Annotated in this window: 55 protein-coding genes, 1 pseudogene and 1 other annotated feature; of the genes and pseudogenes, 5 read left to right on the top strand and 51 right to left on the bottom strand. The window is 31.6% G+C overall.

Annotation, left to right across the window (positions count from 1 at the left end; all coding sequences use genetic code 11):
* Positions 1–105 precede the first annotated feature (105 nt).
* Positions 106–636, bottom strand: a complete 531-nt coding sequence (locus M2475_RS04755; RefSeq protein WP_277489952.1) for a polymer-forming cytoskeletal protein — start codon at positions 634–636, stop codon at positions 106–108.
* 278 nt (positions 637–914) lie between these two features.
* Here M2475_RS04755 and M2475_RS04750 point away from each other — a divergent pair, with 278 nt between their 5' ends.
* Positions 915–1,538, top strand: a complete 624-nt coding sequence (locus tag M2475_RS04750; RefSeq protein WP_277489951.1) for a YigZ family protein — start codon at positions 915–917, stop codon at positions 1,536–1,538.
* A gap of 70 nt (positions 1,539–1,608) precedes the next feature.
* On the opposite strand, the gene M2475_RS04745 is transcribed toward M2475_RS04750, so the two are convergent.
* Genes M2475_RS04745 through M2475_RS04725 form a run of 5 tightly spaced genes read right to left on the bottom strand, consistent with a single transcriptional unit; the run spans position 1,609 to position 5,377 of the window.
* Positions 1,609–1,935 (bottom strand): branched-chain amino acid transporter permease, encoded by a 327-nt coding sequence (locus M2475_RS04745; protein WP_277489948.1) that lies wholly within the window; start codon positions 1,933–1,935, stop codon positions 1,609–1,611.
* Positions 1,928–2,614, bottom strand: a complete 687-nt coding sequence (locus tag M2475_RS04740) for an AzlC family ABC transporter permease (RefSeq protein WP_277489946.1) — start codon at positions 2,612–2,614, stop codon at positions 1,928–1,930. The genes M2475_RS04745 and M2475_RS04740 overlap by 8 nt, the downstream gene beginning before the upstream one ends.
* A gap of 20 nt (positions 2,615–2,634) precedes the next feature.
* Entirely contained in the window at positions 2,635–3,141 is a 507-nt protein-coding gene (locus M2475_RS04735) for a tRNA (cytidine(34)-2'-O)-methyltransferase (protein ID WP_277489944.1), read from the bottom strand.
* Positions 3,138–3,719 (bottom strand): RdgB/HAM1 family non-canonical purine NTP pyrophosphatase, encoded by a 582-nt coding sequence (rdgB, locus tag M2475_RS04730; protein WP_277489942.1) that lies wholly within the window; start codon positions 3,717–3,719, stop codon positions 3,138–3,140. Before rdgB ends, M2475_RS04735 begins: the two co-directional genes overlap by 4 nt.
* A complete protein-coding gene (locus tag M2475_RS04725; protein ID WP_277489941.1) occupies positions 3,716–5,377 on the bottom strand; it encodes a DUF4080 domain-containing protein in 1,662 nt (553 codons plus the stop codon). Before M2475_RS04725 ends, rdgB begins: the two co-directional genes overlap by 4 nt.
* A gap of 134 nt (positions 5,378–5,511) precedes the next feature.
* Here M2475_RS04725 and M2475_RS04720 point away from each other — a divergent pair, with 134 nt between their 5' ends.
* Positions 5,512–6,330: a phosphotransferase gene (locus M2475_RS04720; RefSeq protein WP_277489939.1), complete on the top strand. Its 819-nt coding sequence runs from the start codon at positions 5,512–5,514 to the stop codon at positions 6,328–6,330.
* Here M2475_RS04720 and M2475_RS04715 read toward each other — a convergent pair.
* Genes M2475_RS04715 through M2475_RS04705 form a run of 3 tightly spaced genes read right to left on the bottom strand, consistent with a single transcriptional unit; the run spans position 6,327 to position 8,218 of the window.
* Positions 6,327–6,692, bottom strand: coding sequence for a GntR family transcriptional regulator (locus M2475_RS04715; RefSeq protein WP_277489937.1), 366 nt, complete (start codon positions 6,690–6,692; stop codon positions 6,327–6,329). The genes M2475_RS04720 and M2475_RS04715 overlap by 4 nt on opposite strands.
* 21 nt (positions 6,693–6,713) lie before the next feature.
* Entirely contained in the window at positions 6,714–7,523 is an 810-nt protein-coding gene (locus tag M2475_RS04710) for a hypothetical protein (RefSeq protein ID WP_277489935.1), read from the bottom strand.
* A complete protein-coding gene (locus M2475_RS04705; protein ID WP_277489933.1) occupies positions 7,523–8,218 on the bottom strand; it encodes an ABC transporter ATP-binding protein in 696 nt (231 codons plus the stop codon). Before M2475_RS04705 ends, M2475_RS04710 begins: the two co-directional genes overlap by 1 nt.
* Before the next feature lie 101 nt (positions 8,219–8,319).
* Here M2475_RS04705 and M2475_RS04700 point away from each other — a divergent pair, with 101 nt between their 5' ends.
* Positions 8,320–9,288: a biotin--[acetyl-CoA-carboxylase] ligase gene (locus M2475_RS04700; protein WP_277489931.1), complete on the top strand. Its 969-nt coding sequence runs from the start codon at positions 8,320–8,322 to the stop codon at positions 9,286–9,288.
* A gap of 49 nt (positions 9,289–9,337) precedes the next feature.
* Here the strand turns inward: M2475_RS04700 and M2475_RS04695 are convergent, their stop codons facing one another.
* The 35 genes and pseudogenes from M2475_RS04695 to M2475_RS04525 all read right to left on the bottom strand — a co-directional run bounded on the left by M2475_RS04695 (position 9,338) and on the right by M2475_RS04525 (position 35,539).
* Positions 9,338–10,378, bottom strand: coding sequence for a hypothetical protein (locus M2475_RS04695; protein WP_277489929.1), 1,041 nt, complete (start codon positions 10,376–10,378; stop codon positions 9,338–9,340).
* A 63-nt stretch (positions 10,379–10,441) separates the two neighbouring features.
* Positions 10,442–11,419, bottom strand: coding sequence for a MerR family transcriptional regulator (locus M2475_RS04690; RefSeq protein WP_277489928.1), 978 nt, complete (start codon positions 11,417–11,419; stop codon positions 10,442–10,444).
* Between the two features lie 93 nt (positions 11,420–11,512).
* On the bottom strand, positions 11,513–12,127 hold the full coding sequence (locus tag M2475_RS04685) for a lysophospholipid acyltransferase family protein (RefSeq protein WP_277489925.1): 615 nt from the start codon (positions 12,125–12,127) through the stop codon (positions 11,513–11,515).
* Positions 12,128–12,217: 90 nt separating this feature from the next.
* A complete protein-coding gene (gene acpS / locus M2475_RS04680; RefSeq protein WP_277489922.1) occupies positions 12,218–12,544 on the bottom strand; it encodes a holo-ACP synthase in 327 nt (108 codons plus the stop codon).
* Position 12,545: 1 nt separating this feature from the next.
* Complete coding sequence (gene fabZ, locus M2475_RS04675; RefSeq protein WP_277489921.1) at positions 12,546–12,977, bottom strand: 3-hydroxyacyl-ACP dehydratase FabZ; 432 nt, start codon at positions 12,975–12,977, stop codon at positions 12,546–12,548.
* Positions 12,978–12,980: 3 nt separating this feature from the next.
* Positions 12,981–14,219 (bottom strand): beta-ketoacyl-ACP synthase II, encoded by a 1,239-nt coding sequence (gene fabF, locus M2475_RS04670; RefSeq protein WP_277489920.1) that lies wholly within the window; start codon positions 14,217–14,219, stop codon positions 12,981–12,983.
* 10 nt (positions 14,220–14,229) lie between these two features.
* Positions 14,230–14,967 (bottom strand): 3-oxoacyl-[acyl-carrier-protein] reductase, encoded by a 738-nt coding sequence (gene fabG, locus M2475_RS04665; protein WP_346780363.1) that lies wholly within the window; start codon positions 14,965–14,967, stop codon positions 14,230–14,232.
* Positions 14,960–15,889, bottom strand: a complete 930-nt coding sequence (gene fabD, locus M2475_RS04660; protein WP_277489919.1) for an ACP S-malonyltransferase — start codon at positions 15,887–15,889, stop codon at positions 14,960–14,962. Before fabD ends, fabG begins: the two co-directional genes overlap by 8 nt.
* Positions 15,886–16,974, bottom strand: a complete 1,089-nt coding sequence (locus M2475_RS04655) for a nitronate monooxygenase (protein ID WP_277489917.1) — start codon at positions 16,972–16,974, stop codon at positions 15,886–15,888. Before M2475_RS04655 ends, fabD begins: the two co-directional genes overlap by 4 nt.
* Positions 16,968–17,912, bottom strand: a complete 945-nt coding sequence (locus M2475_RS04650; protein ID WP_277489915.1) for a nitronate monooxygenase — start codon at positions 17,910–17,912, stop codon at positions 16,968–16,970. Before M2475_RS04650 ends, M2475_RS04655 begins: the two co-directional genes overlap by 7 nt.
* Positions 17,913–17,921: 9 nt before the next feature.
* Positions 17,922–18,890 carry a beta-ketoacyl-ACP synthase III gene (locus M2475_RS04645; protein WP_277489912.1) on the bottom strand — a complete coding sequence of 323 codons (969 nt, stop codon included), beginning with the start codon at positions 18,888–18,890 and terminating at the stop codon, positions 17,922–17,924.
* 1 nt (position 18,891) lies between these two features.
* A complete protein-coding gene (locus M2475_RS04640; protein WP_277489910.1) occupies positions 18,892–19,815 on the bottom strand; it encodes an acetyl-CoA carboxylase carboxyltransferase subunit alpha in 924 nt (307 codons plus the stop codon).
* Between the two features lies 1 nt (position 19,816).
* A complete protein-coding gene (gene accD / locus M2475_RS04635) occupies positions 19,817–20,686 on the bottom strand; it encodes an acetyl-CoA carboxylase, carboxyltransferase subunit beta (RefSeq protein WP_277489908.1) in 870 nt (289 codons plus the stop codon).
* Positions 20,670–22,037 (bottom strand): acetyl-CoA carboxylase biotin carboxylase subunit, encoded by a 1,368-nt coding sequence (locus M2475_RS04630; RefSeq protein ID WP_277489906.1) that lies wholly within the window; start codon positions 22,035–22,037, stop codon positions 20,670–20,672. Before M2475_RS04630 ends, accD begins: the two co-directional genes overlap by 17 nt.
* An 8-nt stretch (positions 22,038–22,045) precedes the next feature.
* Positions 22,046–22,465, bottom strand: coding sequence for a biotin/lipoyl-containing protein (locus M2475_RS04625; RefSeq protein ID WP_277489905.1), 420 nt, complete (start codon positions 22,463–22,465; stop codon positions 22,046–22,048).
* Between the two features lie 48 nt (positions 22,466–22,513).
* Complete coding sequence (locus M2475_RS04620; protein WP_277489953.1) at positions 22,514–22,738, bottom strand: acyl carrier protein; 225 nt, start codon at positions 22,736–22,738, stop codon at positions 22,514–22,516.
* A 207-nt stretch (positions 22,739–22,945) separates the two neighbouring features.
* Positions 22,946–23,497: a biotin transporter BioY gene (locus M2475_RS04615; protein ID WP_277489903.1), complete on the bottom strand. Its 552-nt coding sequence runs from the start codon at positions 23,495–23,497 to the stop codon at positions 22,946–22,948.
* A 106-nt stretch (positions 23,498–23,603) separates the two neighbouring features.
* Positions 23,604–23,954 (bottom strand): MarR family winged helix-turn-helix transcriptional regulator, encoded by a 351-nt coding sequence (locus M2475_RS04610; RefSeq protein ID WP_277489901.1) that lies wholly within the window; start codon positions 23,952–23,954, stop codon positions 23,604–23,606.
* 366 nt (positions 23,955–24,320) lie between these two features.
* Positions 24,321–24,677, bottom strand: a pseudogene (rplT, locus tag M2475_RS04605) (50S ribosomal protein L20); the annotation flags it as partial.
* A gap of 17 nt (positions 24,678–24,694) precedes the next feature.
* Entirely contained in the window at positions 24,695–24,889 is a 195-nt protein-coding gene (gene rpmI / locus M2475_RS04600; protein WP_277489899.1) for a 50S ribosomal protein L35, read from the bottom strand.
* Positions 24,890–24,901: 12 nt separating this feature from the next.
* A complete protein-coding gene (infC, locus tag M2475_RS04595) occupies positions 24,902–25,453 on the bottom strand; it encodes a translation initiation factor IF-3 (protein WP_277489897.1) in 552 nt (183 codons plus the stop codon).
* 3 nt (positions 25,454–25,456) lie between these two features.
* Positions 25,457–25,582: a sequence feature (ribosomal protein L20 leader region), on the bottom strand.
* A gap of 42 nt (positions 25,583–25,624) precedes the next feature.
* Positions 25,625–26,563, bottom strand: a complete 939-nt coding sequence (locus M2475_RS04590) for a glycerophosphodiester phosphodiesterase family protein (protein ID WP_277489895.1) — start codon at positions 26,561–26,563, stop codon at positions 25,625–25,627.
* A 15-nt stretch (positions 26,564–26,578) separates the two neighbouring features.
* Positions 26,579–27,274 (bottom strand): phosphocholine cytidylyltransferase family protein, encoded by a 696-nt coding sequence (locus tag M2475_RS04585; protein ID WP_277489893.1) that lies wholly within the window; start codon positions 27,272–27,274, stop codon positions 26,579–26,581.
* Complete coding sequence (locus tag M2475_RS04580; RefSeq protein WP_277489892.1) at positions 27,274–28,332, bottom strand: aminotransferase class V-fold PLP-dependent enzyme; 1,059 nt, start codon at positions 28,330–28,332, stop codon at positions 27,274–27,276. The genes M2475_RS04585 and M2475_RS04580 overlap by 1 nt, the downstream gene beginning before the upstream one ends.
* A 92-nt stretch (positions 28,333–28,424) precedes the next feature.
* Entirely contained in the window at positions 28,425–29,219 is a 795-nt protein-coding gene (locus M2475_RS04575; RefSeq protein ID WP_277489891.1) for a hypothetical protein, read from the bottom strand.
* On the bottom strand, positions 29,220–29,453 hold the full coding sequence (locus tag M2475_RS04570) for a holin (RefSeq protein ID WP_277489890.1): 234 nt from the start codon (positions 29,451–29,453) through the stop codon (positions 29,220–29,222).
* Positions 29,454–29,458: 5 nt separating this feature from the next.
* Entirely contained in the window at positions 29,459–30,298 is an 840-nt protein-coding gene (locus tag M2475_RS04565; protein WP_277489889.1) for a hypothetical protein, read from the bottom strand.
* The gene (locus M2475_RS04560; protein ID WP_277489888.1) at positions 30,299–31,336 is read right to left on the bottom strand and encodes a hypothetical protein; all 1,038 of its coding nucleotides are present in this window, start codon (positions 31,334–31,336) and stop codon (positions 30,299–30,301) included.
* Positions 31,327–32,157 carry a hypothetical protein gene (locus tag M2475_RS04555; protein ID WP_277489886.1) on the bottom strand — a complete coding sequence of 277 codons (831 nt, stop codon included), beginning with the start codon at positions 32,155–32,157 and terminating at the stop codon, positions 31,327–31,329. The genes M2475_RS04560 and M2475_RS04555 overlap by 10 nt, the downstream gene beginning before the upstream one ends.
* Positions 32,157–33,215 (bottom strand): hypothetical protein, encoded by a 1,059-nt coding sequence (locus M2475_RS04550; RefSeq protein ID WP_277489884.1) that lies wholly within the window; start codon positions 33,213–33,215, stop codon positions 32,157–32,159. The genes M2475_RS04555 and M2475_RS04550 overlap by 1 nt, the downstream gene beginning before the upstream one ends.
* A 123-nt stretch (positions 33,216–33,338) precedes the next feature.
* On the bottom strand, positions 33,339–33,659 hold the full coding sequence (locus M2475_RS04545) for a hypothetical protein (RefSeq protein ID WP_277489883.1): 321 nt from the start codon (positions 33,657–33,659) through the stop codon (positions 33,339–33,341).
* A gap of 1 nt (position 33,660) precedes the next feature.
* The gene (locus M2475_RS04540) at positions 33,661–34,284 is read right to left on the bottom strand and encodes a major tail protein (protein ID WP_277489881.1); all 624 of its coding nucleotides are present in this window, start codon (positions 34,282–34,284) and stop codon (positions 33,661–33,663) included.
* A 17-nt stretch (positions 34,285–34,301) separates the two neighbouring features.
* Positions 34,302–34,748 (bottom strand): hypothetical protein, encoded by a 447-nt coding sequence (locus M2475_RS04535; RefSeq protein WP_277489880.1) that lies wholly within the window; start codon positions 34,746–34,748, stop codon positions 34,302–34,304.
* Between the two features lie 86 nt (positions 34,749–34,834).
* A complete protein-coding gene (locus M2475_RS04530) occupies positions 34,835–35,017 on the bottom strand; it encodes a hypothetical protein (RefSeq protein ID WP_277489879.1) in 183 nt (60 codons plus the stop codon).
* A gap of 105 nt (positions 35,018–35,122) precedes the next feature.
* Positions 35,123–35,539 carry a hypothetical protein gene (locus M2475_RS04525; RefSeq protein WP_277489877.1) on the bottom strand — a complete coding sequence of 139 codons (417 nt, stop codon included), beginning with the start codon at positions 35,537–35,539 and terminating at the stop codon, positions 35,123–35,125.
* A 154-nt stretch (positions 35,540–35,693) separates the two neighbouring features.
* Between M2475_RS04525 and M2475_RS04520 the strand changes: the two genes are divergently transcribed.
* Together M2475_RS04520 and M2475_RS04515 are read left to right on the top strand one after the other, a co-directional pair.
* On the top strand, positions 35,694–36,074 hold the full coding sequence (locus tag M2475_RS04520; protein WP_277489875.1) for a helix-turn-helix transcriptional regulator: 381 nt from the start codon (positions 35,694–35,696) through the stop codon (positions 36,072–36,074).
* A gap of 2 nt (positions 36,075–36,076) precedes the next feature.
* On the top strand, positions 36,077–36,508 hold the full coding sequence (locus tag M2475_RS04515) for an ImmA/IrrE family metallo-endopeptidase (protein ID WP_277489874.1): 432 nt from the start codon (positions 36,077–36,079) through the stop codon (positions 36,506–36,508).
* Here M2475_RS04515 and M2475_RS04510 read toward each other — a convergent pair.
* From M2475_RS04510 to M2475_RS04480, 7 genes are all read right to left on the bottom strand, one after another.
* Positions 36,501–37,934 (bottom strand): LTA synthase family protein, encoded by a 1,434-nt coding sequence (locus M2475_RS04510; RefSeq protein WP_277489872.1) that lies wholly within the window; start codon positions 37,932–37,934, stop codon positions 36,501–36,503. The genes M2475_RS04515 and M2475_RS04510 overlap by 8 nt on opposite strands.
* A gap of 121 nt (positions 37,935–38,055) precedes the next feature.
* Positions 38,056–38,880 (bottom strand): LicD family protein, encoded by an 825-nt coding sequence (locus M2475_RS04505; protein WP_277489870.1) that lies wholly within the window; start codon positions 38,878–38,880, stop codon positions 38,056–38,058.
* Between the two features lie 18 nt (positions 38,881–38,898).
* On the bottom strand, positions 38,899–40,005 hold the full coding sequence (locus M2475_RS04500; RefSeq protein ID WP_277489869.1) for a polysaccharide pyruvyl transferase family protein: 1,107 nt from the start codon (positions 40,003–40,005) through the stop codon (positions 38,899–38,901).
* Between the two features lie 152 nt (positions 40,006–40,157).
* The gene (locus M2475_RS04495; protein WP_277489868.1) at positions 40,158–40,871 is read right to left on the bottom strand and encodes an IspD/TarI family cytidylyltransferase; all 714 of its coding nucleotides are present in this window, start codon (positions 40,869–40,871) and stop codon (positions 40,158–40,160) included.
* A 9-nt stretch (positions 40,872–40,880) separates the two neighbouring features.
* Positions 40,881–41,939, bottom strand: a complete 1,059-nt coding sequence (locus M2475_RS04490) for an NAD-dependent epimerase/dehydratase family protein (protein ID WP_277489866.1) — start codon at positions 41,937–41,939, stop codon at positions 40,881–40,883.
* 304 nt (positions 41,940–42,243) lie between these two features.
* Positions 42,244–47,229 carry a GBS Bsp-like repeat-containing protein gene (locus M2475_RS04485; RefSeq protein WP_277489865.1) on the bottom strand — a complete coding sequence of 1,662 codons (4,986 nt, stop codon included), beginning with the start codon at positions 47,227–47,229 and terminating at the stop codon, positions 42,244–42,246.
* A gap of 657 nt (positions 47,230–47,886) precedes the next feature.
* The gene (locus M2475_RS04480) at positions 47,887–51,420 is read right to left on the bottom strand and encodes a GBS Bsp-like repeat-containing protein (RefSeq protein WP_277489864.1); all 3,534 of its coding nucleotides are present in this window, start codon (positions 51,418–51,420) and stop codon (positions 47,887–47,889) included.
* Positions 51,421–52,099 lie beyond the last annotated feature (679 nt).

Genomic DNA, 52,099 nt, shown 5'->3' with positions numbered 1-52,099 from the left:
CAAACTAAAAGGATTATCCCCTGTAGCATACAGAGAACAATCCTCAAGTTTAAGCGCTTAAATAATAACGTGTCCAACTTTATGGGTTCACATCATATAAGGTTCTTATTCTCCGTTCTCTTGATTATAAGGCGTTGTTTCATCTACATGTATATGTTCTGATTCAATATCTTGGTGTGGCTCTTCAACAACATCTTTGATTTGTACATTTCCAGACAATTTTGCACCTCTATCAATTTCAATCTCCGCTGTATGTATACTACCTAAAACTTTCGCACTATTTAATAATCTTATATTTCCTTCCACTTGAATATTTCCATCGATATTCCCTTCAACAATTACCGAACCTGCAATGATAGAACCTTTTACATAAGTATCTTTTCCAATATATAATTGTCCATCTGTATGAATATCTCCTTCTACTTTTCCAGAATTCACATGCAATTGCATTGCACGTATATCCCCTTTCACAGAAGCTTCTTCATCAAGTTCAACATGATTATTGCTAGTAATATTTCCATTGACTACTCCATTTACCATAAGTGGTGAATCAACTTGTACATCACCTTCAATCACTAAGCCCTTTGCAAAAACCGTTGCCTCTACTGCTTCATTACCTTCATAATTGTTATCCATTTCGTCTTCCTCCTTAATATTTTAAATCATTTTTAGCCACTCAGGTTAATTACTTCTATTCTATTTTAAACTATCTACGACCTAGGCGCAAATAGTTATTAAATTTTATTTAAATATATATAAATTAGAAGTACTGACCTCTTGTCTTTTTAAATAATCTATAGCTTCATATAATAAGTTACCATTTACTCGTATTTGGTTCAGTTTAAATACATTTTTTTAAGCATCCTTTATTTGCATATCAAACAAAAAACAGATAAAATTATCTTGGTGATATTATGTTTCGAGTAAAAAATGAAAGCAATCATGAAATAATTATTGATAAATCGCGATTTATTTGCTATTTAAATCGTGTTTTCAGTGAAGCTGAAGCAAAAGAATATCTTTTACAAATTAAAAAACTCCATCCAAATGCTACACATCACTGCTATGCTTTTTTAATTGGTGAACATAATGAAATACAGCGTAGCAATGATAATGGAGAGCCTAGTGGAACTGCTGGAATTCCTATTTTAGAATGTTTAAGAAAAAATCATATGAACGATACAATTGCCATTGTAGTAAGATATTTTGGTGGAATTAAGCTTGGTGCTGGTGGTTTAATTAGAGCGTATTCCAAAAGTACTAGCGAAGCCTTAAAACATACAACAGTCACCAAAAAAGTAAACACGTTTCGCTTTCAATTATCTTTCGATTACCCCTTTATTGGTAAGTTAGACTACTATATTGCACAAAATGATATCAGTGTTTTAGATAAAATATATGAAGAAAAAGTTATCTATACATTACGCCATGAAACAGACTTTTCAAAAGATATTGAAGAATTAAGTAATGGCAAATATCCACTTGAACGATTAAAAGAAGAAATTGTCGAAATAGATGTAAAACCAAATGACGAATAATAAAAAAGCTAATTCATAATCTAACCCTCAAAAGTAAAAAAACAAGAAGGTGTTGGTTCAAATTAGCTTTTTATATGCAAACAACTTGTAACAAAAACATATAACATACCGTTCCCCCCACAATACTAAGTAGTGTATTCCGCTTCCAAAGATGCAATACTGCTACAATTGTAATTCCTAACAATTCAGGAAAACCATGATAAGTAGATAGAAAATCAACATCTTTTAAACAATAAATAATCAACATCCCAATCATAGCGACTGGAAGATAATCGCTTAGATAAAGAATTATCGCAGGTGTCTTTCTTCCTTCTGGAAACACTAAGAAGGGAATCATTCTACTAAAAAGGGTAATAACACCACATATACATACAATCAACAATGCATCATCATTCATGAATTACACCTACTTTCTTTTTCTGTATAAGTAAGGTGATTACAATTAATAACAATGCTAAAACAATGAAATAGTCTCGTCCCACAAGAAGCAATGCCAGAAATGATAATACAATCCCTAAAAAACCTATAACATATGTACGATGGGTTTTTATTTGTTCAATAAACATAACCACAAATAATGCTGTCATTGAAAAATCAATGCCTTGTGTATTAAAATTCAACGAAAAGGATAACAATCCCCCCACAGCTGCTCCAAACACCCAATAGGATTGATTACATAATGACACAAAAAAATAAAACCATCCCTTCGAAACATCCTCAGGAACGTCAACTGTATTTAATAATGAAAATGTTTCATCAGTAAGTGCATAAATCAAATATGGTTTTTGCTTTCCCGTTTCTTTATACTTCTCCAACATTGACAGCCCATAGAAACAATGGCGAAAATTCATTACCATGCTAATAAAGATAATCGAAAGTATATTTGTTCCACCACTTAAAAAACTTACACAAACAAACTGCAAAGCACCAGAATAAATTACGACACTTAATAAGATTGCCCATAAAAAATTATATCCTGCTTTCTCCAATAGAATCCCAAATGCAATTCCCAAAAACACATACCCAATCATTACTGGAATAGTAAATGGAAAAGCTTTCTTTAATGCTTCAATCATCATATCCCCCTTACTCTATGTTATTGATCCAGAAAATCTTCCCCTTTCAATGTTTCATGTTTCACAAGCCCTGGATAACCTAACTGTTTATTCACCTCATAGGCCATAATTGCAACACAATTACTAAGATTCATGCTCCTAGCACTTGCCACCATTGGTAACCGAATACAACTATCCAAATACGATTTTAAAATGTTTTTGGGAATTCCCGTACTTTCTTTGCCAAAAACTAAATAAATATCTTGTTTGGAAGAAAAAGAAAATTCATCTGGTGACTTTTTCGCATACCGCGAAATAAAATACTTATCACCATTCGGATTCGCTTCTAAAAAAGCATCCCAATCAGCATACTTAACATACTCCACATCTTTTATATAATCCATACCCGCACGACGTAAATGTTGCTCATCTAAATAGAAACCAAGCGGTTCAATTAAATGTAACTTACAATTCATTGCCAGGCAAGTCCTCATAATATTCCCTGTATTTTGTGGAATCTCTGGCTCATATAATACGATATGGATCATTTCTTTAAATCCTCCAAAAGTAATTTTAAAGCTTTCCCACGATGTGATACCTCATGTTTTTCTTCATCACTTACATTCGCAAGTGTTGTCATAAAAGGTGGATAGTAAAAAATAGGATCATACCCAAAGCCATGTTCTCCTTCAATCTTAAGAGCAATTTCACCCTCACAAACGCCATGATACGTTTTATAACTTCCATCTTCTTGGATGTGACAAATGACGCAAACAAACTGTGCTCCACGATCTTTTGCACCCTTTATTTCATCTAATATATATGTATTCTTTGCACGATATGGTGTATCTTCACCTAAAAATCGTGCTGAATAAACTCCAGGTTTTCCATTCATGGCATTTACACACAAACCTGAATCATCACTAATAACCTCTTTATGTAAAACATCATATACACTTTTTGCTTTTTTATATGCATTTTCTTCAAATGTTTTTCCATCTTCAATAATCTCTATTTTCTCATCAAGATCAAGTAAAGATTTTACATCATATCCTAGTGGTTTCAGCATTTGTGTAAACTCTCTAACTTTGTCTGGATTTGAAGTTGCTATAAATATTTCTTTCATTTTATCACCTCAATTTTCCCTTCATCTATAAACCATCTTTGAGGATATGTTTGCTTATTGCTGTAAAGAATTAATTGATAACCAAGTTTTTCTTTATAATATATCGTTTCTACATGTCCATAATGGTAAATTTCATTTTCTTTAATTATATCTTTTTTTACAAACATTTCCATGATTTCCTTCCGTTTTTTTAAACTAGTTCTATTTTCAAGAAAGAGTTTAGGACGTTGCTTAAAAATTTTAAAATAATCATAATTCAATAAACCATCTACAATTTCACCATCCCTATCAACAAGTAAATCTTTCACAATTTGAAACATCTGATGCGGTTGGTAAGGATGCTTTAATTTTTTCAATTCACTCCCTAAATCATTAAACAAAGAGAATGCGTCTTCATAAAATTCAAGTTCTAATAAAGTATCAACCGTATAGCGTAACATTCCACTATTATAAAACTTTTCAACTGCATGTGCACTTTCATTTATTAATACAAGTTCTGCTTCACTAAGCCACTTTGTCTCAAGAATATCATAAGGTGGTAAAGGATTATATATATATTCATAAAGATCCTTTTTCTGCTTTAACTTAGTTCCTTTTAATAACTTTAAAATCCCTAATTGAATTTCATCAACATGCAAATCATAAAGTGCATTAAAAGAATATTTAAATCGATCAAACCCTTCATATGGCAATCCTGCGATAAGATCTACATGCATTACAACTTTCGCTTGTTGTAACCTTGTAATAACTTCACGTAAACGTTTATTATCTTGTAATCTACCAACTGCTTTTAAGGTTTGCTCATGAAATGATTGTACCCCTATTTCAAAACGAAATCTTTCTTTATCCGCTTCCTCACAAAAGAAATCCAACAATTCTTCACTTAGTGTTTCCGCAACAATTTCAAATTGAAAAATCTGATTCGGACAATTTTCATTCATAAACCTAGCAATCTTCAACGCTCGTTTAGGCTGTACATTAAATGTACGATCCAACAATTTCACAATTCGAATCTTAGATTTTGCTATTTTTTCTAAAATACCAAAGACATAATCTTCACTATATAGGCGAACTTTACTATCTGCACTACTAAGACAATATTCACAAGCATAAGGGCATCCCCTACTTGTTTCAAAATAGAAATATCGATTTTGCATATCCTTTTCATCAAAAGGCAAAAAATATGGATTTTCTAACTTTTCATTATCCTCAAGGTCTACATAAGCAAATTGCTTATTTGGAAAAGCCTTTGTATAAATACCAACAGTTTCTTCTTGCACTCCTGTTTCTACATTTGTAATATACTTCCAAAAAGCTTGTTCTCCTTCTCCTAGACTTATCGCATCAACACCTTGATTAATTAAATCATAAGATTCATAACTCACTTCTGGACCACCTACAACAATACACTTATTAGATTGTTGTTTGATTATTTTTATAATTTCTAAAGTTGGCTCAATATTCCATATATACACACTAAAAGCAATCACTTCATAAGTACTTGAAAGCAATTCTTCTGCTATATGCTGAATATCTTCTTTGATTGTATACTCTTTTATATCCACATCATGAAAATCTGGTTTTGAAACATACAACCACCTTAGCGCTAAATTTTTATGTATATATTTTGCATTCAATGTAGTAAGTAAAACTTTCATATTAAGCCTCCATGTCTTTTATTGTATCAAAGATTTATGATTCTAACTATTTTTTCTTATTTACTATACAAAGGAAATGAATATCTTATGTAAATTATGTCTTGATATGCTATCATAATAAAAAGGTGATACAGATGATAAACAAAATAATTAAACATATATTTCAAAGCGATAACTACACTTTAGAAAAATTAGACAAAGGAATCACAAATCATAACTACTTATTACAAGTTAATAATATGAAATATGTGGTACGAATTCCCTATGGCGATAGTACCCATGATTTTAACCGCCAACATGAAGCTATAATATTAAAAGATGTAAGAGATTTAGATGTTCCTACCATTTATTTTGATACAAATACAGGAATTAAAATTACAGAATACATTGATCATTTATATGAATACGCACAATGTCCTTATGAAGATAAAATTGAACGTTGTGCAAGGCTAATAAAGAAGCTTCATGAGAAACCTGCACCACCCTTTGAATTCAATCCACTTAAAACACTAATGAATTATAAGAGTAAAGTAAAAGACCCTTTGTTTGATTTAGCGCCTTATGAATATATACTTGAAGAAGTAAAACACTTAAAACATAAGCAAGTATTATGCCATAATGATATTGTATCTGGGAATATTCTATTTGGTGAGCATCGTGACTATCTGATTGATTATGAATATGCGGCTAGTAATGATGCATTGTTTGATGTTATGTCCTTCATCAGTGAAAATCAAATTACTGACTCTACATTACGCGAACGATTTTACCAAGTTTACTTTGATGAGTTTGATGACACTATCCGTCACACCTTATCGCTATGGGAAGCATTCCATAATATCTTATGGTGTTATTGGGCAATGATGTTATATGAAAGTCGCAAAGAAAGTATATATAAAGATATCGCAAACGATAAATATAATGCATTAAAAAAGATGAAGCTAGAATTCTAGTCTTCATCTTTTTGTATACTTTTCTCAATTGTTTCCATTATCATCTTGTTTGTGAAACCTAATGCCCTCATGTCTGAAATAAACCGATCTACGATTGCTGTTGCTTGTTCAACTTTGAGTTTTTTTATCAACTCTTCATCATCACTTATATAGCGTCCTGATGTTCGCTCACTTCGTAGTAAACCTTCCCGTTCTAATTCACTTAATGCACGTTGTACTGTATTAGGATTAACACCGTACTCAATTGCCAAATCACGAACAGATTTTACTTTTGACCCTAATGTAAAATTGTTTGATACTATATTCTTTTTAAATTCATCCATAATTTGTAAATAAATTGGTATATTTGGATCAAAATTCATAAAATCACGTCCTTTCTTTCTTTAGTCAAGCTCTATTTTCTTTTCAATCAAATACTTAATTGCAAAGAAACATAACAACCCAAAGATTACAGATATAATAATATTAGGTACAATTACACTAGATAATAAATTATTCAACTCATTAGAGAAATCATTTAGATATAGTTCCACCGAAGGATAATTCTTTGGTTCCATCATATTTAAAGCATCAATAGGTGCTGTATTCAAAAATAAAAGTTGAATGTAATTTGTTAAATATGAGAATACAAAATAAACTCCAATTCCTATCAATAATCGATGACCTTTTACATATTTTGTATTAACGAAAGTTACACACAAATACATTGATAAAATACTTTGGAAAACTGATACTACAGCTAAAACTAATAGTAACCACAATGTAATATTAAACCCATAATGTGCCAATATATCACCAAGTTCAGAGAATGCATTTACAAAATCTGGAATAAGAATCATAAGTGATAAAATAATCACAATGGTACTAACAATAAACCAAAATGAGGCCATTAACATCTTTGAAATAATCTTACTAGTTGTCGAGACTGGTAATGTCATTGTAAGGTATCCTGATTTCTTAAACATGGATTTATTAAAAGAGCGAATCACTGCTACAAATACATAAATATATGCTGCCAAGATTCCAAATACATACAACATCATCAATAATCCTATAAAAATACTTGCTGTATCATCGGTGATATTTGTGAAATTTGATAATCTTAAAATAATAGATAATCCTATAACAACAAGATATAGAGCTAAGAAGGAAGTTCTGTTTACTTTAAACTCATGTTTTAATAATTTCAACATTATCTGAACTCCTCTCTGAATAACTCATCGATTGATTTTCCTGTTTGCATACGGATTGACTCCACATCATCATCCAATACAACACTTCCTTCTTTCAAGAAAATAACACGATTAAAAATTCGCTCAATATCGGCAATTAAATGCGTAGACATAATAATCGTTTGTTCTTCACTATAATTTTCTAATATTGTATCCAGAATAATTTCTCTGGCTGCTGGATCCACTCCACCAATTGGTTCATCTAAAATAATAACCTTTGCATTTCTAGACATAACCAAGGCTAATAGAAATTTTTCTTTCATCCCTTTTGACATTTCCTTAAATCTCATTACTGGATCGATTTGGAAACGCTCTAACAAGCGAATACAACGATCATAATCAAAGTCTTTATACATATCTATAAATATTTCTAATACATCCGTTCCCTTTTGCCAGCCTTCAAAATATGGTTCATCTGGCAAGTAAGAAATAACTGATTTAGAATGAACACCAATTGAGTGTCCATCAATTTCAATATTTCCACTATAATCTGCAATCAGGCTATTCAAAATCTTGATAAGCGTTGTTTTACCACTACCATTAGGGCCTAAAAGCCCTATTATTTCACCTGGATGTACATCAAATGTAACATTTGATAATGCTTCTTTTTTTCCATAACTTTTAGTTACGTTATCAATTTTAGCAATTACCTCCATAATATTCCTCCTGTTTTACTGTATTAACATTATAACACAGTTTTGAAGTTTGTAAAGGATTTGCATTTTTACATTTCTTAATTTTACTATATAATAACTTTATGAAACAAAAAATACTATCTATTTTAAATGATAATCAAGGAACTTATATTTCTGGTGAACAAATTTCAAAACAATTAAACACATCTCGTATGAATGTATCTAAATACGTAAAAAAATTAATTGCTGATGGATATGAAATCCATTCGTCTACAAGAAAAGGATATCTTTTAGCTAATCATAACGATGTTCTAATCATTGATGAAATCCAAAATCAGCTTCCCTCTTTTTACCACACGATACATATCCAACAAAGTATTGATTCTACAAATGATACTTTAAAACAAATCGCGTATAATCAAAAAGAAGGCTATGTTTTAATCAGTGATGAACAAACACGAGGAAAGGGAAGAAATGGACGCTCTTTCACATCAACTAAGCAAAAGGGCATCTATATGAGTATTTTATTAAAACCATCAATTACAATTTATGAAGCTTTAAAACTTACAGCATGTGCAAGTGTTGCTGTTTATGAAGCAATCGATAAAGTTTATCATATTTCATCTGGAATAAAATGGGTAAACGACATTTTCATTGAAAACAAAAAAATTGGTGGCATCTTATGTGAAGCAAGCTTAGAAATGAACACCGCTAATATGGATTATATGATTGTAGGCATTGGACTTAATGTGCATTCTCAAAAATTTGATAAAGAGCTCCATGAAATAGCCGCTTCTATCGAAGACTTTACTTCATTAAAACAAAAACGAAATCTTTTAATTCACCAAATCTTGCAATCGTTTTATAAATATTATAATGAACTAACTCATAATACTTTTTTACCAATCTACAAACAACACTCTATTATTATAGATCAAGATATCGTCGTACATGAACAAGATAATACTTATCCTGCTCATGTTTTGGATATTGATGAAAATGCTAATCTCATCATAAAAAAAGTGGATGGAACTATCCATACACTTAATTCTGGTAAAGTTAGTATTCGTAAAGTAGATAACAATACCTAACTATAATTATGTTTTTTTCGCTCCTTATCTTTCACAGGGAGTTTTTTTATTACATATATTCTAATTCTTTATCAAACCATCTTTCAATATCATCATACATTGATACTGCAGTATTATCTAAGGGGATAATCATACCTCGACACCCGCCATCACAATGACCAATTTCCTTGTTTTTTCTTCCACATCCATAACCTTTGTTAATAACTTCTTTTAAAAATGGTGGAAATGTTTCAATTGTATCTATATATTTTTGCATATTCTTAGCTTTCACATTTATATGAAATCCATTGTTTAGTGATGCATTGATTCCCCATAGATCTTTTCTTTTATACATGTATTTAATATATACCCAATATCCCTTTATTTCGACAATAACCTTCAATCCTTTATCCAAATATTGATGATGCAATTGTAATACAAAAGCTTGTATATCTATTGGTAAGCTATGGATTGTGTCTTTCACAATTAAAGTTATATCTACATCAGCGTTTTTTAATATTCTATAATCGCACCGTAAAAAAACGTCTTGATTGGTAAGTGTACCAAATTCTTTTTCAGCTACTATCATAGCTTTTAATCCAACCAGCATTGCAGAATCGTCAGGATAGGATATATTGACTGTTTTTATATTAGCTAAATTTTGCTTTTTATCTTGTAAATCTATTCCTTCTATACATATCCCACACTCGCTTAAAAACTGTAAACACTCAATATTTTTAGCTGTGGTGATCTTCTCATTAAATATTTTATTATCGCATCGTAAATATTGATGATTATTTTCTAATTTCCCATAAAAACCAATCTTCATCAATAATATTTTTAGATTGTTTAAAAATGGATAATATCCAGATAAAGTAGTACGATTTTCATATTCATGAGCAACTTTTTTATAGGCATCATATTCATTCCCTTTTGTAATTATTTCATCATAAAACCGCAATAAAAAAATTCTAAACGCCGAAATCCCATGGCGAATATTTTCTTCATTTGAAATATTGCTAACTATAGGGTTTACTGCATATGCTTCATCCGTTTCGGGAACAATGATAAGCTTTAAGTATTCTGCTAACTCTACTAACGTTTTTCGCATATATTACCTCACTGTTTTTCTTATAATATTGCATAGTGCAATACCTCATACAAATACTATAAATTACTTATTTTCATCTTTCAACTTTATTGGGACATATCTCTGCATTTGTTTATACCCAAGTCCTTTTTCTATATCCTTATTGTATATGTTATCTTCATCTAAATAAGGCATATTAAACATGTAATCACGAGTGTTATCAACTTCAAAATTTGTATTATCAATCCACCTATAGATTTTATCTTGTACTTTTTGAATGCTTTCATCATCTTCATCAATACTAACTGCCATAGCATATAATCCACCTGGAAAATCAATCATTTGAAATGGTGGAACATCCGCTTCAATAACATCTTCTTTTAATGCACATATCATCTCTGCTTTATCATTTTTAGGTAATGTGAAATCTAAACAATCGAAAATTACAGGCTTAAACAAATGATAGTATTGCCATAATTGAAACATATAACCACCTTCTTTGAATATATCCATCCAAGTTTGATCACCAGAAGTGATTGCCTTGAAAGATGGAACTCTGACAACCATTACATCAGGAATTTTTTTATCTAATTGCTCACTTATTTCGATCAAACGATTTACATTAGATGGTTTTCCTATATAGTCAGCACTTACAAATTGTGTTTCAATTGCCTTTGCCTTATCATACAATTGTTTTATATCTGCATTATCTGTAAAACTCATATTTTCTATTTCTTTTATAAAGTCTAAAACAATATCTTTTAGTTCATGTAACAAAGAAACTTCACCATCAATCGTATCTACTTTTTTCCCTAATACTTCTAGTACTACATCCGAACCATCAGCATTGAAAATTCGTTGAATATCTTTTATGCTAATGTTTAATTTACGTAAGATAAGTATCTGTTCAATCCGTCTTACAGCCTTCTCATCATACATCCTATAAGCGACATCATCATTTCGAATACTATGCAAAAGACCCATGTCTTCGTAATATCGTAATGTACGAGCCGTTATATTGTATTTATTGGATACATCTCTAATTTTAACTAAGTTGTTCATAATTTATCGATTCCTTTTTTAATATTATAAACGCTTCCCTAAAGGAATAGTCAATACTTATATTATAAAACTAAGCATCATAAAAAAAGCAATCTATGATTGCTCTTCATGATATATAATATTCTTCTCAATTTCCTTATAAACAATATCTGACATTTCATCATACTTATATTGTTTATATTCTTCATGTCGAATTGGTTTACCATACGTTATTTTCAAATTCTTGTTCTTATCTTTTTTATCATCAATACAATATGCATTATTTAACGTTACTGGCACAAGGGTTGCTTTCGCTAAATATGCAGGTTGCAATGCTCCCGTTTTAAAAGGATTCATATGATCTCCGCGCGATCTTGTACCTTCAGGGAAGATTAATAAGCGTTTACCAGCTTTAAGTTCTCTTGCTGCTTCACGAAGCATATAAACATTTCCCCCTCTTGTATCATGATCAAAATGAATAACACCTATAGTAATTGCCCAGCTTCCAAATACTGGAAGCTTTTCATTTTTCTTTTTTGAAATAAATGCCATTGGTTTGGGACAAGTGGCAATCACCAAAGCAGGATCTAATGTTCCTTGATGATTTGATACAAAAAGAATAGGTTCATCCAATGGAATGTTTTCAACACCTTCCACTTCCAACTTATATCCTAAATACTTAATAATAAATGTAGACCACCACTGTAGCTTTTTATATCGCTTTTCCATCGGTTTACGCCGACATAAAAGAGCACTTATCCAAGCAAATGGAAGAATAAATATAGTTCTAAATATTTGAAAAAAAGTCATTTTCCACCTCTACTTTTCACAAATCGCATATGCTATTGCATAATGCTTTTCATGTGCGATCGATATATGAATCTGATAGTCTCCCCAATTACAAATGGGTTCCCCACTATCACCTTGCAACACTTCTATATTTGAGATTAATACCGTTTTATTACAAGCTTTAAAAATTGCCTCTTTAGCAGCAAATCGACCTACTAGAAATTCTAATCTACGCTTTACAGCATAACTTTTATAAAGTTGATATTCTGCTTGGGTTAAAATTCGCTTAGCCAATTCTTCCTGCTTATCTTTTATCCTATCAATCTCAACAATGTCACATCCAATTCCAATAATCATCTTATTCTCCTACGGCACACATGATTTCGCCTTTTACAGCAATTTGATTTTCAACTGATGCTTCTACATCAGCAAAATAGATACCCGCTCTTTGATTTGTCAGTGTAACCTTTAATGTTAGTACATCACCTGGAATAACTTGACGTTTAAAGCGCAATTTATTAATACCTGCAAAGAAGCCAATTTTCCCTTTATTTTCTTCTTTCGACAAAAGCAAAACACATCCTGTTTGTGCTAATGCTTCCACAATCAATACCCCAGGCATTACATGCTTTTGAGGAAAATGACCTAAAAATTGCATTTCATTTGCACTAATACATTTCTTTCCAATAATCGTTTGACCATCTTCACTAATTTCTTCAATTGTATCCACTAATAAAAATGGATAACGATGTGGTATGATTTCTTGAATTTGATTTGAATTATACAACATTTTCTAATCCTCCCATTTCTTAAAGATTAAAGATACATTATGTCCACCAAAACCTAATGAATTACTCATAGCATATTGCATTTCTTGTTCTCTTCCATGATTTGGTACAATATCCAAATCACAATCATCATCAGCGTTTTGATAATTGATTGTAGCAGGGATAAACCCTTCTTGCACCGCTTTTACCGTAATCAAAGCTTCAATCGCTCCAGACGCCCCTAAAAGATGTCCTGTATTAGATTTTGTAGATGAAACTGCTAAGTTATATGCATGATCCTTAAACGCACCTTTAATTGCCATTGTTTCAGTTTTATCATTTAATGGTGTACTTGTACCATGTGCATTGATATACGCAATATCCTCTGCTTTAATATCTGCATCTTTAATTGCTCTTAACATGGCATCTCTTCCGCCACTACCATCATCGATAGGAGCTGTGATATGAAAAGCATCACAAGTAGATCCATATCCTATAATTTCACCATAGATCTTTGCCTTTCTTTTCTGTGCATGTTCTAACTCTTCTAGAACCAAAACACCTGCACCTTCCCCCATCACAAATCCACTACGTTCCTTATCAAAAGGAATACTTGCACGATTTGGATCTTCACCTGTATGCAGTGCACGCATTGATGCAAATCCAGCGATTGCCAATGGTGTAATAGATGCTTCACTTCCTCCAGCTAACATTACATCTTCATATCCATCACGAATTTTATGAAAAGCTTCCCCTATTGCATTACTTGCAGCTGCACAAGCAGTTACTTGTGAAGAACAATGCCCTTTTGCTCCTACATCAATCGCAACATTACCTGCTGCCAAATTAACCAATGCCATAGGGATAAAGAATGGTGATACACGTGAAGGTCCTCTTTCTTTTAAAGTGTCTTCTGCGTTCTCAATAGATTCAATACCACCAATACCAGATGCAATAATGACACCAAAACGTTGTGTATCAATTGTTGAAGTATCAAGTTGAGAATCCATCATTGCTTGTTTAGCAGCAATCCTTGCAAACTGAGTAAAGCGATCATTAAATTTTAAATCACGCTTACTAAAATACTGTTCCATATCTAAGTCTTTTACTTCACCTGCTAATTTTGCTTTGAAATCTGTCGTATCAAAATGAGTTATCTTTTCAATACCACACTTTCCTTCACGAATAGATTTCCATAAATCCGTTACCGTATTTCCAATTGGTGATAAGGCACCAAGTCCTGTAATTACTACTCTTTTTTTCATAAGTATCTCCTTACATCACCATTCCGCCATCAACTTTTAATACTTGACCTGTAACATAACGACTCTTATCGCTCGCTAAAAAGCAAACCATATTAGCTACATCCTCCATTGTTCCTAATTCATTCAATGGAATTTGTTTTAAAATTGCTTCTTTCACTTGCTCATCTAAGACATCCGTCATTTTCGTTGAAATAAAACCAGGAGCTATTGCATTTGCTCTAATACCACGAGGAGCTAGCTCTCTAGCAACCGATTTTGTTAAGCCAATAATTCCCGCTTTACTAGCTGCATAATTTGCTTGTCCTACATTACCAATCAAACCAATTACGCTTGCCATACTAATGATGGAACCACTGCGTTGTTTCATCATTGGTTTCGCTGCATGTTTGATGCAATTAAATGTTCCCTTTAAGTTCACATCGATAACAGCATCAAAATCTGCCTCACTCATACGTAATAACAACGTATCTTTGGTAATTCCTGAATTATTTACAAGAACATCAATTTTTCCAAATGTTGATAATGTTTCTTCAAACATTTTTCCTACAGCATCAAAATCTGTCACATCTGCCATCACACATAACGTCTTAACACCATAAGTTTCACAAAGTTCACTTACCTCTTTTGCATTTGTATCATCACCAATATAATTAATTACAATATCATACCCTTCTTTTGCCATCATAATGGCAATTTCTTTTCCAATTCCTTGACTTGCTCCTGTAATTAACGCAACTTTATTATCCATTATTCTTCACCTCTTCCAACATTTTATCCAATGTTTCTACTGTATCTACACTATATACTTTCACATCTCTATTAACTTTTCTTACAAACCCTTTCAATGCCGATCCAGGACCAATTTCAATAAAAGTATCTACACCTTGATCAATCATATATTGAATAGATTGCATAAAATATACACTAGATTTAATCTGTTTTGTAAGAATATTAACAACATCATCATTCTCTTCTTTACCACTAATATTATAAACAACCTTAATGTTTGGTTTTTGAATTGCTTCTGCTTTCAATACCTTATTTAACTCAAGCGAAGCATCTTCCAATAAGCTTGAATGAAACGCGCCACTAACATTTAATGGAATTGCTCTTCTTGCACCTTTTTCAAGCAATACCTCACATGCCTTTTCCATTGCTTGTTGTGTTCCTGTGATAACAATTTGTCCAGGACAATTATAATTCGCAATTTCACATACACCTACTGTAGCCGAAATATCATCACACACTTCTTTAATAATTGCTTCATCAAGGTTTAATATCGCTGCCATCCCAGTTGTTCCTTTAGGCAATGCATTCGCCATAATCTGCCCACGCATCCGTGTAATATTAGCTGCTGTATTAACATCAAATGCTTCTGCATAACAAAGCGCACTGTATTCTCCTAGACTTAATCCTGCAACATATTCAGGGATTATTCCCTTTGCTTTTACAACTTCGGCAATTGCCATAGAAGTAACCAAGATACAACTTTGTGCATAGGCTGTATCATTTAACCTTTCTTCAGGTCCCTCAAAGCAAGCTTCTTTCACATCAAAATCCAATTTCACTTGCTCATATATTTGTTTTGCTTCTGGATATTTTTCATATAAATCTTTTCCCATCCCCACATATTGCGAGCCTTGTCCAGCAAATAAATATCCTATTTTCATATTTTATCCCCCAACCATTTATGCGTTTCTAATTTTAGTTCATCAATCAAGTGTTTTACACTAACAATCTCTTGAACACGGTGAGCATTACTACCAACAAAAACAAGTCCATTTTCAACATTACCTTGTACTGCTTGAATCAATGCTTCACTGATACAATAAGGTGTATCACTTGGATTACATGGAGTTAAACAATCCAAACATTTTTTGATTGTAACATTTCCACGTTCTTTTGTTCTCTTCATAAACGAATTCATAATTCCTCTACCTGGAAAGCCAGTAGGGCTTTGAACAATTTCAATATTTTCCATTGTGCTATCTACAACCATTTGCTTAAAAGCTAAGGCTGCATCACATTCATTGGTTGCGATAAAACGCGTTCCCATCTGCACACCATCTGCTCCCATTTTAATATATTTGGCGATATCTTCACCATCGTATATTCCACCAGCCACAAAGACAGGAATATCTTTTTGATACTTATCTTGATAAGGCTTTAATTCCGTTTTCACATCTGCATAGATTTTCTCTAATGATTCACATGTATCATCTAGAAGATCATCACGTTTAAACCCCAAATGACCACCAGCTTCACTACCTTCAATCACAATGAAGTCAGGTGTCACATGATGCCTTTTATCCCATATCTTACAAATTAATCGAGCTGCTTTTCCACTGGATACAATTGGTGCCAATAAAATACTTTCATCATCCACATAACTTGGTAAATCCAAAGGCAATCCTGCTCCAGAAATAATAGCATCTACTTTTGCTTTTACGGCCGCTTTCACATATGCAATATAATCTTTACTAGCTGCCATAATATTGATTCCTAACAATCCTTTTCCACAAGCAATTTCTTTTGCTTTCTTTACTTCCTCTATTATTGCATCACAATTTGCTTTAATTGAATCCAAACGGAATGTTTCCTTTCGATATCCTGGATGAGCAGCACTAATAACGCCCATACATCCCTCTTTCATAACAGCACCAGCCAATCCTGATAGTGATACACCTACTCCCATACCACCTTGGATTAAGGGAAATGATAATTTTTTATCATTTCGTTTTAATTCGTTTACCATGACATCTCCTCATGTTTACTTATCAAGTTTTGCAATTCTTTTTTACTGCCTTCCATAATATCATCTAATATTTTTTGTAATGGCTTTTGTTCTTTACACATCCCAGCAATTTGTCCCATCATAACTGATCCATTTTGCATATCACCTTCAAACACCGCTTTACGAAGTGCTCCTAAAGTCAATTTTTCAAGTTCTTCACGATCACTTACTTCTGCTTCTAATCGTAAATGTTCACGTGTCATTTTATTTTTCATAACCCGTACAGGACTATTCAAACTTCTTCCTGTCACTATCGTATCTGTGTCTTTCGCTTTGATTGTTGCCAATTTATAATTCTCATGGATTGGACATTCATCCGCAACCAATAAACAAGTTCCAACTTGTACCCCAATTGCCCCTAACGATAATGCTGCATTTAATCCACGACCATCTGCAACTCCTCCAGCAGCAATTACAGGAATGTTAACAGCATCAACAACTTGTGGAACCAATGCCATTGTTGTTTGTTCCCCAACATGGCCACCTGCTTCGCCACCTTCTACAATAAGTGCATCTGCACCTGAACGCTCCATACGAATCGCTAATGCTACACTTGGAACAACTGGAAATACTTTTGCTCCTGATGCCTTCAGCATATCCATATAAATCCCTGGATTTCCTGCACCTGTTGTAACTACCGCTACTTTTTCTTCCGCAATCATTTCCATAATTTCTTTAGTGTATGGATTCATCATCATTACATTTACGCCAAACGGTTTTTCGGTAAGCTTTTTACACTTTTGAATGGAAGCTCTTGCTTCCTCGACATTCATCGCACCTGTTCCAATAATTCCAAGTCCCCCACAATTGCTCACAGCTGCTGCAAACTCTGCAGTTGCAATATTTGCCATTGCTCCTTGAATAATTGGATACTTTATCTTTAATATCTTATTTAACATACTTCTCTCCTATAGTTCGACATAACTTGCAGCATATGTAAATCCTGCTCCAAATCCTACCATTATAATTTTCATTCCCGCTTTAATAACACCTTGCTCATATGCTTGCGCAAAAGCAATTGGAATACTTCCACCAGATGTATTTCCATATACATCTAAATTTGTATAAAATTTTTCTACTGGCAATTTCATGCGTTTTGCGACATTGCGAATAATTCTAATATTCGCTTGATGAGGAATAATGTAATCAATCTCATCAATATTCTTATCTGCCTTTTTTAAAACTTCAACAATCGCCTCTTCCAATGCTTTTACTGCAAAACGAAATACTTCGCTCCCATTTTGCTTTAAAAATCCAACTTCACGGTTGGCATTTACAAGCGGTTGTGCCATCTGAATTCCTTGACCTTTTAAGAAACCATCATGATCACCACTACTTTGTGCATAATGATGAATTTGTTTTGAACTTTTGGTCTTTTTTAAGATAACAGCTCCTGCTCCATCACCAAACAAAATTGATGTATTGCGATCCTCATAGTCCATAAGTTTACTATTTACATCTGCTCCTACAACAAGTGCACACGAATACTCACTCAACATATAGGTAGCAATTTGCATCGCATAGACAAATCCTGTACATGCTGCACTTATATCAAAAGCCATAATTTTTGCTTCATTTAATCCTAATTTATCTTGAATCAAACATGCACAAGAAGGCGTGATATTATCTGGTGTAATCGTTCCAACAATAATTAGATCAATATCACTTTTTTCAATCTTAGCTTTTTCAATCGCCTGACAAGCAGCACGATATCCCAAATCACTGGTATTCTCATCACTACTCACATACCTAGTTTTGATTCCTGTTCTAGTTGTAATCCATTCATCATTTGTATCTAGTATCTTTTCAAGATCATGATTGGATATACAATGCTCTGCAATTGCATATCCACTTCCTGCTATTTCTATATTTTCCATGTTATATCATCCCTATCTTACGAAACTTCATATATCGTTTTTCCAACATATCTTTCATTCGCATTTTGCTAAGAACTGCCAATTCTTCTTCAATATACTTCTTCATATTCTCTGCTACATATTCAATACATTCTTGAGCACCACCTAATGGTTCCTTGATAATTGCATCAATTACTTTCTTTCCTAGCAAATCATAAGATGTAAGCTTCATTACTTCCGCTGCTTCCTGAGCGCGACTTTCATCTTTCCATAAAATAGATGCAAACCCTTCTGGTGAAAGAATAGAGTAGATTGCATTTTCCAACATAGCAATACGATCAGCAACACTCAGTGCCAATGCACCACCACTGCCACCTTCGCTAATTACAATACTAATGATTGGCACTCTTAAGTTAGAAAAGGTATACAAACACTTGGCAATCGCCTCTGCTTGTCCTCTTTCTTCCGCTTCTTTTCCAGGAAAAGCACCCGATGTATCAACGATATTAATAATTGGTCTACCAAACTTCTCTGCTTGTTTTGCCAATCGCAATGCTTTGCGATACCCTTCTGGATTCATCATTCCAAAGTTTCGCTCAATATTCTCTTTTGTTGTCTTTCCCTTAGCCTGTGCCAAAATGGTAACTGGTGTTCCATTAAAATATGCAATCCCACCAATCAAAGCACGATCATCCTTTACACCACGATCTCCATGTAACTCATAAAAATTATCAAATAATAAATCAATATAATCTTGCGCCTTTGGACGATCTGCATGACGTGCTAGGTATACACGATCCCAAGCACTCAAATTCGAATATGTTTCTTTTTGAATCCGTTTAATTTGCGCATCTAGTTCGTCATAATATTCAGTATTTACATTTTCAATCTTAGCTTTTTCTGCTTCTAAGCTTTTTATTAATATTTCACATTCTCTTAAGTTCATATTATTTACCTACATGAAATGCAATAAGGTCGCTTAACGTTTTTCGTAAATCCTTACGTTCTACAACCATATCAACAAATCCCTTCTCTAATAAAAACTCTGATCGCTGAAACCCTTTGGGCAATACTTCATTAATCGTCTTTTCAATTACTCGTTTTCCTGCAAACCCAACCAATGCATCAGGTTCAGCAATAATAATATCCCCCAACATGGCAAAACTTGCACTAACCCCACCAGTCGTTGGGTTTGTTAGTAACGAAATATAAAATCCTCCCTGATCAGAATAACGTTTTAACGCACTACTAGTTTTTGCCATCTGCATTAATGATATAATTCCTTCTTGCATTCTAGCTCCACCACTTGTAGAACTGATAATCAAAGGTAGTTTCTTTTTCATTGCATATTCAATTACTCTAGTGATTTTCTCACCTACCACTTGTCCCATACTTCCCATCATGAAATTAGAATCCATGATAGCGATAGCAACTTTATGATTATCAATTTTAGCTACTCCACAAATTACAGCTTCTTCTAATCCAGTTGAACGTTTATACTTATCTAGCTTTTCATCATATCCAGCAAAATGATCATCATTTTTACTACTTATATGTTTATCAAACTCTTTAAACGTATTTTCATCAAACAACTGCCGTATTCTTTCACGACCACTAATTTTAATATGATGTCCACAACGTTCACAAACATATAAATTATTTACTAAATCAATATAAGGTAAACTCTCATTACATTTATCACACGTCTTAAAAACATTGTCAGGTATTTCTTTTTTTATGTTTTCATGAACAACTTTTTTTCTTAAACTATGAAATATATCCAGCCGTTCTTGACGTTTCTTAAATAAATTCTCCATTTGCGTTCAACTCCTTTATATATTCTTCAGCAAACCCTGTATCATATCTGCCTTCTACAAACTTTTTATTATGTAATACTAAATAATGAAACTCTATATTGGTTTGAACTCCATCAATAATCAACTCAGAAAGAGCACTACGCATTTTTTTGATACATTCTAAACGCGTTGGTGCAAAGGTGATCATTTTTAAAATCATTGAATCATAATATGGTGGTATTTCATATCCACAATAGACAGCTCCATCATGACGAATACCTCTTCCTCCTGGTATATGAAGAAAATTAATTTTTCCTGGACTAGGTGCAAAATCACGACGAATATCCTCTGCATTAATTCGACATTCAAGTGCATAACCCTCACACTTAATTTCATCCTGTTCAATATTTAATTTCTTTTGATCCGCAATACGAATCTGTTGTTTCACAATATCAATACCTGTGATCATCTCTGTAATCGGATGCTCAACTTGGATACGAGTATTCATTTCCATAAAATAATAGTTATTATATTTATCCAACAAAAATTCAATTGTTCCAACACTGTTATAACCAACATATTTACATGCTCGCACAGCTGCATCTACCATCTTTTCACGTGTTTCTTGATCAAGAATATGGCATGGTGCTTCTTCTATCATTTTTTGATTACGTCTTTGAAAAGAGCAATCACGTTCATACAAATGAATCACATTACCAAAAGAATCACCAATCAACTGAACCTCAATATGCTTAGGATTTTCAATATATTTTTCCAAATAAACATCATCATCGCCAAAACAAGCTTTTGCTTCTGCCTTGGCACTATGAAATGCTGCTTCAAAATCCTCTTCTTGATGAACGATACGCATACCACGTCCTCCGCCACCATTAGAAGCTTTGATAATTACTGGATAACTCATTTCCTTAGCAAGTTCTATACCTTGTTCTACATTCATCAAAATTTCCTTTGATCCTGGAACTACTGGTACGCCTGCTTCCATCATCATTTTTCTTGCCATTGCTTTATTTCCAAGCTTTTCAATAATCTCTGCGTCTGGTCCAATAAAAATCAAATCACACTGTTTTACTAAACGAGCAAACTTTGGATTCTCACTTAAAAAACCAAATCCTGGATGAATTGCATCACAGCCACTGCTACAAGCTGCTTGAATAATATTATTCATATTTAAATAAGAATCTGTCGCTTTAGGCCCCCCTACACAAATTGCCTCATTTGCTAGTTGAGCATGCAATGCATCTTTATCCGCACTTGAATAAATAGCTACCGTTTCGATACCCATCTCTTTACATGTGCGAATAATTCTTACCGCAATCTCTCCGCGATTTGCAATCAATATCTTTTTGATCATAAAAACTCCTATTCAATATACATTAATACATCATCAAATTGAACCATATCGTTATTTTTAACCACAATTGATGTAATGGTTCCATCACGCTCTGCTTTGATTTCATTCATTACTTTCATTGCTTCAATAATACATAATGTATCCCCTTTTGCTACTTGTGTACCAACTTCTACAAAAGGTTTTGCTCCTTCACTAGCAGCGGCATAGAAAGTACCAACAAGGGGACTTTTTATTGCCTCTCCTAAATGTGAAGAATCCTTTTGTGCTTGCTCCATTTGGATTGGCATTGATTCCACATAAGGAACTACGTGTTGTGAAGCACTTGCTTTTTTCATACGAATTTTAAGATCTTCAACTTCTAAATCCATTTCCATAAGTGTACTATCTTCAAACAACTCCATTATTTGTTTTACTTTTTTTGTATCCATACCCATCACCTCTTATATAAAAAAGCTAAGAAATCTTAGCTTACATGTTTATTTCTTTGCATTAATTATATCAATGATATCTTGTACTGTTTCTAACTTAGCTAATTCATCATCTTCAATACGAACATCAAACTCTGTTTCAAGCTCCAATGCAAGTTCTACTGCAGACAAAGAGTCAATCCCTAAATCATCTTTTAAATTTGCTTCAGGTTTAACATCATTTTCATCAACGTTAATCGCTTCAACTAATACTTTTTTTATATCTTCTATCATCATATGTTCCTCCTAAATTAAATTGCTTTGAAATTCAAAGCTGTTTCTATTATACATAGTTCGATTATCAAAGTAAATACTTTTTATAAAAAAAAGGATGTAAGAAAACTTGGAGGGGATTCTTACATCCAGCTAATAATAACGTGGATAGTTTATTATCATTAGCATTCCTATTATATAACATTCTATTTTATATGTCATCCGTTTTCATACAGAAGATGACGGTAATTTCACAACTATTGCTACTTTTTGCTTTATTATGGCTGCTGCTATACATGCAAGAATATCTCCTGGAAGATATACAAGGAATAAGTTATAGAACATCCAACCAAATTTAAAATTCTTTCCAAAGTAAATATTTTGAATGAAATAGAAATAACCAAACCCAATTGCATAAATAATAAGCATTCCAAAAATACAAAGACATAACATTGTCCCAAATGAAGTAAATTTATCTTTGAGTGATCCCACTACTTTAGCGGCCAGTAAAAAGCCTAGCAAATAACCAAAAGATGGTTGCAAGACATACGTAATTCCTCCGCCATTTGCAAACACAGGAATTCCAACTAATCCTATCGCAATGTACAAGAGTACTGATAAAGTGGCTAATTTAGACCCTAATAATAGTGCACATAGTATTACAAATAATGTCTGCATCGTAACAGGCACAAGCGATATCGGTATCTTTATAAACGCACCCATTGCAATAATAAGTGCAAACATAGAAGATATACACATTTCTTTGATTGTTAATTTCATAAGATTTCCCCTTTTCGTAAACAAGAATAGCATATCCTATATCTATTGTAAACGTTTTTGTTGTCATTTGTTTACAATAGATACAAAAAAAACACCTTTCGGTGCTTTAAATATTCGCCTTATTTCGATATTCTTCTCGAAAGTATGCTAAGATACCTTCAAGTGTCTGGTTCAGAACAATATTTTCATCAAGTCCTAAATCTCCAATAGCTTTGTCAATCAAGTTATGATGAAAATCTTCATGAATCGATAAAATAGGCTTCGCTTTTTCCGTCAATACTAACCGAAATACACGTTTATCTTTTTCATCACGATATTTTTCAACATATCCTTTTTTGATTAATTTAGCGACATTGGTAGTTAAAGTTCCTTGGGTTACCATCATTCTTCCAGCCAAATGTGACATAGAGTTGTCACTTCCCTTTTCGATATTTTCAATGATATGAACTTCATTCATTGAAAGGTCTACTCCCTTATCTTTTAAGTTACGTTCCTCAATATATAAAATATAGTTGAACAACCCAACTAATAGTTCGTTAAGAGTGTGTCGAATTTCATAGTTTTTTTCCATAAGGGCAGATAGTAAAGATTACTCTTTGTCCTTAGCTTCTGTTTTTTTCGCCGCTGGTTTCTTTGCTGCTGGCTTTTTCTCTTCATCTGCTTTTTTTGCAGTTGTTTTCTTAGCTGCAGGCTTTTCTTCGTCTGCTTTTGCTACTTTTTTAGCAGGTGCTTTTTTAGCTGTTGTTTTCTTTTCAGTATCAACTGTTTTTGCTTCTGCTTTTTTAGCTGCTGGAGCTTTTTCTTCTTTAACAGCTTGTGGACCTTTTTCTAATGCTTTCTTAGCTGCATCACAGATTGCTGTAAATCCTTTTTCATCATGGATTGCCATTTCTGATAACATTTTACGGTTAATCTGAATGTTCGCCCATTTTAATCCACAAGTTAATTTTGAATAGCTTAATCCATTCATTCTTGCAGCTGCATTGATACGTGAGATCCATAATTTACGCATATCACGTTTCAATTGTCTTCTATCACGGTAAGCATATTTCAATGAATGCATTACCTGTTCGTTAGCTGTACGGTATAGGATGTGTTTTGATCCAAAGTACCCCTTCGCTAATTTAATCGTCTTTTTTCTTCTAGCGCGTGTTACTGTTCCACCTTTTACTCTTGGCATATCAAATTCCTCCTATCCTATTTTGGCAGCATTAGCTTGATACGTTTATAATCGCTCTTACTTACTAATGCTGACTTCGCTAAATGTCTTCTTTGTTTTTTTGTTTTCCCATGGAAACGGTGAGATGTATAAGCATGGCTTCTTTTTAATTTACCAGAACCTGTTTTCTTCACACGTTTTGCTAATCCACTATGTGATTTCATCTTTGGCATATTCTTTTCCTCCTACTTAGCTTTCTTTGTGAGTGGGGCTAACACACAAGACATTGTATTCCCTTCAAGTGACGCCCTTTTCTCTACTTGTGCAATATCTGATATTTCTTCAATGAATTGATTCATTGCTTTTCTACCAACATCAACCCTAGTAATCAAACGTCCTCTAAAACGCATATCGATTTTTACTTTATGACCTTGCTCAATAAACTTACGTGCATGACGTAATTTTGTATCAAAATCATGTTTATCAATATTTGGCGGCAAACGTAGCGATTTTAACTCAACAACATGTCGATTCTTCTTCGCTTCCTTTTCCTTTTTTTGCGCTTCAAAACGATAACGTCCATAATCTAAAATCTTACATACTGGTGGGTTTCCTTTCGGAGCCACACACAACAAGTCTAATTCTTGATCATACGCCACCTTCAATGCTTCATCACGGCTCATCACACCTAATTGTGTTCCATCTGCGTCAATTACAAGCACTTCTCTAAAACGGATCTTTTCATTTACTAAATCTGTATTGACATTATTTGGTACTACTTTTCTAATAACAGACACCTCCTCGCATATAAAAAGTGAGCATAAATTGCCCACTTTACATACTTGTCATTATGTTATCTAATGATGTAGCTGTAAACCTTTGTCTTATCTGACAGCAGGTGAGAAGTGGGACTTCTGCTTTCTACTAACTTTCTTGCTCACTAATAGTATAACTTATTTATTAAAATGTCAAGGATTTATCAACCATTTTATAGCAATCTCCATATTTACTTTCGCAATTTCTTCTAAAGTATAAATTTCTCTTAAATACAAATCTCGATTTGTGACATAATCACTATAAATGCCATAAGCACCAAAATCTAACATAGTATAAATATCTTCTAATTTGTTCAAAGTATAAACATAAACCTTTATATCATGTTCATTAAATATATCCAATGTGTGTTCATCTTCAACCCATTTATAGGACATTAGAACAGCATGAATGTCTTGTTCTTTACAAAATCCAACCACTCTTTTATAATCCATGTTTTTTTCTGCATAGAGTGCATATATCCAATCTTTAAACGGATACAATTTTTTTAATTCAAAATAATTATCTTCTGAATAAAACTGAATAATAAATTGATCTAAAACATCTTCATACTTTCTATCTTTCGCTACAAAGACAATTTTTTCAATGATTTGCTCTACTTGAGTTATATCATCATATTTAATATCTGTAGCAATTCGCACATCTGGATGTGCATCCATAAAATCTAGCAATTCTATAATTGTTGTAGGCGAATACTTATAATGTACCAAGTTGGATTTAAATTCTTCTTTACTAGGTATATAGCCATTTGGATAATCTACTAAATTCCTTTGCGTATCCCATTTATGATTTAATACAATACCTCCATCTGAGGTCATTAGGAAATCAGCTTCAAAATAACGTTTTCCATTTTCATAATTATATTCTAAAGCCTCAATTGAATTTGTATAAGTTTTTCCATCAATGCCACCAAGTGCATGTGTAATCACACGGCTCTCTTTGTACCAAACATCGATAAAACCACAAACATCCTCATCCTCTTCTTCAGCAGATATAAAACCTATATTCATTAAAAAAAGGACATTGCATAGAGACATGATAAATATTTTTATAAAACTATTTTTCAATCTCATACATGTCCTCCCTTTTTAACTATTAATATAATCTAAAATACGACGATAATCTTCTTTCGTATCTACTTCTCCCCAAAAATATCCATTGATATCTTTCACGATAATATCAACTTCGTCTTTCATACTATACAAGGTATTTTCCCACCAAAAATTATATTGTCCTGTAGTCACAAGCTCTTCCAATTGTTTTTTAAATGTTGGTAAAAATGTTTTACTTATCTTAGCAATACCAACATATTCACAACTACGATCTTTTTCCTTTAATTCTTTTCCATAATCTATTAATCTATTACCTTCACATTTAAAGAAATAATCACCTTCTTTGATTCGACTTGAATCAGCAAGCATCGTTACTTCATCTTGTTGTTTCACCAATTCATCCAAAATTTCTTGTGTATAAAAAACATCTGCATTTGCTAGTAGAATATCTTCACCATCTAATAAATCTCGAGCAAACCATAATGATGCAATACTATTTGTAACTTCATAAAAAGGATTTTCAAAAAAGGTAATATTCATATCTTTTAATTCTTCACGAAGTGTATATCCTTTATATCCTAAGATAATATACACATCGATATTATTTTTTTGTAGTAGCTTAACCGTATGCATAATCAAACTTTCATTTTTAAGGGGTAATAAACTCTTCGGTTTATTGGTTTCTGATGAAATTCTTGTTCCCATTCCTGCAGCCATAAGAATTGCTTTCATTATAAGACCTCTCTCATTTTCATTATTAAATCATCATAATATTCATCCTTCATATGCCCTATATGACCTACACGAAGAAGTTTATCTTTTAACGCTCCTCCACTAGGTGTAACATAAATATCATAATTATTTTTTAAATATTCATATATTTCAAATGCATTACCATCTTTAAAATATACTGGTGTTAATGTATTACTTAATGGATAGTTTGGTATCTCAAGACCAATTTCTTTGATTTTTGATCGAAACTTAGTCGCTCTTGCACTTGTCTCACGAATAATATTTTGAATTCCTTTTTCTTGTATATGACGCAACATATCTAGCATTTCATAACAAATACCCACTGCTGGAGTGTTTGGGGTTTGCCCTCGTTCCATATTCTTTACATGCTCATTTAAATTCAAGTAAAGATTCTTAACTGGTTTATTTTTTACCTTTTCTTCATAAAAAGATGCATTCATCATCACCATACTCAAACCAGGTGCTAGTGCTAATGCTTTATGAGAACTAATAATCGTACAATCAATTTTCATTTCATCCATTTTATATTCATCACTTAAGAAACTTGAAATGGCATCAACAATCAATTTCATTTTTTTCTTCTCACAAAATTCACTGAGCATTTTCAAATCATATAGTTGTCCTGTGCTTGTTTCATGAACATTCACTAACATAGCTGTATATTCATTTGCTTCATAAGCCTTTAGATGTTCTTCACTTAAAATTTCACCATATTTCAATTTAACAACATCATGAGGAATTTTATATATTTCACAAAGTTGGACAAACCTTGCTCCAAAGCTACCACCATCAATGACTAAAACATGATCACTTTCATCTAAGCTATTTGATACAACAGCTTCCATAGCAGCACTACCAGAACCTGTAATAATTGCACATTTGCTATCAATATCGGTTTTTAATAATATTTTTAATCGCTCTTCAATCTCCAACATTACATCCGAAAACTCTTGGCATCGAAAATAAGGGATTTGTTTATTACGAACTTCTAATGTTCGCTCAAACATTTCCACTGGACCTACTGTAAATAATCTCATATCATACCTCGCTATATCTTATTATACTAAATTTTATGCATATACAAAAGCGACAATAAAAAAAGACGGTAGCTTATACCACCGTCTCCTATCTACTTTATAATTGCTCCTGTATTGGTAGCAACATAAATATTTACTTTTCCATACTCTTTTGTTTCAATTGTTGCAACATCTTTCATTGGTGTAGCTAAAATCTGATAACTCAGCCCTCCATATTTTGAGGGATTTAATGAACCGATTTGGTTACCAATTACAGGACGTTTATGTAAAGGGTATACATACCATCCTGTTGCTTCTTTTGGTAAATACAACTTTTTTGAAATAGCATCATCTACATCTTTTAAATATTTCCAATCAGCAATACCTCTAATAATCTTTGTATTGTCCATAAAACATACTTTTTCAATTGGCATATTATTCTTTAAATGATAAATTCCATATTTGTTCTTCTCATACATCCCTGCATTTCCTCTTTGGTATTTTCCTTTGGCTACTTCAACATGCAAATGGTTTCCACTAGCGATTCCTGCGGTTCCTTCTTGTGCCATTTGAACACCTTGCTTATAGGAAGACCCTATTGAAAAACCAGTTGGGTCATTATCATGAATTACCATCATACAACAATAGTCAATCGTTCCATCTGCAAAACGTACTTTATGTAAGCTTTCCCATATCACTGCATTTCCATTTTTAGCACTATCTAATGCTACACTTCTTGCACTAAAGGGAAAATAGGCATAATCTCTTCCGCTGTCTTTTCCAGCTAAATCAACAGCATAAGTTCCTTTATGTGTTCCTTCATTATCACCTTGTGTAATATTGCATATTTCCATTGGAAATAAAATATCTTCTATACCATTACGAACACTCGTCTGTCCTTTTTTCAACTAATCATCTCCTTCTTCACCTAAATGGGTAGCATTTTCCAATTCAGGCAATCCTTGAATGCTTGTAAGAAGTGAAATTAACCCTGATAAAAGTGATGATGACAAGACAATAATCCAATTAACATCTGTTATGAGGATATTTGTCCCGATTATCCCTATTGCTGTTTGAGCTATTGTTTTACATGCTCTTACACATGCCAACATCCACCATTCTTTTCTAAATAAGTTTTTCATAAATACTATATTCTAATACCATAAGCTCTTCTAAACCAAGCTTTCGACCATGCTGCAACAACATGTCCTGTTGTAGTCAATGTCGTAGCATTTGTAAACCTAAATTGTACTGCTGCATACACCGCCGCCTTCTGAAACGCCACTGCTTCATATTGATGTGTAGATGTTGAATTTGAATAAACAATATCACTTACACTGATTAAAAGAGAGCCAATGCCATAATTATCACCTTGAACTTCTACAAGAATAAAATCATATTTTTCAATACTATCATTTAAAGTAATACTTGTATTTGCTGAAACAGATTGTTTCGTCAATAATACTTTTTTTGACCTCATATCATCTATTTCATTTTTTGAATACAATTGGCTTAATTGAATTATCCCTTTTTCTGTCTTTTCTTGAATACTAAGTATAATCTCATCAATATAAATTAAACATAATATTTCTTGTTCCACTACATCATTATTTGTAAGCTCGGGTTTTTGAGGTATATCTGCTGATGGGATTCCTTTCAATACTCTAAACCCTAAAAAATCATTACCTTCAGATTCTCCATCTTTGACATACTCAGCAATAATATAATCATATCGTTTTACTCCAAGCGAGCCACTATCAATTGTGATATCTTCATAATTATCGACAACAATTGCTTTTCCATTCAAAAAATATACTCCACTTTTAATCCTAACTGTATTATCGTTAATTTTTACTACTTCTAATCTTTCTTTATAATCCATTACCCCAGATTGTCCTATTAATGAATCTTGCATATATGCCCAATCACTAGCTGATATATATGATTCATTATCTGTTGTATTTTTAATAATTCCTTTTTGTGCCATCTAATCACCTACCTTATATTCAATACTATGGCCTTTTTCATTTATTACTAACTTCTTTTCTATAATCCTTGTTTTGATTTCCAGTGTGGTTATTTCATCAATACCAGAAATTACATCACCAATATTAAAATTTACTATCTCTGTTTTTAAAAACAATTCTATTGTTTTCTTTAAACTCTGTTTACTAAAAGTTTCCAGCACTTTTTTCTTTAGTTCATCAAGAGAATTTACTTTTTCATCAACAAAGATTTGCTTAATGATTGTATTCGTATCTATGTGTGTTTCATTTAAATCCAATTCTGTAATCGCACCCGTTTCATCTCGATACATAAAAACTTGATAATTCCCCTCGTCACTTGTGCTATTTCCAATAATGAGATCTACTTTCTCACTTTCATCTATTGAAGAATCAATTTCGATATTATAGTCTTTATTAATTGTATCTTCATACACTCCAAGCTCTTTTATTGAAATCATTAATTTATCATTAACACTATTATGTCGAACACTAATATAAATATCTTCATTTTCAATTAGTTTTTCTAATGCTTCCATATATGTTAAATATCCGATTTCTCCTTCTACTAATATATTCTCGCCTGTATCATCTATCATACAAAGTCCTAAACATTCTTGTGACAATGAATAATCTTTTATCTGTGTTATCAAATCTTCTATATATCCATTAACATTTAATAATTTCTCGCGTTTCTTCGTTGTTTGATTATATGGAGGAAGTAAAACGTCTCGATTTAAAAGATAGCGAAAGTTTACACCTGATACTTTTATCATTTCTTCTGTATGAGTTATCTTTTCTACCCTTCCTCCCCACTCACTCTCTGCAATATATACCCAATCTCCACATACAATTGGTGCACTCAACCATGCACTTTGACTCATCTGAATTTCAAAATCATTTTTATTCATATCCAATTCTTTATGCAGTGAAAATTCAGCCTTACTGTAGTTTTTTATGATCCCGCATTCTTTAAATCTTAAATCATCTTCTTTAACTACTTTTGCATGTACTATATCCATCTAGGCTCATTCCTTTCTGTATATAGGCAAATTGAAAAAGAGAACGTTCCATCGTAGTCAACTTTATTTTCACCAATTTGAATTGGTAAAAATATAGAGCTGCTCTTATCTCTTTCATCAAAACAGTTCACTATTTCTCCAGCAGCAGTAATCTTCACAATCGTTTTATCATTTTGATCAATAATATAACGTTCACTATCAAGTAACTCACCATTCATAGCATATAAGTTTTCACCTATTCTTACCTTCGGATCTTTAATAGGTCCATAAAAATACAGCTTACACTTTACTGGAGCATAGTGATTATTTAAAATGTCCATATTCTTCCATGAATATTTGAATGAAACTGGAAAACTCAAAGGAAAATGAAATCCTCCATCAATTGAATTTTTTTCATATATTGAGAAATCATATGTTTTTTCTGTAATCCATTTAGGACTTTCACAAAACAATGACAATGTAATATATTCCATTGCTGCATATTGATTCCACTCCTTTTTTGAAGAAGCTACTAAATAACAGTTTATATACTCATCATTAACATACAATTTCCCAGGCTGTTTTGCTTCAATATCATAGTTTAATTTTGTTTCTAAATCATTTAATATTTCTGCTTTTTTAGTTCCTATAACTTGTAAAGATATAGTTTTTACTTTTCCTAGTGAGTATATCTGATTTAGTATTGTTTTATTTTGAGAAGGCATATTGGTACTATCATATGAAAACTCATAATCAAAAAGATTGTGGTCAGCATAAATAAAAGGAGCTTTTGAAAAATCAATCACTCCACCTAATCCTTCATAAGATATTTTATATTTCATCATTTATTCACCTCACTCACTAGTTTTCCAAATTCTCTACGATCCATTTTTACACTAACACCATCCATCATTCCCATTACGGAATGCATGAAAATCTGTGCCATTTTGTTATAGTCAATGATATCTACTGGATCTGCGCCTCCTCCACGTGTAAGTGGTGCTACCGTTGTTCTTGTTCCATTTTGCAATAACAGCTCAGGTCCTGCTTCTCCAACCATTGCTATTCCATTCATTAAGTCTCCACCTTTAGCTAATCTTTTAACTTCTTCTAGCTCATCTAAATTTAATCCATATTTTTTTCCACCTATAAATGGTATCCAATCTGGAAGTTCAAATTTGAAAGTTTTATTAAGCTTTCTTATCATCGAATTTATTATTCTAATAACTGCATTAAAAATACCAATTATAATATTAGGTAATAAATTCTCCAAACCTCTAAATACCTGATTTATCAATTCAGATACATATGTAACAATTCCTTTAATCATAGACGCTATTATGCCAGTAACTATTTGAAGTAAAGATAAAACTTTTTTAAATACATCACCTGTAAATGTATTTAATTCAGAAAAAACTGTATTAATTGTTTCTTGTATTAATGATGGAATCGACGTTATAAAACTAATTACTGGTTGTATTACTGAAAGTATATTTCCAATTGTTTGTTGAATAGAATTCCATAAAAGAAATATTTGTCCTATTGCTGTTTCAATAAACTCTTGCCAACTGTTTGAGAGTGGAACAATTCCTAATTCAATGACATTTAAAAATGCTGTTGTAAGTCCTTCAAAAACAGGTTTTAGCACACTATCCCAACCAGATAAAAATGCTTCTTGAATAACCTGCCAAGCTTCTGCAACTAAATTACGAAATGCTTCAATAATAGTACCGCCATCAAAAATCAAATCTATAAATGATTGAAATAGATTTATAATATTATTAGTCAATTCCATTACTTTCTCAAATCCAGAAATCATTGTACCTATTAGCTCTGAAAAAGAGTCTGCTATTATCTCTGTTGCATCTAAAATTCCATTCATATTTAAATTATTATCCATATTTTCTCCTTTCTAATTCAAAGTGATATATTAGCATTTCATTAAAAATTATCGGATCCATTTTCCAAAATTCTTCTTCACTTAATCCAATTAAAAGAGCAGAATATAAAATTTCTGCCCATTTTATTTCATATTTTTTTGTAATTCTATTCTCCCTTCCTGTTTTTTTTTGAATGCCTTCATCTTATCACTAAAAATATTAAAAATTTTAAATATTGAATCATCATCAACACTAATTAACGACAGTGCTTCTTCATGTGAAATTTTTTTCCCATTCGAGCGTAAAATTGAATAAATTAATATTGAAGCAACCTCCATTTGATTATTTTCACTTTTCATTTTTTTATTTAGTTTTTCTAGTCCGTAATCACTTAAAAGCTTTAATGTTAACCAATTAATACTAATTTCTAAATTTTCACCATTTGTTAACGTTATATCACTCATATTACGTACCTTGGATAACTTCTGCTAAATCCTCTGGTGATAAAATCGGTTTGCTGAAGAACTTTTCTTCCGTTAATCCTTCAGGCAATTTAAACTCTGTTTCAACTTTTGTACGATTATCTCCATTATCATTAAATGCCATAGCCGAAATCGTAAACGTATCATTTTGTTCTGCAAACTCTACATCACTTGTTGTTACTTCATCAGTATTTGCTGTAAGCTTACATTTTGGATACCATTCATAACGATAGAATCCGTTCTTAAGCTCAACAACCTTACCATAAGCAAAGTATGGACGTTCGCTATTGCCACCACTCATGATAAGTCCTGTAGTGTCAATTACATCTCCACGCATCTTTGCTAATGTTTCAGCAGGGAATGCAACTACTTCAACACTGATATCCGTTGAAGCTAGAGTAGATACTACTTCATAATCTTTTCCACTAGCTCTTACTTTTGTACTTGTCGCATTTTCTGTAACACTAACACTCTTCACAACCTCTGTCTTTTCTACTTTTGCTTCATATTCTCCATTAAATACTCCATTTTCATTATCAAGAGCAAAACAAACATATTGTGCTCCTACTGTCTCTTTAATCTGCGGTCTTTTATTTTCAATTGCCATAATTTATATTCATCCTTTCATCGTTTATAAAATGCATTTGCATCATTTTTTATTAAATTTTCAAAAAAGCTGTCAACCCCAATAAAAACATCATCCTTAAATATAAAGTTTTGCTTTTCAAATTCTTGTATTGCTTGTTTCTTTGCCAGTTTACTAGCAAAAGGAAGATTGCCAAATAATCGCTCAATAGCATTCGATTTTTTCAATTCTAACAGTTCTTTATCATATCTTTTTTGAGTTTCTAACAACTCCTTTACATCAATTCCGTTATATCTCTCTACTATTTGATTCAATTTAGTAAGTTCCTTATATAAATGGTCATTTTCTTTTTGCATCTCATTCATTTGTTTTTCTCGCAAAACCATTTGTTCTTTCACATGATTAACATCTTTTCCATTTTCTGCCATTACAAAATCAATTTGTTTTTTTGTAAGACCTATTCGTTGTAAGTTTTTCGTTTTCATACTAACCTCTCGTTTTAGACTTTTTAGGTGGTAGCCATCACCAAACGTGCAATTCTTTTTAGGTCATAAGCCTGGACCAATAACTATTATTGATAAGCTAGTTTTTGTACTTCTTTTGCAATCCTTAGCATTTGTCTATGTTCATATATCAAGACTTCTAAACGCTCAATTGCTTCTGTCTGCGTAGTTCCAATCGCAAACAATTCTGGATATTCTTTACTTTCTACTTTATAACATTCTACTAATTTTACTTTCATTACGTTTTTCATGTTTGCTCCTTTTCTAAAATAAAAGTGTTGTTTTTTATCTAAACAACACCTACGCAATTATCACAATATCATAGTAACATCTTTTTAAGCGTACAGTGTCGCATGTCATAAAATCTTTTTTAACTCACTGTTGATTTTGCGATAAATGTGTTGTCGGTTGTAGTTATACTTAATGGCTACTGCTTCATGACGAATCCCTAAAATATGGATATCCACAAGCATGTCTTTAACGATTAAATCTTCAATCATTTCGAATTTATTCTCTATTTCTACTAATCTATCCTCATACTTTTCCTTAATCTTTATCATTTGCTCTTCCAACATCATAAGACTCACCACTTTAGATTTATATGGACCTTTTTGCTTAGAAGTATAAACTTGATTAAATTGAATAGAGGAAACTCCTTGTAATTGATTGGCAATATCTTCTAGTTCCAAGTTCATTTCTATAATGCTCTTTGTGTAGAAGTTTACACTTTTTAAATCTCTTATAAATTGATCTATTTTTTCTTGCTGTTTCATTTTCCTCCTTCTTCCATACATTTTATTCGTATATAATTTCTTACAATCAAATTTTATTACAGTTTAATCGTAGTGTCAACGACTAAACTGTAATATTTTTATATCAAGCTTGATTTATTACGATTATATCGTATAATTTAAGAAAGGAGTTTTTATGGAAAAGAATGCAAGAGATATTTTTGTCAAAAATTTGAAAAGAATCATGGAAAAGAAAAAAATTTCGCAGACAATAATTGCCCGGGAAATGGATTTACCGTTATCTACTATTTCAAGTTGGGTAAATGCTCAAAGTTATCCTCGTGTTGACCGTATGAGTAAACTCGCAAACATTTTAAATGTGAGTATGAACGAACTCACTGGAGATAGTGATCAAAGATTTTCAACTGCCGAAGATGCTATGAAATTTTTAGTTGAACAACCTATGATTGCAGCATATGGGGGTTATGATATCGATAAAATGAGTGATGAAGAAATTGTAAAGTTTGCCAACACGGTTTTAGATTTATTAAAGGTAGCTGCTAAGCAAATAACTTAATAATGAATATAAAACATATTGAATCCACTTTACAAAATTATCACCATTTTACACTGGAAGAATTATTATCTTTTTATAACATTTCCATCCTCGAGGAAAATATCCTTCCCATGAATACAGATGCTATGCTCATCAATATGAATACGTTGTTTATGAAAAAGGATTTAGATATTTCTTATCAAAATTTTTTAATTTTACATGAACTTGGTCATCGCATTTTACATTATGATCAAAATATTAATTTCAATTTCTCAATCCGTATAAAAAAGAACAAATTAGAAAGAGAAGCAAATACGTTTGCTTGTTTATTCTTACTTAAAGATGAGGAAATAAGTAATACAAATATTATAAATCTATTAACTACCAAAGGCGTACCAGAAAATATCGCTTTCCAATTTTTTGATGACTTGTACAGTAAAGGTATCACTATTTAGTGATACCTCTTTTTAAAATATTTCTTTTATAATATAATGATTGCTTACGTAGTTCTTGGTCAATAAAATCAAATCCATACTTTTCTATAAGGGTCTTTTCACTAGAAAATAAATTTGTTCCTAACCCCAAACGGTTTCCTTCAATATGAACTCCCATACTAGCTAATGTTGTAGGAAACATATCGAAGCTTGTAAACTTTCTATGTGTTGTGTTAGCAGCAGGTATAGAACTATTCATAAAAGTATTAAAAATAGTTCTCTCATATGTCTTATCATATGTCTTATGTATATACTCAGCTGCCATGCTCAAATGATCTCCTGTAATAATTAGTGTTGTATCCTTATAAAACTCTTGTTTAGTTATCCATTCAACCAATTCACCAATCTGCTTACTATTACATGCAATGACATTGGAAAGTCGCTCTGGATATTTGCTCTCACAATTCTTACAAACATAGCCATATGGGTGATGTGTATCAACCGTAAGCATAGTAAAATTAAAAGGTTTATTTTCATTGGCAAGATTTAAAATTTCTTCTTTTGCGAAAGATATCAATTTTTCATCTTCATATCCCCAAAATTCTTTATAGTCTTTTGCAATCTTATTTTCCTTATAAGCTGTATTTAAATCAAAAACCTTATAATTCCCATGCTTTTTAAAATAAAATTCACGACCTCCAAAAATTGCATCTGATCCTATCATATATTCTTGATTATATCCTTCTTTTTCCAGAATATCACCAAGTGCATATAAACCTGGTAAAAAATCTGTTTTCTTACTAAAACGTTTTTGATTCAAGGGTACTAATAAGGGAACACCACCACTTTGAGCAACAATACCACCAGTTGTCCAACCCGTACCAGATACAACTTTAGCTCCACCTAATGTTTCTGTATTGGAAAAATTTATATTGTCCGTAGCATATTTTGATAATGGGTAAAGTAAATCATCATTATTATTACCTCCATTATCTTTTGATGTGTAGGTATTTTCTAAAGATTCCACATAGATATATATTAGATTTTTTTTCTTTTTAGGAAATTCTATTTTAATATTCTTGCCATCTATATATTCTTCTTCATATAACTCAGTACCTTTAAAGAGATTCCCCACAAACCCAAAGAGTCCTACACGGTTTGCAGCTAAAAACAAAAATATCAAACTTAATATCATTGAAATTACAAAAAAGTTATTCTTATAATTTTCATTAAGTAACGGTAAGCATATAAACAATGTGCTTACAACTGCTTTACTAACACATTTCTTTATCCAATCAAAAATAAACTCCGTATTTGTTCCTTCTAATGGCACTTTTAAATGAAAAACAATCTGCTCAAAGCATGAAAGACCAAAGTAATCCAAAGCCCAAGAAGCAGAAAATAATAATATTAAAGTGATAAATATAAATATAATCTCTATAACCATAATCATCTCCATTAAATGAAATTATTATAACATGAATTATCATTTTTATATAATACATAATGTCACAAAAAAAGACTATTCACATGCCTTAATAGTCTTTTTTAATAATACGAAACACTTCTTATTCCCCACAAATAACTTCTTTAATATGATGATTTCCACCATTTCTTTTTTCAGGAGGTGGAGGTGTCATATAATCACCATATAGTTTTGTCAAATACATATCATATTCTTTAAATGTTAAAAACTTATATCCATTAAAATCCACCTCTATTGGGTTCTCAAATAAATCATTAGACATATTCTCTGCTTCACCATAAGCACCAGCATAAGGGCGAATTTTTTCTGTTTTTTGATTATTGTACTTGAGCATATGTTTTCTGAGTTTTTTCTTTAAAAATTTTTTCGAAAAAAACAATGAAATAATTTTTGAAATATAATAAGCAACAGAAAATAAGAAACTACTATTTCGAGGAATCCCGAAACCCACTTTAACAATCAAAAGATTTTTATAAAATGAAATCCACATATTGTTAAATTTTCTTCGTAAATGACTATCAGAAATATTATCATAAGGAAATATATCAACCCAAATTCCTTGATGCATTTTAATATTATGCGAATATTCCTCAGTAAGTTTTGTATTATTTTTTCTTACTTTCCCAAAAATATAGGCACAATTCTCTTCACTATCTAAATGTTGGAAAAAATATTTTGAACTTAACTCTTTTTCGCATAATTCAATAAAGCGCTCATAGTCATTACGTGGCATAGCCAAGTCAATATCATCATCCCAAGGAATCATCCCTTTGTGTCGAATTGCACCCAAACAACTCCCTCCTGCAAGGACACACGTCAACTTATGTTTTCTGCATAAATCAAAAATATGTGCAGCTATCTCTAATTCAATTTTTTGAATATTTTTCAAAGTACTTGTATTATCCATAATCATCTCTTTCTTTAATTATTTAGCTAAAGCATTTTTCAGCCAATTCATAGAGTAATCAATTCTATCATCTAATATTTTATCAACTTCATTATAATTAATATCATTGCCTTCAATAAAATTATTATCTTTAATATACCGATCACTTAAATTTAAACTTTCTAAAAGATCTTCCGTTTTACGACCTGTTGCCCTAGCAAACCCATAAAAAGGACGATGAAAAATAATCGAAAAACAAACTGCGTGTAATGAATTCGTGAAAATGCATTCAGCATTTTTTATTAAAGTTAAAAAGTCTTCTATTCCTGCAGAACAATATGTTTTGTGAGAAAATTTCTCCCAAACATAATTCGAAATCTCAATTGTTTTATAATTATGCTTTTTAGCATATTTTTTTGCTAGATTTACCAATGCTTTGTTATAGCTTAAAGGGAAATATATTAAAATATACTTATCGTCAATAGATGATTTTTTTAATAAATGTGTATAATCTGCTTCCTTTAATAATAGGGTTGGATCTAATACATGTGCTACATCTTTTGTTGTATGTTCTTTTGTTAAATCTACTCCATATTTTTCTCTACATGAAATGAAATCAACATTTTCTAATAGCTTCGCAAATTCTTTATCTTGTTTTTCATTAAAATCACCATTTGCTAAACTTGCTGAATATGCTATTTTCTTACATTCTTTCATGCTATCCAATGCCATAAAAAAAGCTTTATCAAAACCTCCATTAAAAAAACCTGGACTCCATATAACATCACTTTCACAAATAATACAATCGTATGGTAACTCTGCATTATTTAGTTGCTCTTGTGTAAATGATTGTGATGAAAGTTTCATATTAGTATTTATAAATTTTTCAAATTTATCATATTTTTTTGCATGAGAGAAAAAAGTAAGTATACTCATGCCAAACTTAATAACGGTAAATTTTTTAAAGCTAGTAAATAAAGGATATTTTCTATTTATATGTTCTACTTTTTGGGGAATATAATTAATTATTTCAGTATCTGTATAACCCAATTTGATTAATACTTGTTGAAATGAATAACTATGCATGACAGCACCAAAATTCAAATCATCTGTATTTACATTTAAACTTAATGTAGCAATTTTCATTCTAATATTCTCCTCATTAAAATTCATAAAATAATATATAAATTATACCATTAATCAATATAATTGTCATTATCTTTCCAGTTGAAAGAATCCATAAAAATCATACATATAATCTATCATTTATATATACATGTAAAAATAATATCAACTATTTATTTTCTTTTTTTATTTAAATGATACATTGTTTCAAAAATATAAAAATCTTCCATTGTGGTTATTTTAATATTTGAGCTTTTACCTAATACAAACGATAAAGTTACTCCATTTTTAAACATTAGTGAGCATGAATCCCAATTGTTGATATCTTTTTTTTCAATTGCATCTATATGAGCATTGTATAATTCATCAAGTCGAAAACATTGTGGCGCTTTTGCATGATAAGCATTATTACGATTTAAAATTGAGTCAATGTCTTTATTGTTCTTACTCATAAAAATAGTTTCAATAGCACCACAAACAGTGACAGAATTTCCATTCTTTTCAATATTATCAATATTATTTAAAATTAGTTCTTCATCAATCATAGGACGAACAGCATCATGTACCAAGATTGTAGCATTTCGATCTATTTCAAGATCATCATAGACAGCTTTTACGCCATTAAAAATTGATAATTGTCCTGTATCACCTCCAGGTGATATCCAACGGACTTTTTTTATCTGATATTTTTCTAATAGTTCTTTAAGATATGAAATATATTCTGAAATACAAGCTATCGAAATATAATCTATTTTTTCACATCTTTCGAAATGCAAAAGTGTATGGATGATTACAGGTATTCCATCTACTTCTAAAAATTGCTTTGGCCTATCAATATTCCCCATTCTAGCACCAACGCCGCCTGCAAAAATTACTGCAATATTCATTTTATTCACCTAACTTTCATAGCTCTTGATGGTTGTTTTTAATCCATCAATCAAAGACACTTGCGGGGACCATCCCAATTTTTCTAATTTATTCATATTCAAGCGTACTCGTTTAAATTTTGTATATCCTTCTTTTTCCTTTTCACTAATCTTCTTATAAGTCACTTTTAATTCCTTATTAGGCTGTAAGGAAACAAGCATTTTAGCTAACTCTAAAATTGATAAATTTTCCTTTTCATTTGCCAAATTATAAACTTCAGCATCCAAACCTATAAAGGTACCATAAAGCATCCCTGAAATCATATCAGTCAAATAAATAAATCCACGAATTGCACTGCCATCACTATTTAATAAAATATCTTCTCCACGAACAACATTCCCAACTAAATCAGACATAATTCGCCCATCTTTTTCAATTGGCATTCCTGGGCCATAAGAGTGTGCAATTCTGAAAATAGCATATGGAACTTGATATTGTAGATAGTATGAATTTAAAATACATTCTGCCATTTTCTTACTTTCTGGATAACATGCTCTTGTTTCCAATTGATTTAGAACTCCTAAATCATATTCATGTACTTCTTCATAATTTTCACTCATCTTCCCATATACTTCTCGTGTAGAGGGGAAAATAATTTTTTTTATCTTTTTTTCTTTTGCATATTCCAATACATTCATTAACCCCAAAGTATTTGCTCGAATGATATCCACTGGTCGTTCAAGAATATTTTTCGGATCTGCATTACTTGCAAAATGAAAAATATAATCAATATCTATATCTATATCAAATACATTATTCACATCATGTTCTATGATTGTAAAATCCTTACGGTCTATGATATCTTGATATTTTTTCATTGTTTTATTTGGACTTCTTGTCATACCAATAACATGAATATTCTTTTTATGCTCATCGTTTAGAAATAAAAAGAAATAAATCAAATAAGTTGCAATCATTCCATTACATCCTGTTACTAAAATTGTACTTTTGCTTTCTATTTTTGAAACATAGTCATCACAATAAATTTTTTGCATATCCATTTTTATATAACTATCTGAATATTTCATAATATTTCTCTCCTTATATGATTTTCTTTCAATACACAATTAAATAATATAAACCATTACTCATATATTGTACTATAATTTAGTTTTTATTTATAGTGAATAAACGAAAACAACTTTTACTATATTTTTTACTATCTCAGTATTATTGAAATTGACAAATATATGGTGTGTTCATTTGTCAATTCCTTGTATAATAACCTTTTCTAATGAATGCTATTCATAAAAAAAGGCTAATCTAACAAAAATTTGCCATTTAACCTTTTTACCCTATCTTCTTATCAATGCAATTATAAGTATTAACTAATTATTTGATTACCCAACAATTCATATCTACTGATCCATTAATTCCTGGAACGCTTCCAGATGATGAATACTGCCATCCAAATGAACCAGAATAATATGGATTAGACCATCCTAATGTATCTGTATATGCTGCTGCCCAAGAAACATATTGCCATAATCTAGAATCTCTTAAATTACTATTTAAATAACTTCGATAGCTATATAGATGTGGATTATATCCTCCATTTCTAGTAACTGTTACAAAATTATGAACTATGCTAATATAAGAATTTGTTGGCACATAGATTGGTGTGCTCCCTATACTAAATGCTTCTAAATCATAATACACTGGAAAAAATAATTCCTTTGAGGTAATACCATATTTTTTTAATGTCCTTACGACAAATTCACCTTCCAATTTCCCTTCTGGTCCTGTTTCTGCATAACTATATAAATATACACCAAATGGTATATTTAATCTTCTACACTCCCTTACATTTCTTGCAAAATATTTATCTTCATATGCTGATCCATACCCTAAACGAAGGATAACAGCATCTACATCGCTTGCCTTAACTTTATTCCAATCAATCTCTTTTTGCCATTCACTGACATCAATTACTTTAAGAGCTGGTGCATTTCCGAAAGGAACTCCTGCTTTATCAAAAAAATATTTTTCTCCCTCAATGACTTTCCAACCTGTCATTTTAGCTGATACAGAATTTAGTGTTACATTATATCTACTAATAAGTCGATCACCATTGACTCCATATACATATACATCATTAATATAAGTTCCTTTTTCATAATTATGACTTGCCGCTAAAATAAATACTTTTGCTTGCCCATTCACAATTTTTGCATTATGCCAAACTACATCATCTTGCCCATTTGCCATTGTCCATGCTGGTACCTTCACTTCTTTTATTTGAATAGGATCATTTACTTTTACTGTAATCTCATATCCATAACTATTTACTTTTGTAGCTGTAACACTTGTTATTTCAAGCACTTTGGAAGGTACTACAGTTTCAGTATTATAAATAAATTTTTTATCATCATTATCATACGCATATGCATGTACAATATATTTTCCACTTTCATTCTTATGATCACTAATATTTACCCGACAAGTCGCAGTATTGCCCTTAACTATACCTTCATACCAAATCAAATCATCCTGTCCATTCTTTTCTGTCCAAACTGGTATTCTTACTCTCTTCAATCCTGTTCCGTTGCTTGTAGTCACTTTCACATCAAACCCTGTTTCATCAAGATTATAAATCTCAGTCGAATCAATTTGAAACTTTGGTATGGTTACATTGGTTGTCGTATTATAAATAAACTTTCGATTTCCTTTATCATATGCATATGCATGTACATGATATAGTCCTTCTTCATAATTGTGATTCTTTACATTCACTCGGTATGTCGCTGTGTTTCCTTTTACCACACCTTCATACCAAACCAAATCATCTTGCCAATTCTTATCTGTCCAAACTGGTATTCTTACTCTTGTTAATCCACTTCCTCCACTGGTTGTCACTTTTACTGTAAATCCTGTTTCATCCGAATCAAGTATCTCAGTTGAATCAATTTTTAATGGTGGAATTTTTACAGTGGTTGTTGTATTATATATGAATTTTTTATCATCATTATCATATGCATATGCATGTACATGATATAATCCATCTTCATAATTATGATTCTTTACATCCACTCGGTATGTCGCTGTGTTTCCTACAACAATTCCTTCATACCAAACCAAATCATCTTGCCAATTCTTATCTGTCCAAACTGGTATTCTTACTCTCTTCAATCCATTGCCATTACTTGTAGTCACTTTCACATTAAATCCTGTTTCATCAAGATTATAAATCTCAGTCGAATCAATTTGAAACTTTGGTATGGTTACATTGGTTGTCGTATTATAAATAAACTTTCGATTTCCTTTATCATATGCATATGCATGTACATGATATAACCCTTCTTCATAATTGTGATTCTTTACATTCACTCGGTATGTTGCTGTGTTTCCTTTTACCACACCTTCATACCAAACCAAATCATCTTGCCAATTCTTATCTGTCCAAACTGGTATTCTTACTCTTGTTAATCCACTTCCTCCACTGGTTGTCACTTTTACTGTAAATCCTGTTTCATCCGAATCAAGTATCTCAGTTGAATCAATTTTTAATGGTGGAATTTTTACAGTGGTTGTTGTATTATATATGAATTTTTTATCATCATTATCATATGCATATGCATGTACATGATATAATCCATCTTCATAATTATGATTCTTTACATCCACTCGGTATGTCGCTGTGTTTCCTACAACAATTCCTTCATACCAAACCAAATCATCTTGCCAATTCTTATCTGTCCAAACTGGTATTCTTACTCTCTTCAATCCATTGCCATTACTTGTAGTCACTTTCACTGTGAATCCTGTTGCATCTGAATCAAGTATTTCAGTTGAATCAATTTGAAACTTTGGTATGGTTACATTGGTTGTCGTATTATAAATAAACTTTCGATTCCCTTTATCATATGCATATGCATGTACATGATATAATCCTTCTTCATAATTATGGTTCTTTACATTCACTCGGTATGTTGCTGTGTTTCCTTTTACCACACCTTCATACCAAACCAAATCATCTTGCCAATTCTTATCTGTCCAAACTGGTATTCTTACTCTTGTTAATCCACTTCCTCCACTGGTTGTCACTTTTACTGTAAATCCTGTTTCATCCGAATCAAGTATCTCAGTTGAATCAATTTTTAATGGTGGAATTTTTACAGTGGTTGTTGTATTATATATGAATTTTTTATCATCATTATCATATGCATATGCATGTACATGATATAATCCATCTTCATAATTATGATTCTTTACATTCACTCGGTATGTCGCTGTGTTTCCTACAACAATTCCTTCATACCAAACCAAATCATCCTGTCCATTCTTATCTGTCCAAACTGGTATTCTTACTCTCTTCAATCCATTGCCATTACTTGTGGTCACTTTCACTGTGAATCCTGTTGCATCTGAATCAAGTATTTCGGTTGAATCAATTTGAAATTTTGGCTTTGTTACATTTGTTGTTGTATTATATATGAATTTTTTATCATCATTATCATACGCATATGCATGTACATGATATAATCCTTCTTCATAATTGTGATTTTTTAGTTCCACACGACAAGTAGCCACATTACCATTAACCACACCTTCATACCAAACCAAATCATCTTGCCAATTCTTATCTGTCCAAACAGGAATTCTTACTCTTTTTAGTCCATTTCCTCCACTGGTTGTCACTTTTACTGTAAATCCTGTTGCATCTGAATCAAGAATCTCAGTTGAGTCAATTTTAATTCCTGTATTAATTTCATTTTTACCTACATTAATGTCTTTAAAAGTACTACTGTCTACATAACCATACATATAACTAAAATTGTATGTAGCTACATCTTGCAAAATTCCACTACGATCGCTTTTTAAAACTGCATCACTTTGAATTTGTTGGAAACTTCCATTTTTTTGTAAAACAATTACTGGATAACTTCTTATATTAGAATTTGTATACAAAGACGTTGCACTTTGACTTGCATCTTTTCTAACCGCTACTAAATTGTTACCTTCATTTACAGCAAGTTGATAGTAATCTAAGTCTTTTCTACTACTATCAAGCGATAGTGCAATACTTCCTACTTTCTCTCCAAGATAAGGGTCTGAGGCATATTTTACATTAATTCCACTCGCTTTATCTCCATAATGTCCCCCAAAATAGCGACCTAATCCATCTTTTGGATCACAAAAATCAATAGATATCATTTCCGAATATGCAGCTATACATTTTTCTACTGAAGGAAATTTATTAGCGCCTGAAGGATCTAAATCTCCAGCATTGATACCGAAAATATTATTTTTTGAAACCGCCATATCACTACGACCCCAATTACTTTCTAAAGCCGCATGTGCAGTAGCTAATAAAGCATTCACACCATTTGTATTTTGTGCACTAATAAATGAGCTTGATTTATCTAACATCACCCCTGAACTCGTATGACGCCTAACTGCTGCATTTAATTCACTGGCTGTCAGTGTTGTTTTACTTCTTGTGTTTAAATATTGATAATAACTATAATACACATTGTTTGGATTTACACTATTTGCATAAATATTCCCTTTGTAATCATTAATCATTTGTTGAAGTGTTGTATAAAAGTAATGTCCATCATAACTATAATATTTTGTTCCTGTACTCAGATAACTTGGGGCAACACCTATTGGCGTCCCTGTAGTATTAAGATATGAATCAACAACTTCAATATCAGCTGCTACACGATGATATAACAAACCATTACTCACATAATAATAACTAGCTGATTTAACATTACTTAATGGCACTATTTTATAATTGTTTTTCACCACTCCATTATGATTTTCTGTTGGTGCCATTGTTCCTATTGTTCCCGCAACTTTAAATTTTACGCCTCCTGTGACATTACCTAAATAAGCTGCATCTCCAGCATAATAACCATTAAGATATCCTGATTTTCCATTAATATCAGAATAACTTGTAATATAAGAAGCAGATCCCTTTGTTCTTAGCTTTAAAAGACCTAGTTCAGTGCTTCTTGCCAAGTTTTTTTGATTAACATTATCATCTTCTTCAGTAGGAGGAGTTAAATCAATGTATTCAATTTCTCCATTATCACCTACAGTGTAATAGCCCTCTTCATAAATAGGTTCTGATGATTTTGTATCATTTGTTTCTTTAGAAGTAACATCATTTTCCTCAGATATCGTATCATTTTCAGTCTGTGATTCATCTAAAGGTAATACCTCCGTTCCTTCATCATTTTTATTTGAATTATCTTGATTTTCTTCAACTTCTGTAGTGTTTTCTTCAGCTTTTAATATATTAGTATCAATACCTGAAAAAAATGTCAAACACAGTGAAAAAGCCAAGACGGTAAGAATTTTTTTCTTCATAGTATCCTCTCTTTTCATATACGCTATAATTCTAACATTATTTTTAATAATATTCTATCCCTACGTTTTGCTATTAAGAAAAAGACAGTTTACTACTCTCACTTCGTTACGATTTTTCATATAATAAAAGAAGCTCAATCATTGGAAAGGAACTTCATATGAACTATAAATAATTAGATGATAAAAAAGCAAGATTGATATTTTATTAGATGTAAGATCCTTAATGAGAAAAACAGCAACATTCATAGATATGAAAACTTTCACATCTATGAATGTAAAAGTAAAGAACATTAGAAACGGACTATGATACCTAGAAGAAGTATAAGGATTTTATTAAACATCTATTCCAAAATCCGAATTAGCTTATTCTTAAGTGGTTACTTTACAGTAATCAGTGATTCTTATTCTATTATTTCGTTTATCCTTTAACATTTTTTTCTTTCTTGCAGTGGTTAAGTATAAGCCAGATTAATATTGTACATAGTATTAAATAATATAGTAGCTAAATTCTCACATATATTTAAATAGCAAACAAAAAAAGATGAATATCATATTTTATAAACGTATATTCATCTCTTTTATGATAGTTAATGATTAAATAAAAATATTTCTACTTCACTTTCTATTTTAAATATATAATTAATTATAATTTTAGAATCAGGGTAGTCTTACAAGTGGTATCACTACATTTTCAACTTGATATCGATACATCGTATTTTCTTTATCATAATAATATAAATGGGTTTGATATTCGCCACTTTCATTCTTATGGTCTTTTGCTTGTACTCTATATGTGAGTGTATTTCCACTTATTGTTGGTGTATGCCATATCAAATCATCTTGCCAATTTTTAGTTGTCCATACAGGTATTGTTACCTTACTAAACATATCCTTGTTTGTGATTTTAGCACTCACCGTATACCCTGTAGAATCCACATCTTTTATTTCTATATCATAAAATTGTGGTACTTCTACAATATCAACAGCTTTAGCTGTAGAACTTCCATGTATGTTATTTACATAAATATGAGTTTGATACTTACCTCCTTCATTATTATGATCGCTTGTATTTACTCGATAAGTTACTTTGTTTCCATTTATTGTCCCTTCAGGCCAATCAATTTTCTTTTTAAGATCATCTTGTCCTTTATATAGAGTCCATGTTGGGAAAGTGATAGATGATACTTCTTCCATATTATCAATTGTTACTACAACTGTATATCCTGTGTGATCAACATCTACAATATCTATATTTGATACGGATGGTTTGCTTGGAACCACTACATTTTCAACTTGATATCGATACATCGTATTTTCTTTATCATAATAATATAAATGGGTTTGATATTCGCCACTTTCATTCTTATGGTCTTTTGCTTGTACTCTATATGTGAGTGTATTTCCACTTATTGTTGGTGTATGCCATATCAAATCATCTTGCCAATTTTTAGTTGTCCACACAGGTATTGTTACCTTACTAAACATATCCTTGTTTGTGATTTTAGCACTCACCGTATACCCTGTAGAATCCACATCTTTTATCTCTATATCATAAAATTGTGGTACTTCTACAATATCAACAGCTTTAGCTGTAGAACTTCCATGTATGTTATTTACATAAATATGAGTTTGATACTTACCTCCTTCATTATTATGATCGCTTGTATTTACTCGATAAGTTACTTTGTTTCCATTTATTGTCCCTTCAGGCCAATCAACTTTCTTTTTAAGATCATCTTGTCCTTTATATAGAGTCCATGTTGGGAAAGTGACAGATGATACTTCTTCCATATTATCAATTGTTACTACAAGTGTATATCCCGTATGATCGACATCAATAATATCTATATTTGATACTGATGGTTTGCTTGGAACCAATACATTTTCAACTTGGTATCGATACATCGTATTTTCTTTATCATAATAATATAAATGGGTTTGATATTCCCCACTCTCATTCTTATGCTCCTTTGTTTGCACTCGATAAGTGAGTGTATTTCCACTAATTGTTGGTGTATGCCAAATCAAATCGTCTTGCCAATCTTTAGTTGTCCATACAGGCATTGTTATCTTACTAGACATGTCCTTATTTGTAATTTTCGCACTTACTGTATATCCTGTAGAATCCACATCTTTTATTTCTATATCATAAAATTGTGGTACTTCTACTTCAGAAATTGGCACTTTCCACTCTTTTCCAGCTTTATCATACATGTAAATATGAGTTTGATACTTACCTCCTTCATTGTTATGATCGCTTGTATTTACTCGATAGGTTACTGTGTTTCCATTTATTGTCCCTTCAGGCCAATCAACTTTCTTTTTAAGATCATCTTGTCCTTTATATAAAGTCCATGTTGGAAACTTTATAGAGGATATATTATCGATATTATCAATTTTTCCACTTATTGTATATCCTGTTTGATCAATATCTGTTATTTGAATATCATTAACAAAATTAACATTTACATTGGATGCTGCATAGCCTGTTTCAGCTCCATAAATATCAGTAAAATATAAGTGGGTTTGATATTCTCCTAATTCATTGTTATGATTGCTAGTTTTTACTCTATAAGAAATTTTACTTCCGTCAATTATAGCCTCAGGCCAATCTTTTTTTGGTTTTAAGTCGTCTTGGCCATTTAGGGTAGTCCATGTAGCCACAATTACTTTATTTAATTTATTAACATTGACTACATCTGCTTCTACCGTGTATCCATCTCTATTCACATCTTTTATCTGAATATTTATTAGTTCTGGTACTAATGCAATCATAGATTTTGGGTATACATATCGTGTTGTAGTTTTACTATGCAAATATATATGAGTTTCATATTTCCCTGTTTCGTCATTATGATCACTAGTGTTTACTCTATATGTTGCCGTATCGCCATTGATTGTCCCTCTAGGCCAAGTACCTAAGTCATCTCGTCCATTATACAATGACCATGATGGAAACTCTATATATTGAGCATTTTTGGGATCTGTTATTTTAACACTTACTGTATATCCTGTTTGATCTGCATCAATTACTTCAGCATCATATAATCCTGGAATTATTGTATTTTGTGCTACTATGGTAGTTTGAGTATTATTTTTTTCGTATAAATTAAAATGGGTTTGATATTCTCCAGCTTCAAAGTTATGGTCACTGATTTTTACCCTGTATGTTACCTTATTTCCATTTATAGTTGCTTTTGGCCAATTTGCTTTAGGAGCTAAATCGTCCGTACCGTTGTAACTTGTCCAAGCAGCTACTAAAACATGAGAAACATTTTTAACATTTGAAATATCAGCAGTAATCGTATATCCTGTATGGTCTATATTCGAAACTTTAATATTACTTAATTTAGGTTTTGCATAAGGAGGAGTAGTTGAAGGTTCGTCATAGCTTAAATATGAAGAAGGATTAGTATGTACTCCATTGATTCTCGCCTCATAGTGCAAATGATATCCAGTTGAAGATCCCGTTGTTCCAACGTACCCGATTGTCTGTCCTTGAGTCACATTTTGATTTTTTGTAACAGGCGGTTGAGAATTCATATGGCAGTAAACTGTCTGAATCCCTCCTCCATGATCAATCCTAACTAGATAGCCTCCACCATCGTCATTTGAGCCACCTATCGCCCAGCCACTATATACAACGGTTCCTGCTTTTGTTGCTCTTATAATTGTATTTTGTGGTCTTCCAAAATCTACACCTCTGTGAAAATCATTCCCCCATCCTTCAAGATATCTCCATCCATACCCTGAAGTCATTTCAGATGGTGACAAATTTTTTAATGGCGATGTATATCCAAAAGAATTTGCTCGTGTCTGAATATTTGAAGAAATAAGTTTATCAACATTAAATTGTCCATAATTTATATTTCCGTGAATAATTTCAATTATCATATCTTTCTCAATTACATTATTATCATTATTCACTTGATTATTCCCTCGATAAATATTAATTATATAATCCTTTGGAAAATCTTCCTTGAAATTCTTGATCGGCAGTCCTTCATATATTCCATTTACTGTCATTAGCTCTTGATCAAAGTCATAAAAAGGATGATAATCTAAATCATTATCAATTATGTTTGGTTCTTCTTCAATATTAGCAAATGATATATCACTCAAAAAAACGAATAATGTAATACATGATAGTAAACTACACAAAATTTTAAATCTCTTCTTTTTAGATTTCATAGAAATCTCCTTTCCTAATGCTGATAGTTTAATTGTAAATAATTTATATTCTCATGGCTCCCTCCTCTATTTTTTGACTATCTTACATTATGTTTTTATTATATCGCTATTTGAATTTGAAATTACAGCAGATTTTTCCAAATACTAACCAATTACTCCATTAAGCAATTAAATAATTAACTTCAAAATATTAAAATTCCTTATCTGATTATCTGCCCAATTGCAAGACAAAATCAAAAAAGCAGGTATAAAACATCTATCTATTACCACACGGACTAGAAATCCGTTTGCTACTCAAAATCCCATAATCTAGCATGAGTGAGTATAAGATAAAAAAGATCAACATCTCGGGTTGGCATACCAGCTGATAATGCTATTATACAAAACATTAATAGATGAAAATCTAAAATATATCTAGACTTTAAACCGTCTTCCTATACTTGTATGGACGCCTTCTTTAAAGAATATATTTTCTATTTCAATTATATTAGATTATCCATCTTCAAAACCAAAGTATCATAACCACTGATATAATCAGTGGTATGTACTGACCCTGTAAGGGTCTTTTATTGTGTAGTCCTTCAACTACTAAATACCTGACAGTTACAACCTTTCTCCTAAGGCCTCTAAAAGAGGCTTTTATTCACTAAACGGATCTACAAACTCTTTCATGCTCATT

It is taken from the genome of Breznakia sp. PF5-3 (assembly GCF_029504745.1).
Classification (GTDB): Bacteria; Bacillota_I; Bacilli_A; order Erysipelotrichales; family Erysipelotrichaceae; genus Breznakia.
Note: the sequence above shows the minus strand (reverse complement) of the source record. Positions and strands in the feature narration are given on the sequence as shown.

Excerpts from the sequence above, each read along its gene's own strand:
- M2475_RS04735 (WP_277489944.1), bottom strand. The coding sequence starts at position 3,141 with ATGATCCATATCGTATTATATGAGCCAGAGATTCCACAAAATACAGGG.
- M2475_RS04745 (WP_277489948.1), bottom strand. The coding sequence starts at position 1,935 with ATGAATGATGATGCATTGTTGATTGTATGTATATGTGGTGTTATTACC.
- acpS (WP_277489922.1), bottom strand. The coding sequence starts at position 12,544 with ATGATTATTGGAATTGGATGTGACATTGTTGAGATTGATAGGATAAAA.
- M2475_RS04585 (WP_277489893.1), bottom strand. The coding sequence starts at position 27,274 with ATGAAAGCAATTCTTATGGCTGCAGGAATGGGAACAAGAATTTCATCA.
- M2475_RS04520 (WP_277489875.1), top strand. The coding sequence starts at position 35,694 with ATGGAAAAGAATGCAAGAGATATTTTTGTCAAAAATTTGAAAAGAATC.
- M2475_RS04625 (WP_277489905.1), bottom strand. The coding sequence starts at position 22,465 with ATGGATACAAAAAAAGTAAAACAAATAATGGAGTTGTTTGAAGATAGT.
- M2475_RS04650 (WP_277489915.1), bottom strand. The coding sequence starts at position 17,912 with ATGTTAAATAAGATATTAAAGATAAAGTATCCAATTATTCAAGGAGCA.
- M2475_RS04510 (WP_277489872.1), bottom strand. The coding sequence starts at position 37,934 with ATGGTTATAGAGATTATATTTATATTTATCACTTTAATATTATTATTT.
- M2475_RS04555 (WP_277489886.1), bottom strand. The coding sequence starts at position 32,157 with ATGAAATATAAAATATCTTATGAAGGATTAGGTGGAGTGATTGATTTT.
- M2475_RS04505 (WP_277489870.1), bottom strand. The coding sequence starts at position 38,880 with ATGGATAATACAAGTACTTTGAAAAATATTCAAAAAATTGAATTAGAG.
- M2475_RS04645 (WP_277489912.1), bottom strand. The coding sequence starts at position 18,890 with ATGGAAAATATAGAAATAGCAGGAAGTGGATATGCAATTGCAGAGCAT.
- M2475_RS04480 (WP_277489864.1), bottom strand. The coding sequence starts at position 51,420 with ATGAAATCTAAAAAGAAGAGATTTAAAATTTTGTGTAGTTTACTATCA.
- M2475_RS04655 (WP_277489917.1), bottom strand. The coding sequence starts at position 16,974 with ATGGTAAACGAATTAAAACGAAATGATAAAAAATTATCATTTCCCTTA.
- M2475_RS04525 (WP_277489877.1), bottom strand. The coding sequence starts at position 35,539 with ATGAAACAGCAAGAAAAAATAGATCAATTTATAAGAGATTTAAAAAGT.
- M2475_RS04495 (WP_277489868.1), bottom strand. The coding sequence starts at position 40,871 with ATGAATATTGCAGTAATTTTTGCAGGCGGCGTTGGTGCTAGAATGGGG.
- M2475_RS04720 (WP_277489939.1), top strand. The coding sequence starts at position 5,512 with ATGATAAACAAAATAATTAAACATATATTTCAAAGCGATAACTACACT.
- M2475_RS04630 (WP_277489906.1), bottom strand. The coding sequence starts at position 22,037 with ATGATCAAAAAGATATTGATTGCAAATCGCGGAGAGATTGCGGTAAGA.
- M2475_RS04715 (WP_277489937.1), bottom strand. The coding sequence starts at position 6,692 with ATGAATTTTGATCCAAATATACCAATTTATTTACAAATTATGGATGAA.
- M2475_RS04530 (WP_277489879.1), bottom strand. The coding sequence starts at position 35,017 with ATGAAAAACGTAATGAAAGTAAAATTAGTAGAATGTTATAAAGTAGAA.
- M2475_RS04695 (WP_277489929.1), bottom strand. The coding sequence starts at position 10,378 with ATGCGAAAAACGTTAGTAGAGTTAGCAGAATACTTAAAGCTTATCATT.
- M2475_RS04700 (WP_277489931.1), top strand. The coding sequence starts at position 8,320 with ATGAAACAAAAAATACTATCTATTTTAAATGATAATCAAGGAACTTAT.
- M2475_RS04710 (WP_277489935.1), bottom strand. The coding sequence starts at position 7,523 with ATGTTGAAATTATTAAAACATGAGTTTAAAGTAAACAGAACTTCCTTC.
- M2475_RS04620 (WP_277489953.1), bottom strand. The coding sequence starts at position 22,738 with ATGATAGAAGATATAAAAAAAGTATTAGTTGAAGCGATTAACGTTGAT.
- M2475_RS04685 (WP_277489925.1), bottom strand. The coding sequence starts at position 12,127 with ATGGAAAAGCGATATAAAAAGCTACAGTGGTGGTCTACATTTATTATT.
- M2475_RS04705 (WP_277489933.1), bottom strand. The coding sequence starts at position 8,218 with ATGGAGGTAATTGCTAAAATTGATAACGTAACTAAAAGTTATGGAAAA.
- M2475_RS04560 (WP_277489888.1), bottom strand. The coding sequence starts at position 31,336 with ATGGATATAGTACATGCAAAAGTAGTTAAAGAAGATGATTTAAGATTT.
- M2475_RS04640 (WP_277489910.1), bottom strand. The coding sequence starts at position 19,815 with ATGAACTTAAGAGAATGTGAAATATTAATAAAAAGCTTAGAAGCAGAA.
- M2475_RS04515 (WP_277489874.1), top strand. The coding sequence starts at position 36,077 with ATGAATATAAAACATATTGAATCCACTTTACAAAATTATCACCATTTT.
- M2475_RS04740 (WP_277489946.1), bottom strand. The coding sequence starts at position 2,614 with ATGATTGAAGCATTAAAGAAAGCTTTTCCATTTACTATTCCAGTAATG.
- M2475_RS04485 (WP_277489865.1), bottom strand. The coding sequence starts at position 47,229 with ATGAAGAAAAAAATTCTTACCGTCTTGGCTTTTTCACTGTGTTTGACA.
- M2475_RS04535 (WP_277489880.1), bottom strand. The coding sequence starts at position 34,748 with ATGAAAACGAAAAACTTACAACGAATAGGTCTTACAAAAAAACAAATT.
- rdgB (WP_277489942.1), bottom strand. The coding sequence starts at position 3,719 with ATGAAAGAAATATTTATAGCAACTTCAAATCCAGACAAAGTTAGAGAG.
- fabD (WP_277489919.1), bottom strand. The coding sequence starts at position 15,889 with ATGAAAATAGGATATTTATTTGCTGGACAAGGCTCGCAATATGTGGGG.
- fabZ (WP_277489921.1), bottom strand. The coding sequence starts at position 12,977 with ATGTTGTATAATTCAAATCAAATTCAAGAAATCATACCACATCGTTAT.
- M2475_RS04490 (WP_277489866.1), bottom strand. The coding sequence starts at position 41,939 with ATGAAATATTCAGATAGTTATATAAAAATGGATATGCAAAAAATTTAT.
- M2475_RS04750 (WP_277489951.1), top strand. The coding sequence starts at position 915 with ATGTTTCGAGTAAAAAATGAAAGCAATCATGAAATAATTATTGATAAA.
- rpmI (WP_277489899.1), bottom strand. The coding sequence starts at position 24,889 with ATGCCAAAGATGAAATCACATAGTGGATTAGCAAAACGTGTGAAGAAA.
- M2475_RS04580 (WP_277489892.1), bottom strand. The coding sequence starts at position 28,332 with ATGAGATTATTTACAGTAGGTCCAGTGGAAATGTTTGAGCGAACATTA.
- M2475_RS04540 (WP_277489881.1), bottom strand. The coding sequence starts at position 34,284 with ATGGCAATTGAAAATAAAAGACCGCAGATTAAAGAGACAGTAGGAGCA.
- M2475_RS04500 (WP_277489869.1), bottom strand. The coding sequence starts at position 40,005 with ATGAAAATTGCTACATTAAGTTTAAATGTAAATACAGATGATTTGAAT.
- fabG (WP_346780363.1), bottom strand. The coding sequence starts at position 14,967 with ATGGATAATAAAGTTGCGTTAATTACAGGAGCAAGTCAAGGAATTGGA.
- M2475_RS04545 (WP_277489883.1), bottom strand. The coding sequence starts at position 33,659 with ATGAGTGATATAACGTTAACAAATGGTGAAAATTTAGAAATTAGTATT.
- M2475_RS04550 (WP_277489884.1), bottom strand. The coding sequence starts at position 33,215 with ATGGATAATAATTTAAATATGAATGGAATTTTAGATGCAACAGAGATA.
- fabF (WP_277489920.1), bottom strand. The coding sequence starts at position 14,219 with ATGAAAAAAAGAGTAGTAATTACAGGACTTGGTGCCTTATCACCAATT.
- M2475_RS04610 (WP_277489901.1), bottom strand. The coding sequence starts at position 23,954 with ATGAATGAAGTTCATATCATTGAAAATATCGAAAAGGGAAGTGACAAC.
- M2475_RS04725 (WP_277489941.1), bottom strand. The coding sequence starts at position 5,377 with ATGAAAGTTTTACTTACTACATTGAATGCAAAATATATACATAAAAAT.
- M2475_RS04565 (WP_277489889.1), bottom strand. The coding sequence starts at position 30,298 with ATGGCACAAAAAGGAATTATTAAAAATACAACAGATAATGAATCATAT.
- M2475_RS04615 (WP_277489903.1), bottom strand. The coding sequence starts at position 23,497 with ATGAAATTAACAATCAAAGAAATGTGTATATCTTCTATGTTTGCACTT.
- accD (WP_277489908.1), bottom strand. The coding sequence starts at position 20,686 with ATGGAGAATTTATTTAAGAAACGTCAAGAACGGCTGGATATATTTCAT.
- M2475_RS04690 (WP_277489928.1), bottom strand. The coding sequence starts at position 11,419 with ATGAACAACTTAGTTAAAATTAGAGATGTATCCAATAAATACAATATA.
- M2475_RS04755 (WP_277489952.1), bottom strand. The coding sequence starts at position 636 with ATGGATAACAATTATGAAGGTAATGAAGCAGTAGAGGCAACGGTTTTT.
- M2475_RS04590 (WP_277489895.1), bottom strand. The coding sequence starts at position 26,563 with ATGAGATTGAAAAATAGTTTTATAAAAATATTTATCATGTCTCTATGC.
- M2475_RS04570 (WP_277489890.1), bottom strand. The coding sequence starts at position 29,453 with ATGAAAAACTTATTTAGAAAAGAATGGTGGATGTTGGCATGTGTAAGA.